This is a genomic window from Streptomyces sp. NPDC015131 (assembly GCF_043079975.1).
GTDB lineage: Bacteria > Actinomycetota > Actinomycetes > Streptomycetales > Streptomycetaceae > Streptomyces.
On the sequence record NZ_JBIBVB010000001.1, the window covers coordinates 488,337 to 543,851 of the forward strand.

Annotated in this window: 53 protein-coding genes and 1 pseudogene (2 of these 54 running past the window's edge); 22 read left to right on the plus strand and 32 right to left on the minus strand. The window is 73.7% G+C overall.

From position 1 onward, the window contains the following. A protein-coding gene (hemE, locus tag ACF08D_RS01805) for a uroporphyrinogen decarboxylase (RefSeq protein WP_392220503.1) crosses the window boundary here: on the plus strand, positions 1-965 show its 3' portion. Its footprint begins 100 nt before the window's first position; only the last 965 of its 1,065 coding nucleotides appear in the window; its start codon lies beyond the left edge, outside the window; it ends in the stop codon at positions 963-965. Positions 966-969: 4 nt separating this feature from the next. On the opposite strand, the gene ACF08D_RS01810 is transcribed toward hemE, so the two are convergent. After that, complete coding sequence (locus tag ACF08D_RS01810; protein WP_392220504.1) at positions 970-1,659, minus strand: DUF6882 domain-containing protein; 690 nt, start codon at positions 1,657-1,659, stop codon at positions 970-972. Positions 1,660-1,698: 39 nt separating this feature from the next. Continuing rightward, positions 1,699-3,096, minus strand: a complete 1,398-nt coding sequence (locus ACF08D_RS01815; protein WP_392220505.1) for an FAD-dependent oxidoreductase — start codon at positions 3,094-3,096, stop codon at positions 1,699-1,701. Positions 3,097-3,167: 71 nt separating this feature from the next. Here ACF08D_RS01815 and hemG point away from each other — a divergent pair, with 71 nt between their 5' ends. Then, positions 3,168-4,619: a protoporphyrinogen oxidase gene (gene hemG, locus ACF08D_RS01820; RefSeq protein WP_392220506.1), complete on the plus strand. Its 1,452-nt coding sequence runs from the start codon at positions 3,168-3,170 to the stop codon at positions 4,617-4,619. A gap of 4 nt (positions 4,620-4,623) precedes the next feature. Continuing rightward, positions 4,624-5,337, plus strand: coding sequence for a hydrogen peroxide-dependent heme synthase (gene hemQ / locus ACF08D_RS01825; protein WP_392220507.1), 714 nt, complete (start codon positions 4,624-4,626; stop codon positions 5,335-5,337). A gap of 194 nt (positions 5,338-5,531) precedes the next feature. Here hemQ and ACF08D_RS01830 read toward each other — a convergent pair whose 3' ends face one another. From ACF08D_RS01830 to ACF08D_RS01850, 5 genes are all read right to left on the minus strand, one after another. Next, positions 5,532-6,299 (minus strand): TIGR04222 domain-containing membrane protein, encoded by a 768-nt coding sequence (locus ACF08D_RS01830; protein WP_392220509.1) that lies wholly within the window; start codon positions 6,297-6,299, stop codon positions 5,532-5,534. A gap of 112 nt (positions 6,300-6,411) precedes the next feature. Next, the gene (locus ACF08D_RS01835) at positions 6,412-7,389 is read right to left on the minus strand and encodes a TIGR04222 domain-containing membrane protein (RefSeq protein WP_392220510.1); all 978 of its coding nucleotides are present in this window, start codon (positions 7,387-7,389) and stop codon (positions 6,412-6,414) included. Beyond that, complete coding sequence (locus ACF08D_RS01840) at positions 7,386-8,744, minus strand: DUF692 domain-containing protein (protein WP_392220511.1); 1,359 nt, start codon at positions 8,742-8,744, stop codon at positions 7,386-7,388. Before ACF08D_RS01840 ends, ACF08D_RS01835 begins: the two co-directional genes overlap by 4 nt. Before the next feature lie 239 nt (positions 8,745-8,983). Further along, positions 8,984-9,748 (minus strand): DUF4142 domain-containing protein, encoded by a 765-nt coding sequence (locus ACF08D_RS01845; protein ID WP_392221181.1) that lies wholly within the window; start codon positions 9,746-9,748, stop codon positions 8,984-8,986. A gap of 65 nt (positions 9,749-9,813) precedes the next feature. Beyond that, complete coding sequence (locus ACF08D_RS01850; RefSeq protein WP_392220512.1) at positions 9,814-10,503, minus strand: peptidyl-tRNA hydrolase; 690 nt, start codon at positions 10,501-10,503, stop codon at positions 9,814-9,816. Positions 10,504-10,573: 70 nt separating this feature from the next. Between ACF08D_RS01850 and ACF08D_RS01855 the strand changes: the two genes are divergently transcribed. Genes ACF08D_RS01855 through ACF08D_RS01870 form a run of 4 tightly spaced genes read left to right on the plus strand, consistent with a single transcriptional unit; the run spans position 10,574 to position 13,087 of the window. Beyond that, positions 10,574-11,251 (plus strand): AIM24 family protein, encoded by a 678-nt coding sequence (locus tag ACF08D_RS01855; protein ID WP_392220513.1) that lies wholly within the window; start codon positions 10,574-10,576, stop codon positions 11,249-11,251. After that, a complete protein-coding gene (locus ACF08D_RS01860) occupies positions 11,248-12,204 on the plus strand; it encodes an ATP-binding cassette domain-containing protein (protein ID WP_392221182.1) in 957 nt (318 codons plus the stop codon). Before ACF08D_RS01855 ends, ACF08D_RS01860 begins: the two co-directional genes overlap by 4 nt. Beyond that, entirely contained in the window at positions 12,201-12,869 is a 669-nt protein-coding gene (locus tag ACF08D_RS01865) for an ABC transporter (RefSeq protein WP_392220514.1), read from the plus strand. The genes ACF08D_RS01860 and ACF08D_RS01865 overlap by 4 nt, the downstream gene beginning before the upstream one ends. 14 nt (positions 12,870-12,883) lie before the next feature. Then, positions 12,884-13,087: a hypothetical protein gene (locus ACF08D_RS01870; protein ID WP_392220516.1), complete on the plus strand. Its 204-nt coding sequence runs from the start codon at positions 12,884-12,886 to the stop codon at positions 13,085-13,087. Between the two features lie 74 nt (positions 13,088-13,161). On the opposite strand, the gene ACF08D_RS01875 is transcribed toward ACF08D_RS01870, so the two are convergent. Together ACF08D_RS01875 and ACF08D_RS01880 are read right to left on the minus strand one after the other, a co-directional pair. Then, positions 13,162-14,181 (minus strand): aldo/keto reductase, encoded by a 1,020-nt coding sequence (locus ACF08D_RS01875; RefSeq protein WP_392220517.1) that lies wholly within the window; start codon positions 14,179-14,181, stop codon positions 13,162-13,164. 151 nt (positions 14,182-14,332) lie between these two features. Further along, positions 14,333-15,205 carry a polysaccharide deacetylase family protein gene (locus ACF08D_RS01880; protein ID WP_392220518.1) on the minus strand — a complete coding sequence of 291 codons (873 nt, stop codon included), beginning with the start codon at positions 15,203-15,205 and terminating at the stop codon, positions 14,333-14,335. Between the two features lie 132 nt (positions 15,206-15,337). On the opposite strand from ACF08D_RS01880, the gene ACF08D_RS01885 reads away from it, so the two are divergent. Further along, positions 15,338-16,561 (plus strand): cytochrome P450, encoded by a 1,224-nt coding sequence (locus ACF08D_RS01885; protein WP_392220519.1) that lies wholly within the window; start codon positions 15,338-15,340, stop codon positions 16,559-16,561. A 138-nt stretch (positions 16,562-16,699) separates the two neighbouring features. On the opposite strand, the gene ACF08D_RS01890 is transcribed toward ACF08D_RS01885, so the two are convergent. From ACF08D_RS01890 to zapE, 3 genes are all read right to left on the minus strand, one after another. Further along, on the minus strand, positions 16,700-18,094 hold the full coding sequence (locus ACF08D_RS01890; protein WP_392221183.1) for an alkaline phosphatase PhoX: 1,395 nt from the start codon (positions 18,092-18,094) through the stop codon (positions 16,700-16,702). Between the two features lie 212 nt (positions 18,095-18,306). Further along, positions 18,307-18,732, minus strand: coding sequence for an OsmC family protein (locus tag ACF08D_RS01895; RefSeq protein WP_392220520.1), 426 nt, complete (start codon positions 18,730-18,732; stop codon positions 18,307-18,309). Between the two features lie 41 nt (positions 18,733-18,773). Beyond that, positions 18,774-19,847, minus strand: a complete 1,074-nt coding sequence (gene zapE / locus ACF08D_RS01900) for a cell division protein ZapE (RefSeq protein WP_392220521.1) — start codon at positions 19,845-19,847, stop codon at positions 18,774-18,776. A gap of 37 nt (positions 19,848-19,884) precedes the next feature. Between zapE and ACF08D_RS01905 the strand changes: the two genes are divergently transcribed. The 4 genes from ACF08D_RS01905 to msrB all read left to right on the plus strand — a co-directional run bounded on the left by ACF08D_RS01905 (position 19,885) and on the right by msrB (position 23,181). Then, the gene (locus ACF08D_RS01905) at positions 19,885-20,649 is read left to right on the plus strand and encodes a pyrimidine reductase family protein (RefSeq protein ID WP_392220522.1); all 765 of its coding nucleotides are present in this window, start codon (positions 19,885-19,887) and stop codon (positions 20,647-20,649) included. 154 nt (positions 20,650-20,803) lie between these two features. Continuing rightward, on the plus strand, positions 20,804-21,289 hold the full coding sequence (locus ACF08D_RS01910; protein ID WP_392220523.1) for an indole-3-glycerol phosphate synthase: 486 nt from the start codon (positions 20,804-20,806) through the stop codon (positions 21,287-21,289). A gap of 42 nt (positions 21,290-21,331) precedes the next feature. Then, a complete protein-coding gene (murC, locus tag ACF08D_RS01915; protein WP_392220525.1) occupies positions 21,332-22,744 on the plus strand; it encodes a UDP-N-acetylmuramate--L-alanine ligase in 1,413 nt (470 codons plus the stop codon). A gap of 29 nt (positions 22,745-22,773) precedes the next feature. Further along, positions 22,774-23,181, plus strand: coding sequence for a peptide-methionine (R)-S-oxide reductase MsrB (gene msrB, locus ACF08D_RS01920; RefSeq protein ID WP_392220527.1), 408 nt, complete (start codon positions 22,774-22,776; stop codon positions 23,179-23,181). On the opposite strand, the gene ACF08D_RS01925 is transcribed toward msrB, so the two are convergent. After that, positions 23,133-23,528 carry a hypothetical protein gene (locus tag ACF08D_RS01925; protein ID WP_392220529.1) on the minus strand — a complete coding sequence of 132 codons (396 nt, stop codon included), beginning with the start codon at positions 23,526-23,528 and terminating at the stop codon, positions 23,133-23,135. The genes msrB and ACF08D_RS01925 overlap by 49 nt on opposite strands. A 124-nt stretch (positions 23,529-23,652) precedes the next feature. Beyond that, positions 23,653-24,042 (minus strand): VOC family protein, encoded by a 390-nt coding sequence (locus tag ACF08D_RS01930; protein ID WP_392220530.1) that lies wholly within the window; start codon positions 24,040-24,042, stop codon positions 23,653-23,655. A gap of 86 nt (positions 24,043-24,128) precedes the next feature. Between ACF08D_RS01930 and ACF08D_RS01935 the strand changes: the two genes are divergently transcribed. Beyond that, positions 24,129-24,755, plus strand: a complete 627-nt coding sequence (locus ACF08D_RS01935) for a nucleoside/nucleotide kinase family protein (protein WP_392220531.1) — start codon at positions 24,129-24,131, stop codon at positions 24,753-24,755. A 40-nt stretch (positions 24,756-24,795) separates the two neighbouring features. On the opposite strand, the gene ACF08D_RS01940 is transcribed toward ACF08D_RS01935, so the two are convergent. Beyond that, positions 24,796-27,204, minus strand: coding sequence for an ATP-binding cassette domain-containing protein (locus ACF08D_RS01940; RefSeq protein ID WP_392220533.1), 2,409 nt, complete (start codon positions 27,202-27,204; stop codon positions 24,796-24,798). A gap of 263 nt (positions 27,205-27,467) precedes the next feature. Continuing rightward, a complete protein-coding gene (gene treZ, locus ACF08D_RS01945; RefSeq protein ID WP_392220534.1) occupies positions 27,468-29,213 on the minus strand; it encodes a malto-oligosyltrehalose trehalohydrolase in 1,746 nt (581 codons plus the stop codon). 208 nt (positions 29,214-29,421) lie between these two features. Between treZ and ACF08D_RS01950 the strand changes: the two genes are divergently transcribed. Beyond that, complete coding sequence (locus tag ACF08D_RS01950) at positions 29,422-29,970, plus strand: DUF1707 and FHA domain-containing protein (RefSeq protein WP_392220535.1); 549 nt, start codon at positions 29,422-29,424, stop codon at positions 29,968-29,970. Positions 29,971-30,058: 88 nt separating this feature from the next. On the opposite strand, the gene ACF08D_RS01955 is transcribed toward ACF08D_RS01950, so the two are convergent. From ACF08D_RS01955 to glgX, 3 genes are all read right to left on the minus strand, one after another. Next, the gene (locus ACF08D_RS01955; protein ID WP_392220536.1) at positions 30,059-30,415 is read right to left on the minus strand and encodes a beta/gamma crystallin domain-containing protein; all 357 of its coding nucleotides are present in this window, start codon (positions 30,413-30,415) and stop codon (positions 30,059-30,061) included. A 290-nt stretch (positions 30,416-30,705) separates the two neighbouring features. Further along, complete coding sequence (gene treY, locus ACF08D_RS01960) at positions 30,706-33,033, minus strand: malto-oligosyltrehalose synthase (RefSeq protein ID WP_392220537.1); 2,328 nt, start codon at positions 33,031-33,033, stop codon at positions 30,706-30,708. Between the two features lie 218 nt (positions 33,034-33,251). Then, complete coding sequence (gene glgX, locus ACF08D_RS01965) at positions 33,252-35,372, minus strand: glycogen debranching protein GlgX (protein WP_392220538.1); 2,121 nt, start codon at positions 35,370-35,372, stop codon at positions 33,252-33,254. A 474-nt stretch (positions 35,373-35,846) separates the two neighbouring features. Here glgX and ACF08D_RS01970 point away from each other — a divergent pair, with 474 nt between their 5' ends. Continuing rightward, positions 35,847-37,088, plus strand: coding sequence for an SAV2148 family HEPN domain-containing protein (locus tag ACF08D_RS01970; protein WP_392220540.1), 1,242 nt, complete (start codon positions 35,847-35,849; stop codon positions 37,086-37,088). A gap of 243 nt (positions 37,089-37,331) precedes the next feature. Further along, positions 37,332-38,078: an exonuclease domain-containing protein gene (locus ACF08D_RS01975; protein WP_392220541.1), complete on the plus strand. Its 747-nt coding sequence runs from the start codon at positions 37,332-37,334 to the stop codon at positions 38,076-38,078. A gap of 167 nt (positions 38,079-38,245) precedes the next feature. Here the strand turns inward: ACF08D_RS01975 and ACF08D_RS01980 are convergent, their stop codons facing one another. Both ACF08D_RS01980 and ACF08D_RS01985 read right to left on the minus strand, forming a co-directional pair. Next, a complete protein-coding gene (locus ACF08D_RS01980) occupies positions 38,246-39,082 on the minus strand; it encodes an alpha/beta fold hydrolase (RefSeq protein ID WP_392220542.1) in 837 nt (278 codons plus the stop codon). 35 nt (positions 39,083-39,117) lie between these two features. Next, on the minus strand, positions 39,118-39,993 hold the full coding sequence (locus ACF08D_RS01985) for a phosphotransferase enzyme family protein (protein ID WP_392221184.1): 876 nt from the start codon (positions 39,991-39,993) through the stop codon (positions 39,118-39,120). Between the two features lie 129 nt (positions 39,994-40,122). On the opposite strand from ACF08D_RS01985, the gene ACF08D_RS01990 reads away from it, so the two are divergent. From ACF08D_RS01990 to ACF08D_RS02000, 3 genes are read left to right on the plus strand one after another with little or no spacing between them, the layout of a single operon-like run. Further along, positions 40,123-41,067: a carbohydrate ABC transporter permease gene (locus tag ACF08D_RS01990; protein WP_392220543.1), complete on the plus strand. Its 945-nt coding sequence runs from the start codon at positions 40,123-40,125 to the stop codon at positions 41,065-41,067. Further along, entirely contained in the window at positions 41,064-41,915 is an 852-nt protein-coding gene (locus ACF08D_RS01995; RefSeq protein ID WP_392220544.1) for a carbohydrate ABC transporter permease, read from the plus strand. Before ACF08D_RS01990 ends, ACF08D_RS01995 begins: the two co-directional genes overlap by 4 nt. Beyond that, the gene (locus ACF08D_RS02000) at positions 41,915-43,249 is read left to right on the plus strand and encodes an ABC transporter substrate-binding protein (RefSeq protein WP_392220545.1); all 1,335 of its coding nucleotides are present in this window, start codon (positions 41,915-41,917) and stop codon (positions 43,247-43,249) included. Before ACF08D_RS01995 ends, ACF08D_RS02000 begins: the two co-directional genes overlap by 1 nt. Before the next feature lie 98 nt (positions 43,250-43,347). Here ACF08D_RS02000 and ACF08D_RS02005 read toward each other — a convergent pair whose 3' ends face one another. Next, positions 43,348-43,770: a hypothetical protein gene (locus ACF08D_RS02005; protein WP_392220546.1), complete on the minus strand. Its 423-nt coding sequence runs from the start codon at positions 43,768-43,770 to the stop codon at positions 43,348-43,350. On the opposite strand from ACF08D_RS02005, the pseudogene mgt reads away from it, so the two are divergent. From mgt to ACF08D_RS02020, 3 genes and pseudogenes are all read left to right on the plus strand, one after another. Then, a pseudogene (gene mgt / locus ACF08D_RS02010) lies at positions 43,760-45,080 on the plus strand (macrolide-inactivating glycosyltransferase). The gene ACF08D_RS02005 and the pseudogene mgt sit on opposite strands and share 11 nt — an antisense overlap. Positions 45,081-45,378: 298 nt before the next feature. Beyond that, positions 45,379-46,578: a S8 family peptidase gene (locus tag ACF08D_RS02015; protein WP_392220548.1), complete on the plus strand. Its 1,200-nt coding sequence runs from the start codon at positions 45,379-45,381 to the stop codon at positions 46,576-46,578. A gap of 73 nt (positions 46,579-46,651) precedes the next feature. Next, positions 46,652-47,203, plus strand: coding sequence for a DUF1697 domain-containing protein (locus tag ACF08D_RS02020; protein ID WP_392220549.1), 552 nt, complete (start codon positions 46,652-46,654; stop codon positions 47,201-47,203). Positions 47,204-47,281: 78 nt separating this feature from the next. On the opposite strand, the gene ACF08D_RS02025 is transcribed toward ACF08D_RS02020, so the two are convergent. The 10 genes from ACF08D_RS02025 to ACF08D_RS02070 all read right to left on the minus strand — a co-directional run. Further along, on the minus strand, positions 47,282-48,019 hold the full coding sequence (locus ACF08D_RS02025; RefSeq protein WP_392220551.1) for a sirohydrochlorin chelatase: 738 nt from the start codon (positions 48,017-48,019) through the stop codon (positions 47,282-47,284). 10 nt (positions 48,020-48,029) lie between these two features. After that, positions 48,030-48,938 (minus strand): ABC transporter permease, encoded by a 909-nt coding sequence (locus tag ACF08D_RS02030; RefSeq protein WP_392220553.1) that lies wholly within the window; start codon positions 48,936-48,938, stop codon positions 48,030-48,032. Continuing rightward, the gene (locus tag ACF08D_RS02035) at positions 48,925-49,713 is read right to left on the minus strand and encodes an ABC transporter ATP-binding protein (protein ID WP_392220554.1); all 789 of its coding nucleotides are present in this window, start codon (positions 49,711-49,713) and stop codon (positions 48,925-48,927) included. The genes ACF08D_RS02030 and ACF08D_RS02035 overlap by 14 nt, the downstream gene beginning before the upstream one ends. A 58-nt stretch (positions 49,714-49,771) precedes the next feature. Next, entirely contained in the window at positions 49,772-50,878 is a 1,107-nt protein-coding gene (locus ACF08D_RS02040; RefSeq protein WP_392220556.1) for an aliphatic sulfonate ABC transporter substrate-binding protein, read from the minus strand. A 200-nt stretch (positions 50,879-51,078) separates the two neighbouring features. Then, positions 51,079-52,419 (minus strand): sulfate adenylyltransferase subunit 1, encoded by a 1,341-nt coding sequence (locus ACF08D_RS02045; RefSeq protein WP_392220557.1) that lies wholly within the window; start codon positions 52,417-52,419, stop codon positions 51,079-51,081. A 2-nt stretch (positions 52,420-52,421) separates the two neighbouring features. Continuing rightward, positions 52,422-53,357, minus strand: coding sequence for a sulfate adenylyltransferase subunit CysD (gene cysD, locus ACF08D_RS02050; protein WP_392220558.1), 936 nt, complete (start codon positions 53,355-53,357; stop codon positions 52,422-52,424). After that, a complete protein-coding gene (gene cysC / locus ACF08D_RS02055) occupies positions 53,354-53,923 on the minus strand; it encodes an adenylyl-sulfate kinase (protein ID WP_392220559.1) in 570 nt (189 codons plus the stop codon). Before cysC ends, cysD begins: the two co-directional genes overlap by 4 nt. Further along, positions 53,923-54,624: a phosphoadenylyl-sulfate reductase gene (locus tag ACF08D_RS02060; protein ID WP_392220560.1), complete on the minus strand. Its 702-nt coding sequence runs from the start codon at positions 54,622-54,624 to the stop codon at positions 53,923-53,925. Before ACF08D_RS02060 ends, cysC begins: the two co-directional genes overlap by 1 nt. Further along, a complete protein-coding gene (locus ACF08D_RS02065; protein WP_392220561.1) occupies positions 54,621-54,800 on the minus strand; it encodes a hypothetical protein in 180 nt (59 codons plus the stop codon). Before ACF08D_RS02065 ends, ACF08D_RS02060 begins: the two co-directional genes overlap by 4 nt. Next, on the minus strand, positions 54,797-55,515 hold the final stretch of the coding sequence (locus tag ACF08D_RS02070) for a nitrite/sulfite reductase (RefSeq protein ID WP_392220562.1). 979 nt of this gene lie beyond the right edge of the window; only the last 719 of its 1,698 coding nucleotides appear in the window; the start codon falls outside the window, past its right edge — the gene reads right to left on this strand; its stop codon occupies positions 54,797-54,799. The genes ACF08D_RS02065 and ACF08D_RS02070 overlap by 4 nt, the downstream gene beginning before the upstream one ends.

Genomic DNA, 55,515 nt, shown 5'->3' on the forward strand with positions numbered 1-55,515 from the left:
GGTTCATGCGGCAGGCGGGACGGTCGCTGCCGGAGTACCTGAAGGTGCGCGAGGGCATTCCGATGCTGGAGTCGTGCATGCGGCCGGAGCTGGTCACCGAGATCACGCTGCAGCCGGTGCGGCGGCACAAGGTCGACGCCGCGATCTTCTTCAGCGACATCGTGGTGCCGCTCAAGGCCATCGGGATCGACCTCGACATCAAGCCGGGCGTCGGCCCGGTCGTCGCCGAGCCGATCCGCAGCCGCGCCGACCTGGACCGGCTGCGGGCGCTCACGCCGGACGACGTCCGGTACGTCACCGAGGCGATCGGGATGCTCACCGGCGAGCTGGGGGCGACCCCGCTGATCGGCTTCGCCGGCGCGCCCTTCACCCTGGCGAGCTACCTCGTCGAGGGCGGCCCGTCCCGCAACCACGAGCAAACCAAGGCCCTGATGTACGGGGACCCCGAGCTGTGGGCGGAGCTGCTGGACCGGCTCGCCGGCATCACCGCGGCGTTCCTCCGGGTGCAGATCGAGGCGGGCGCCTCCGCGGTCCAGCTGTTCGACTCTTGGGTCGGCGCGCTCGCCCCCGCGGACTACCGCCGCTCGGTGATGCCCGCGTCGGCGAAGGTCTTCCGGGCGGTCGAGGAGTACGGCGTACCGCGCATCCACTTCGGTGTGGGCACCGGCGAGCTGCTCGGCCTGATGGGCGAGGCGGGCGCCGACGTCGTGGGCGTCGACTGGCGCGTCCCGCTGGACGAGGCGGCCCGCCGGGTCGGCCCCGGCAAGGCGCTCCAGGGCAACCTGGACCCGGCCGTGCTGTTCTCCACCCCCGAGGCGGTCAAGGCCAAGACCACCGAGGTCCTGGACGCCGCCGCGGGGCTGGAGGGCCACATCTTCAACCTGGGCCACGGCGTCCTGCCCACCACCGACCCGGACGCCCTGACCCGCCTCGTGGACGACGTCCACACCCGCACCGCCCGCTGACGGTCTAGCCCGCGGTGACGTTCACCGACGCGATGCGGCCCGCCTCGTCGAAGGTGACCGCGACCGGGGCGCCGCCCGGGAGGTCGGCGACGACGCCGGCGGGGGAGGGGCGCCGCGCGATGCCGTGGTGGGTGAAGTAGCCGTCCACCACGGCCCGGTGCGCCGCGCCCGGGACGGCGCCCGCGCCCGTGAGCAGGACGCGCGGCAGGGTGAGGGCGTCCGGGGCGGTGCGCGGCACAGCGGGGTCGTCGGGGACCAGGTACAGCCGGGTCCCGGGGGCCGCCTCCACCCCCAGGTACCCGGCCGCGCCGATCACGCCCATGGCGCCGAACGCCAGGTGCTCCACCGCCATGCGGGGGTCCGCGAAGCCGGAGAGGTCCACGCCCTCCCCGGTGAACTCCGGGACCCCGTCCCGTACTCCGCACGCCCGCACCGCCGCCGAGGCGCCCACCACCGGCGCGTCACCGAAGCCGGGGTTGGCCCAGCCCCACAGCCAGGAGCCGTCCGACTCGTCGAACGTCCCGAGTATGGAGATCCGCAGGTCGCGCCCGCCCTGCCGGTACAGGCACTCGCCGAGGTCGGCGGTCCAGGGGCCGGAGGGCAGGAAGGCGGTGAACGTCTCGAGCTGCTCCCACGCCCAGGCGGCGTGGGGTTCGGTCGCGCGGACGAAGGCGTCGCTGAAGGCAGTGATCATGACGGGCGACCCTACCCGGCGCGACCGGCGCGGCTCCCCTCACGCCCCCGCTTTCCGCACCGCCGCCACCGCCTTGCGGGCGGCCACCTGGACCGGGTCCCAGACCGGGGAGAAGGGCGGGGCGTAGCCCAGGTCGAGCGCGGTGACCTGCTCGACCGTCATCCCGGCCGTCAGGGCGACCGCCGCGATGTCCACCCGCTTCGCCGCGCCCTCGCGGCCGACGATCTGGCAGCCCAGCAGACGGCCCGTGCGGAGTTCGGCGAGCATCTTGACCGTCATCGGCGCCGCGTCCGGGTAGTAGCCGGCCCGGCTGGTCGACTCGACGGTCACCGTCACGAACCGCAGGCCCACCTCCGCCGCGTCCTTCTCGCGCAGTCCGGTGCGGGCGATCTCCAGCGAGCACACCTTGCTGACCGCCGTGCCCACCACACCGGGGAACGTGCCGTAACCGCCCGCCGCGTTGGCGCCGATGACCTGGCCGTGCTTGTTGGCGTGCGTACCCAGCGGGATGTGCCGCTCCCGGCCCGAGACCAGGTCCAGCACCTCCACGCAGTCACCGCCCGCCCAGATGTTCTCCCGGCCCCGCACCCGCATCGACAGGTCCGTCAGCAGCCCCCCGTACGCGCCGAGCGGCAGCCCCGCGTCCCGCGCCAGGGAGGTCTCCGGCTCCACGCCCATGCCCAGCACGACGACGTCCGCCGGGTACTCCTCGCCGGCGGTGGCCACCGCCCGTACCCGGCCGTCGTCGCCCGTGCGGATCCCCGTCACGTCCGCGCCGCCCACCGTGGTGATGCCGAGCCCGGTCATCGCCTCGTGCACCAGCCGCCCCATGTCGGGGTCCAGCGTCGACATCGGCTGCTCGCCCCGGTTGAGGACCGTCACCTCATAGCCCCGGTTCAGCAGCGCCTCGGCCATCTCCACGCCGATGTACCCGGCGCCCACGACCACCGCGCGCCGCCCCCGCTCGCCGTTCAGCGCGGTCAGCGTGTCCAGCAGGGCCCGCCCGTCGTCCAGCGTCTGCACCCCGTGCACGCCCTCGGCGTCGATGCCCGGCAGCGGCGGGCGCACCGGGCGGGCGCCGGTCGCCACGACCAGCTTGTCGTAGCCCTCCCACGACTCGCCGCCCGACTCCACGTCCCGCACCCGCACCCGGCCCCGGTCCGCGTCGAGTTCGGTCACCTCGGTGCGCAGCCGCAGATCGATGCCGCGCTCCCGGTGCTCCTCCGGCGTCCGCGCCACGAGCCGGTCCGGCCCCTCGACGTCGCCCCCCACCCAGTACGGGATGCCGCACGCCGAGTACGAGGTGAAGTGCCCCCGCTCGAAGGCGACGATCTCCAGCTCGTCCGGGCCCCGCAGCCGGCGCGCCTGCGACGCGGCGGACATCCCCGCCGCGTCCCCGCCGATGATCACCAGTCTCTCTCGTCCCTGCTGTCCCATGGGGGACACGCTACGTCCCGGCCGGACCGGCCACGCGCGGGGCGGGCGGCGGCGTTTGAGAGAGTGGAGCCATGAACGCGGACACCCGGGACACCCCCAGCAGCGGCCAGGTCGTCGTCATCGGCGGCGGCATCGCGGGACTCGCCGCCGCACACCGGCTGGCCTCCGCCGGGCGGCGGGTCACCGTCCTGGAGGCCACCACCACCCTCGGCGGCAAGCTCAGGGCCGGCCGGATCGAGGGCGTCCCCATCGACCTCGGCGCCGAGTCGATGCTCGCCCGCCGCCCCGAGGCCGTCGACCTCGCCCGGGCCGTCGGCCTCGGCGACCGCCTCCAGCCGCCCGCCACCACCACCGCCGCCGTGTGGACCCGGGACGCGCTGCGGCCCATGCCCAAGGGCCACGTCATGGGCGTCCCCGGCGACGCCGCCGCCCTGTCCGGGCTGCTCTCCGCCGAGGGACTCGCCCGCATCGCCCGCGAACGGGACCTCCCGCCCGTCGGGCCCGGAGACCTCGGGGACGACGTCGCCGTCGGCCGGTTCGTCGCCGACCGCCTCGGCCACGAAGTCGTCGACCGGCTCGTCGAACCGCTCCTCGGAGGCGTCTACGCGGGCGACGCCTACGCCCTGTCGATGCGCGCCGCCGTACCCAAGCTGTTCGACGCCGCCCGCACCCACGGCACCCTCACCGACGCCGTCCGGGCCCTCCAGGGCGCCGCCGGGGCGCAGCCGGGACCCGCCTTCATGGGCATCGAGGGCGGCATCGGCACCCTGCCGGGCGCCGTCGCCGACGCCGTCACCGCCCTCGGCGGCGAGATCCTCACCGACACGCCCGTCCACGCCCTGGCCCCCTCCGCGCGCGGTGGCTGGGACATCCGCACCGGCGACCTCGTCCGCCACGCCGACGCCGTCATTCTCGCCACCCCCGCCTGGGCCGCCTCCCCGCTGCTCGCCGCCGCCTGCCCGGCCGCCGCCACCGAACTGGCCGCCGTGGAGTACGCGTCGATGGCCCTGGTCACCCTCGCCTTCCGGCGCGCCGACGCGGAAGCGGCGCTGCCCGCGGGCTCCGGCTTCCTCGTCCCGCCCGTCGACGGCCGCACCATCAAGGCGTCCACCTTCTCCACCCGCAAGTGGAAGTGGACCGACGAGGGCGCCGGCGACCTGCTCGTCCTGCGCACCTCGGTCGGCCGGTACGGCGAGGAGGACCACCTGCACCGCGAGGACGCCGACCTCGTCGCCGTGTCCCTCAAGGACCTCGCCGAGGCCACCGGCCTGGCCGCCCGGCCCGTCGCCACCGAGGTCACCCGCTGGATCGGCGGCCTGCCGCAGTACCCGGTCGGCCACCTCGCCCGGGTCGCCCGGATCCGTGAGGCCGTCGCCGCGCTCCCCGCCGCCCTGCGCGTCTGCGGGGCCGTGTACGACGGCGTCGGCATCCCCGCGACGATCGCCAGCGCCCGGCGCGCGGCGGACGAGATCCTCGCCACGCCGACCCCGGCACCGGGCACCCCCGGCGACGCGCGAGAATAGCCCCATGAGTGCGCCCGAAAAGATCCCGAACGCCGGTAAGAAGGCGAAGGACCTCAACGAGGTCATCCGCTACACCCTGTGGTCCGTCTTCAAGCTGCGCGACGTCCTGCCCGAGGACCGGTCCGGCTACGCCGACGAGGTCCAGGAGCTGTTCGACCAGCTCGCCGCCAAGGACGTCACCGTCCGCGGCACGTACGACGTGTCCGGCCTGCGGGCCGACGCCGACCTGATGATCTGGTGGCACGCCGAGACCTCGGACGCGCTCCAGGAGGCGTACAACCTCTTCCGCCGCACCCGCCTCGGCCGCGCGCTGGAGCCGGTGTGGTCGAACATGGCGCTGCACCGCCCCGCCGAGTTCAACCGCTCGCACATCCCGGCGTTCCTCGCCGACGAGACGCCGCGCGACTACATCTCGGTGTACCCCTTCGTGCGCTCCTACGACTGGTACCTGCTGCCCGACGAGGACCGGCGCCGGATGCTCGCCGACCACGGCAAGATGGCCCGCGGCTACCCTGATGTGCGGGCCAACACGGTCGCCTCGTTCTCGCTGGGCGACTACGAGTGGATCCTCGCCTTCGAGGCGGACGAGCTGTACCGCATCGTGGACCTGATGCGCCACCTGCGCGCCTCCGAGGCCCGGATGCACGTCCGCGAAGAGGTGCCCTTCTACACCGGCCGGCGCAAGCCGGTCGCGGATCTGGTCGCGGGTCTCGCCTGACGGCCCCGGTCCGGACCACCCCGGTGACGGGTGGGTGAGGCGGCCATCCAGGCCGTACCACCCGCGTCACCCCACCCGACCCGGAAGATCAGACGGCGGGCCTCCGCGCCCGCCGCTCCAGCGACACCGGGTCCGGCTCCGGGTGCGGCGCGCCACCGGCGCGCCGCACCGGCGTCCTCCCCCGCCCCTTCCGCTCAGAGGCGCGGGGCCCGGCGGGGCGCCGGAGCCAGGGCCGCCCGCAGCGCCGGGTCGTCCAGGGCGCGCACCCCGCCGATGGCGACGGCCGTGAGCGGATCGCCCCCGCCCACCCGCCGCAGCAGGCTCTGCCCGGCCGGGGAGGCCCACCGCGTGTACGGGTGCACCTCCACCCGCGCGATCACCAGGCACCCGAGGGTGAGGACCAGCGGGAGCGCGAACCAGGCCATGTTCCGGGCGTCCGGCGCGTGCCCGGCCGGGAGCAGCAGCGCCGCGCCCGCCGCGAGCACGACCGTCAGCAGCGTGGCCCGGCGGACTCCGCGCACCGCGCCGGCCACGGCCGTCCTGGCGGCGTCGGGCACCGCGAGCCCGGAGGCGACCAGCCGGTCGGCGAGCGCCCGTACCGCCTCGGCGGCCGAGGCCGCGGCGCGTACCGCCGCCGTACGCGACTGCCCCTCCGGCCCTATCGCGCCGATCACCGACCGCTCCAGGTCGTCCGCGCCCGCCGGGTCGGGGTCCACGACCGTCGTCCAGCCGGTGTGCGCCAGCCACACGCGCCGCCGGCGGTGCATCGACAGGAGCGCAAGATCGGTGACCCGCTGGGGCCCGCCGGCCAGGAACGCGGCCTCGTACAGGCTCAGTTCACGCTCCCGGTCCACCGCGCCGGGCGGCGCCGGCCGCGCGGCCTCCACGGCGGCCAGGCACAACCGCGCGCAGCTCACGGCCGCGGCGACCCATGTCACCAGTAGCAGAGGCACCCAGAACATGCCGGAGTTGTACGGCACACGGTGACCGGGGCGCCACAGGGTTTTCACGATGTGGACGCGGTGTGAGCCCGGCCGGGGCGGCGCCCGGACGGGCCGTACGGGCCGCACGCGCTCAGTCCCCGCCGCCCCCGCCACCGCCACCGCAGCTGGAACTGCCGCCTCCGCCGCAGCCGGAACCGCCGCCCCCGCTGCTGCCGCAGCTCGAACCGCCGCTGCACGCCGCACCGTTCCCGCCGCCGCCCCCGCACCCGGCACCGCAGCCCGAACCGCCCGGATCGGTGCTCGCACACCACACGACCACCGTCACGGCGACGTCCGACCCTCCGCCGTCGCGCCCACCGCGGGCGCCGGGCATCCGCGCCGCCGCGACGAGCTGCTCCCGGAAGACCGGGTCCGGCACGGCGCGCAGGCCGTCCCGGGCGACCAGGTCCCCCGCCCCGGCCGGGAAGCTGGTCGCCCTGCGGTACACCGCGAGGGCCCGGCGGCCGGCCCGGGTGATCCGGCGGCCCGCGACCGCCCCGCAGATCATCGCGATCAACGCGCCGGCGAACAGGGCCGGCACCACCGCGAAGATGTACGGGAACGGCGTCTCGTCCGGCTCGGCGCCGGCGAACGTGACGATCGTGATCGCGATGAAGCCCAGCAGCAGCGCGAAGCACCCGAGCACCTGGAACAGGCTCCAGCGGCGCCAGACGCGGCCCGCGGCGCGCGGCACGACCAGCCCGCGCGCGGCGAGCCCGTCGCCGATCTCCTGGACCGCCGGGTGGCGCATGGCGGCGAGCCGTACGGTGTGCAGCGCGCCGCTGGGGGCGGCGGCCAGCTCGTGCAGCACGGCGCTCTCGACCGGGTCGTTCGCCAGGGGGCGCACCACCCGGACGATGCCCGGCCCGCCGACGGTGACCCGGCCGTCGCTCTGGAGCTGGGCGAGCGCGCTGTCGACGACCCGGGCGGGCCCGCCCGCCAGGAACGCGGCCTCCACCCGGTGGTGGACCGAGCCGCGCGGGCCGCGCCGGGACGCCACGACGCCCCGGACGAGCAGCACCGACGAGACGGCGACGGCCAGGTACACGAGCAGGACGAGGGTGCTCACGCCGCCCACCTCCCCGCGAACGCCGCGCGGGCGGCACGCGCCAGCCGGGTGGCCCGGCCGGGCGGCCTCGCCCCCGCGCGCTCCCGCCACCAGGAGGTGAGCGCCGCCCGGGCGGCCGGGTCCTCGGGCCGCCCGGCGATCAGCAGGTGCTCGGCGAAGTCGAGCGCGTCGCGCCGGTGTCCGCCGCGCATCGGGTGGGAGGCGGCGTACGCGAGGTACGCGGCGCGGTACCCGGCGCCGAGGATCGTCGGCAGCTCGGGCGCCACCCGGGCGACCACCCCGGCCCGCTTGGCGGCCAGCGCCCGGCTCTGCACGCGCAGCCGCGCGCGGTCGAACCCCTCGGGCGCGGGCGTCCCCGCCACCAGCGACGACAGCAGCGCGGCCTGGGCGATGCCCACCCGCTCCCGCACCCCGGGCGCCGGTTCACCCGATGACGGCGGTGTGCTCCCCGGTGCCGGTGCCGGTGCCGGTGTCCGTGCCGGGGGCGCGACGGCCCGGGGCGGTGCCGTGGCCGGCGTACGCGCGGGTCCGGACGCCTTGCGCACGGTGTCCCGTACGGCGGCCAGCTCGGCGGCAAGCTCCCCGGCGGGCGGGAAGTCGTCGTCCCGCTCCAGCAGGACGCCCGGCGGGACGGCCCGCGCGGCGAGGTCCGCGAGGATGCCCAGGACCGCGGGCGGCACCGGGTGCGCGTGCGAGTCGTGCCAGACGCCGTCCCGTTCCACACCGCCCGCCACATGGACGTACGCGATGGCCTCGACGGGCAGTTCGGCCAGCGCCCGCGCGGGGTCCTCGCCCCGGTTGACGTGGTTGGTGTGCAGGTTCGCCACGTCGATCAGGAGCCGGACGCCGGTCCGCTCCACCAGCTCGGCGAGGAACTGCCCCTCCGTCAGCTCCTCGCCGGGCCAGGAGAACAGCGCGGCTATGTTCTCCAGCGCCAGCGGGACCGGGAGCGCGTCCTGCGCGGCGCGGACGTTGGCGCACAGCACGTCCAGCGCGTCCCGGGTGCGGGGGACCGGCAGCAGGTGGCCGGCCTCCAGGGCGGGCGACGCGGTGAGCGGCCCGCCGGCCCGGACGAACGCGATGTGCTCCGTGACGAGCGGCGCGCCCAGGGCCGTGGCGGTCTCCGCCAGCTTCGCGAGCCGTGCCTCGTCCGGACGGTCCGCGCCGCCCAGGCCCAGCGATACCCCGTGCGGGACGACGGTGACGCCCCGTTCGCGCAGGCGCGTCAGGGAGTCGGGGAGGTGGCCGGCGCAGACGTTCTCCGCGACCACCTCCACCCAGTCCAGCCCGGGCAGTGCCTCCACCGCGTCCGCGATCTCCGGGCGCCAGCCGATCCCGGTTCCCAGCTCCCTCATGTCCCCCTCCTTCGGTCGGTCGGAGGGGTGATGGCCCCGCGCCCACCGCGGTGAAACGGAAGGAAGCGCAGTTCAGAGCTACATTTGAGGTTCCGGCCCCGCCGTACCCGGCGTACCCGGGCATACTCGGCCCATCCGGCCGTACGGGGTGGGTCCGGGTGTGCGCGGTGGGCCGGGCCGTGCGCGGTGGGTCCGCCCGTGTGCGGTGGGTTCGGCCGTGCGCGGTGTGGTCCGGCGGGTTACGGGCGGGTCGTGTTGATGGCGGTCGGCGGGCCGGGCTGGGTCGACGGCCGCGAGGTGAACCGCTGGTCCGACCCGGACGGCGCGGCCGGCGACGGCGCCGGGGGCAGGTTGCCGTTGGGCGCGGGCGGACCGGACGGGCTCGCGGTCGCGTTCCCCGCCGCCTCGTTGGCGATCGCGTCGAAGTCGACCTTGCCGGTCGCCTCCAGCATGGTGATGTGGTCCAGCACCGTCTGGTTGGTGTCGCTCGCGAGCTGGCGTATCAGCGTGTTGCGGGTGGTGTGCCGGACCTGGGCGACGAGCGCGAAGACCTTGCCGTGCGCGTTGCGCAGCAGGTTGGCGAACTTCCGCTCGTACTCCTCGCCGCTGGCCGCCGACATCTCCCGCAGCCAGCCCTGCTGCTGCTCGGTCGGCTGGTTCGGCAGCTCCACGCCCAGCTTCGCCGCCACGTCCCGGGCCCGCTGGTCGAGGTCGGTGTGGCCGACGACGAGGTGGTCGCCGGCGTCCCTGATCGCCTGGCTCGGCGCGCGCTCGATGGCCTGCTGGCCGGCCGGCAGCTCCCACAGGCCCGCCAGCCGGACCTTCACCAGGAAGTCGCGGTCCGTCGCCGACAAGGGCCCCCACTGGGTGGACACGGTCGACGCGTTGAGGTTGGCCTGGCCGGTGCCGGAGCGGTCGGCGTACGACCAGACCGGGAACGCCAGCGCGCCGACCGTGACGACGAGGGCCGTGATGATGAGTGCCGAGCCGTTGATCCGTCGCAACAACAAGGTGGTGCCTCCCGAGCTGATGGCAGTACTGGGAGGTACGTATACAGGGACGCGATCGTTCAGTCGCCCCGGACCGGGAACTCGGAGACCACCGTGCAGGAGCCGGGGGCGATCTCCGTGAAGCCCGCGTCACGGACCAACGGCAGCCCGCTCGTGGTCAGTTGGCCCCACCGGTCGGGGTGCGCGGTGCGTACCGCGAGCGGGAATCCGGCCTTGTGCCAGGCGGTGCGGTCGTCCTCGGTCATCGCCCACCAGAGCAGTTGGGCGCCGTGCCCGACCTGCGCCATCTCCTTGCCGGTGGACATGCGCAGCTCCGGGTTGAGCCACAGCACCGCGCCCCGGTGCTCCGCGGCCTCGTGGGACGGGGCGGGGCCGGGGCCGGGGTCGGGGTCGTCCAGCTCCGTGCCCGACACCTGGAGCTTGGCCAGCTCCTTGGGCCAGCCGTCCAGTGGGACGGGCGGGAAGACGCGGACCTGCGCCGCCTCCCCGGTGACCGTGATCCCCGGCAGTTGCGACGCCCTGCGCCACTCCGCCCCGCGCGCCCGGCGGACCACCTTGCGGATGCGGGCGTCCTGCCAGTCGCGCATCGCCCCGGCCCACTCCCCGTCGCCGAGCGACCGCTCGTCCGACAGCATCGCCAGCACCGCCCGGGCGGCGGTCTCCAGCGCGTCGGTACGGGCCGGGGGTTCGGCCTTCTCGATCCGTACGACGAGGGGAAGGACGAACTGGGGGGCGTCATCGCTGCTCACCGGGCCAGTGTGCCAGGCGCCACGCACGGCGATGTTGTCGGAATGGACGGTTCCGGGACACGATGCCCGTATGAAGAGCGATCTTTTCGCGTCCGAGAACATGGCGCAGCAGGCGACCGTACCCGGCATGACCCTCCAGAACGCGAAGTCGGTCAAATACGCCGTCAACGGCGAGATGCACGCCCGGCAGGGCTCGATGATCGCCTACCGCGGCAACCTCCAGTTCGAGCGCAAGGGCCAGGGCCTGGGCGGCATGCTCAAGCGCGCCGTCACCGGTGAGGGGCTCCCGCTGATGGCGGTCCGCGGCCAGGGCGAGGCGTGGTTCGCGCACGAGGCCCAGAACTGCTTCATCGTCGACGTGGAGCAGGGCGACGCGCTCACCGTCAACGGCCGCAACGTGCTGTGCTTCGACGCCACCCTGTCCTACGAGATCAAGACCGTGAAGGGCGCCGGGATGACCGGCGGCGGACTGTTCAACAGTGTCTTCACCGGCCACGGCAAGCTGGCCGTGGTCTGCGACGGCAACCCGGTCGTCATCCCCGTCACCACCAACCAGCCGGTGTACGTGGACACCGACGCCGTGGTCGGCTGGAGCGCCCACCTCGACACCTCACTCAGCCGCTCCCAGTCGCTCGGCTCGATGATCCGGGGCGGTTCCGGCGAGGCGGTGCAACTGATGCTCAAGGGCGAGGGCTTCGTGATCGTCCGCCCCAGCGAGCTCACCCCCGAGAAGGCGAAGCAGAGCTGAACCTGCAAGGTGTGGGCCGCCGTTACGGCCTGACCGGCCCGTGGGTGCTGCGCGGCGTCCACCTGCACCTCGCGCCCGGCACGCTGGTGCGGATCGAGGGCACCAACGGCGGCGGCAAGTCCACGCTGCTGCGGCTGGCCGCCGGGATCGACGCCCCCACCGAGGGCGTCGTCACCGGCCGCCCGGCGCGCACCGCCTACGTGCCCGAACGGTTCCCCGCCGCGCTGCCGTTCACCGCCGCCGGCTATCTGGTCCACCTCGGGCGGATCCACGGCCTGCGGCGCGCCGAGGCGGCGGCCCGGGCGGACCGGTGGCTGGAGCGGTTCGGGGCCGGGGCGCACGCCCGTACCCCGCTGGCCGAACTCTCCAAGGGCACCAGCCAGAAGGTCGCCGTGGCCCAGGCGCTGCTCGCCGAGCCCGACCTGCTGGTCCTGGACGAGGCGTGGACCGGCCTCGACACGGCCGCCCGCGCGGAGCTGGACCTCGCGGTGGGCGAGCGGGTCGCGGCGGGCGGCACGGTGCTGTTCGTGGACCACGACCCCCGGCGGCTCGCGGGCCGCGCCGACGCGGTGTACGCCATGGAGGGCGGCCGGCCCGTCCCGCGCCCCGCGCCCCGGGCGGACGCCGGTGTCGTGGTCGTGGCGTCCGGGGCGGACGCCGGCGTCGTGGTTGTGGCGTCCGGGGCAGGCGAGGCGCCTGGGGCGGACGCCGGCGTTGTGGTCGTGGCGTCCGGCGGGCGGCTCACCGGCAGCCGGCCGCTGCCCGGAGCGCCCGGGCACCGCACCGCGCCCGACGGCACCGTGACGTTCACCGTGGCCGCCGCGCACTCGGACGCCCTCCTGCGCGAGCTGCTCACCTCCCGCCCCGCCTGGCACATCCACCGCGTGAGCCCCGCCGGCAGCACCGCCGAGGCCGCTCCCGTACCGCGAACCACCCGGAGCCCCCACGCATGACCGCGCTCGTCCGGTACCAGGCCGCGCTGCTGCTGCGGTCCCAGCGCTGGCTGCCCCCGATCCTGCTGTACGCCGCGTTCCTCGCGGTCGGCATCCGCTCCGGCGAGCCCGTCCTCGGCGCCCTGGGCTACACGGTGGCCCCGCTGCTGCCGGTCACCGCCTGGCTCGTCCGCACCTGCCTGAACCAGGAGCCGCCGGCCGTGCGGCACGTCGCCGTGGCGGCGGCGGGCCGCACCCGGGTGCACCTCGCGGCCGTGCTCGCGGGCACCCTGGCCGCCGCCGCCCCCGGGGGCGGCGCGCTGCTGGTGGTCGTCGCGGCGAGCCGGGCCGTGGGCGCCGACGGGCGGACCGGGGTGCCCCTCGGGTCCGCCGCCCTCGCCGGGCTGCTCGCCGCGCTGGTCTGCCTGCTGCTGGGCGCGGCGCTCGGCACGCTGCTGACCCGCCCGCTGCTGCCCGCCCCCGGCTGGTCCACCGCCGCGATCACGGGCGCCGCCCTGCTCGCCCTGGTGCTCCCCGGCTCGCCCGCCAACACGGCCCTCACCGCCCTGGTCACCGGCGACCGCACCGCCACGGTCACCCTGCCGGTGCTCGCGGCGGCCACCGCGGCGGTGCTCGCGGCGGCGGCGGTCGCCCTCGCGTGCCGGCTCACCGCCACGCGCGAGTGAGTACCCTCGTACACATGGACGACAAGGACGACGCGTACTGCGGGACGGGCGCCCCGGCCGGGGCGGATGCCCCTTCCGCCGCGTCGCAGGACGGGCCGCCGTACGCCGCGTGCGTGCTGTGCCAGGAGCCGACCGAGTACCCGGAGTCGGCCAAGGGGATCACGCTCTGCCCGGTCTGCGAGTGGCGCGAGGCGGAGCGCACCGCCTGCTCCGGCTGAGTTCCAGAGCCCGGGCCGAGCGCTGCTTTCGGCCGACGGCGGCCCGGCGCCCGTCGCGGAGGCCGGCGCCCGGGTCAGTGGGCCGCGCGCCAGGTGCGCCGCACGTCGATGTCCGCGCCCCGGTCGCCGTGGATGTTGCGCACGATGCCCGGCTCGGCCAGGAAGTCGTGCGGGAAGCCCAGCGGCACGGCGCTCACCCGGTCGAGCCGCTCGACGGCGTCGGCGTCCAGCTCCACCCCGAGGCACCCGAGGTTGTCGGCGAGCTGGTCCGGCCGGGAGGCGCCGAGGATCGGGACGACGGCACCGGGCCGGGTGCGCAGCCAGGCCAGGGCCACCTGGGCGGGGGTCCAGCCGCCCTGCTCGGCGACCTCCTGCACCGCGCTGATGACCGCGCTCTCCCGCCCGTCCTCCGCCGCCCCGTCCGCCAGCCGCCCGGTGGCGCCGCGGCGGTACTTGCCGGTGAGCTTCCCCGCCGCGAGCGGGGCCCAGGCGAACACCGTCTGGTCGAAGGCGCGGGCCTGCGGCAGCAGTTCCCGCTCGGGCGTCCGCTCCAGCAGGTTGTAGCGCAGCTGGGAGCCGGCGAAGGACGTCCAGCCGCGCAGCTCGGCGAGGGTGCTCGCCCGGGCGATCTCCCAGGCGGCCCAGTCGGACACCCCCAGGTAGAGCACCTTTCCGGCGCGTACGAGGTCGTCCAGGGCGCGCATGACCTCCTCGACCGGGGTGAAGGCGTCCCGCGCGTGGACCCAGAGCACGTCGAGCCGGTCGGTGCGCAGCCGGTCCAGGCTGGCCTCGACGGACCGCACCAGGTTCTTGCGGTGGTTGCCGCCGGCGTTCGGGTCGGCCGGGTCGGTCGAGCAGGTGTACTTGGACGCCAGCACGAACCGGTCCCGGCGCCCGGCCAGCAGCCGGCCCACGACCGTCTCGGAGGCGCCGCCCCCGTACACGTCCGCCGTGTCGACGACGTTGCCGCCCGCCTCCGCGTACGCGTCGAGGATGCGGCCGCTCGCCCCGTCGTCGTCGTGCTCCATGGTCATGGTGCCCAGGGCCAGTTCGCTGACGCGCAGGCCGGTGCGGCCGAAGAGTGTGTAGCGCACGGTGTGTCCTCGGTCCCCTCGTCGGTTCCGTTGTCCTTGTCCGTATGTCCGTGTCCGCGGGACGTTACGTCCTGGAGCGCGCTCCAGGGCAAGGGGCCGGACCGTGCGCCGTCATGTACTCACGTGCTCATGCGCTCACGTGCTTATGCGCTCACGTGCGGCGGGCGGACGCCATCAGCTCGGAGACCTTGACGAAGCGGTAGCCCCGGGCGCGGAGTTCGGGGACGATGCGGCGGATCGCCCGCTCGGTGACGGGCGCGGCGCTGCGGGTGCAGTGCAGCACCACCACGGAGCCCGGCCGCACCCCGTCGAGGACTTGTTCGGCGACCGCGTCGGCGTCGGTGGCGAAGGCGTCCCCGCTGACCACGTCCCACTGGACGGCCGTCACCCCGGCGGGGGCCAGCGCGCGCAGGGCGCCGTCGTCGTAGCAGCCGCCGGGGAAGCGGAAGTAGGGCACGACGTTGCGCGCCCCCGCCGCGCGGAAGGCGTCGAAGGCCCGGCGCACGTCGGCCGCCATGTCCTGCTCGCCGAGCGCGGGGAGGCCGTAGCAGGGGGCCTTGAAGGCGTGATGGCTGTAGGAGTGGTTGGCGATCTCGAAGCGCGGGTCGTTCCCGATGGCCCGGGCCTGGTCGGGGTACTCCTCCGCCCAGCGCCCGGTCATGAAGACGGTCGCGTCGACCCCGAGGCGGCGGAGCGTGGCGATCAGCCCGGGGTTGTCGAAGCGTTCGCCGCCCGCCGCCCGGGGGCCCTGGTCGGCGGTCATGTCGGCGTCGAAGGTGAGCGCCACGACCCGCCCTGCCGGGGCGCCGCCGCGCTCGAAGACGGGCGTGAGACCGCCGGGCCTGGGCGCCATGGTCGGCGGGGCGGCCGCGGGCGGGGGCGCGGTGGCGGTCCCGGAGACGGGGGCGGCGGGGGAGGCGGGGGCCTTGCGGGGGGTGCCGGGCCCGCCGCAGCCGGCGAGGGCGGCGCCCAGGAGGGTGCACAGGAGGGCCGCGAGTGAGGCATTCCGTACAGAAGTGATCACATGCGGAAAATATATGATCATCAGAGGGGGGAGGGGTTCGTCCGCTTCCGTCCGGAGTAGTCCAGCGCGATGTCCCGCCCCGACCGGGTGATCGTGAGGAGGAACCCAGTCACCGGAAGGACGGACGGACGCATGACCGAGGACACCGCGACACGCCCCCTCCTGGGTCCGCCGCCGGTGCGGCACTGGCCCGCGCTCGACATCACCGGCACCGAGTTCGACCCGGTGCTCGCCGAGCTGATGCGCGAGGGACCGATCACCCGCATCCAGCTCCCGCACGGCGAGGGCTGGGCCTGGCTCGTGACCCGCTACGAGGACGTCCGGACGGTCACGAACGACCCGCGCTTCACCCGCGCGCCCGTCGTCGACGCCAATGTGACCCGGCTGGCCCCCCACTTCAAGCCCAAGAAGGGCTCACTGGCCTTCGCCGACCAGCCCGAGCACAACCGCCTGCGGGCCGCGGTGGCGCCCGCCTTCACCCTGCGCGGGGTCGAAGGGCTGCGCCCGCGCGCCCAGGAGACGCTGGACGCCCTGGTGGACGGCCTGCTCGCCGCCGGGCCGCCCGCCGACCTGGTCGAGCGCGTCCTCGAACCCTTCCCCATCGCGGTGGTCTGCGACGTCATGGGCGTCCCCGTCGCCGACCGCGAGCGGATGAGCGCCTGGACACGCCAGATCGTCTCTTCCTCGGGCGGCGCCGAGGCCAGCGCACGGGCCAAGGACGGCATGTACGGCTGGTTCACCGAGGCCGTCCGGTCGCGGTACGGCAGCACGGACGAGGACGTGATCTCCCTGCTGGGCGCGGCCGTGGGCCGGGGCGACATCACCGAGGAGGAGGCCATCGGGCTCGTCGGCCCGCTCCAGATCGGCGGCGAGGCCGTCACCGCCAACACCGGCCAGATGCTGTTCCTGCTGCTGACCCGCCCTGCCCTGCTGGAACGCTTCCGCACCGACCCGGCCGCCCGGCCGCGCGCCATCGACGAGCTGCTGCGCTACATCCCGCACCGCAGCTCCGTGGGGCTGGCCCGGATCGCCCAGGAGGACGTCGAGATCCACGGCGTACGGATCAGCGCGGGCGAGGCGGTCTACGTCTCGTACCTCTCCGCCAACCGCGACCCCGGCGTCTTCCCCGACCCGGAGCGGATCGACCTCGACCGGGCCCCCAACCCGCACCTCGCCTTCGGGCACGGCCCGCACTACTGCATGGGGGCCATGCTGGCGCGGATGCAGACCGAGCTGCTGATCGACACCCTGCTCGACCGCCTGCCCGGGCTGAGCCTCGCGGTCCCGGCCGCCGAGGTCACCTGGCGGCGCAGCACCCTGATCCGCGGACCGGAGACGCTGCCGGTCGCCTGGTGACCGGAACCGGAACCCCGCACCGGAACCCGGGAGCGGAACCCGGAACCGGAACCGGAACCCGGCACCGGAGCCCGGGAGCGGAACCGGCCCCTCGCACGTCGTCCGTGCGGGGGGCCGGCCGGCTCACCGGGGACCGGCTCAGTGCCAGGGGCCGGTGACCGCGAACGTCGTCCCGGGCGTGTACGAGTTGACGTACATCGTCCCGCCGTCGGGGGAGAAGGTGACCCCCGCGAACTCGCTCCACTCCGGCTTCTCCGGCGTACCGATGTTCCGCGCGGCGCGCGCCACCGGGTACACCTCGCCGCGCCGGGTCAGCCCGAACACGTGCTGGGCGCCGTTGCCGTCCTCGCAGACCATCAGCGAGCCGCCGGGCGCGAGGCAGATGTTGTCGGGGGACTCGCCCGGCATCCGCACGTCGCTGTCCGGCCCGAAGACGACCACCAGCGTGAGCCTGCGCCGGTGCGGCTCGTACTTCCAGACCTGGCCGTAGTGGTCGGCGGCCGAGCCCTCGGCGGCACGGGCGAAGCTGGACACGAAGAAGACCGAACGCCCGCTCCAGTAGCAGCCCTCCAGCTTCTGCGCGTGGGTGATCCCCTTCCGCCCGAAGTCCTGGAGACGGATGGGCGTCTCGCGCGCCTGGCTGTCCGGTACGGGCACCCACTCGATGCCCTCGAACACGGCGCCGGTCTCCCGCACCGCCGACAGGTCCGGTACGCCGGGGACGCGCATCGCCTCCAGGTCGCCGCCCGCGCGCAGCGAACCGGTGCCGCCGAGCGGCCGGTTCGGCAGGAAGCGGTAGAAGAGGCCGAAGGGCTTCTGGAAGGCGTCCTCCGTCTCGTACACGATCCCGCTGTGCGGGTCGACGGCGACGGCCTCGTGCTGGAAGCGGCCCATCGCGGTCAGCGGGACCGCCCCGGTGCGCAGTGGGTCGGCCGGGTGGACCTCGAAGACGAAGCCGTGGTCCTTGGTGTAGCCCTTGGTGCCGGCCCTGTCCTCGGTCTCCTCGCAGGTGAGCCAGGTGCCCCAGGGGGTGACGCCGCCCGCGCAGTTGACGGCGGTGCCGGCGATGCCGACGCGCTCGCCGAGGACGTGGTCGCGGCCGTCCAGCTCCAGCAGCGTGCAGCCGCCCTTGGCCGCCGGGTCGTAGGTCAGGCCCCGGGCGGTGGGGACGCCGAGTGCGGCGGTGGCGTTGTTCTCGTGGTTGCGGACGAGGTGGACGCGCCCGCGGCGGCCGGCGAAGGCGCCCATGCCGTCGTGGTTGCCGGGCACCGCGCCCTCGCCGGAGCGGAGCGGGTCGCCCGCACGGGAGAGGACCTTGTAGCGGAAGCCCCGGGGGAGGTCCAGCAGCCCGGCCGGGTCGGGGACGAGGCGGCCGTACCCGGCGTGGCCGCGGGCGGCTGCGGTGCCGGTGAACAGCTCGGAGAACGCGCCGGTGAAGGCGATCCCGGCGACCGACGCCCCGGTGCCCACCAGAACCTGACGCCGCGTCGCGGACGGCGCGTGCGGCCCGGAAGGATTGGACGGATCGGACATGGGCGGGGGCGGGAACGACTGGGGCGGCTGTTCGGACGGCCTGGACGGCTCGGACAGCTCGGGCACGAGGCAACAACTCCCTGCTGACGGTCCCCCGGAGGCGTGGGGACCGCGGGGGAGGGAGGACAGGAGTGACGTGACCCGCACGTGTGTATCACGTGCCGTGGTGACACGTGAACCGTGCGGGCCGCGTCGCTCCGGCGTTCCTCGGGTCAGACGAGCTTCGCGGTGAGCGTGATCGTCGTCCCGGCCAGCGCCTGGCTCACCGGGCAGTTCTTCTTGGCGTCCTCGGCGGCGGCGGCGAAGCTCTCGGCGTCCATGCCCGGGACCTCGCCCTCCACCGTGAGGTGGATGCCGGTGATGCCGGTGCCCGGCTGGAACGTCACCTCGGCCTTGGTGTTCAGCCGGGTGGGCGGGGTGCCCGCCTTGCCGAGGCCCGCCGAGAAGGCCATGTTGAAGCAGCTGGAGTGCGCCGCCGCGATCAGCTCCTCGGGGCTCGTCTTCCCGTTCGGCTCCTCGGCGCGCGCCGGCCAGGACACCGGGTACTCGCCGATGCCGGAGGAGTCGAAGGTCACGACGCCCTTGCCCTGGAGGAGGTCGCCCTCCCAGACGGTGTGTGCCTGACGCGTGGTGGCCATGGTGGTTCCCTTCGTACGGTCTGAACCCGACTGGCCCAAACCTACTGCGCCACCAGCCCCTTCGCGTCCCGCGCCAGCGCGGTGAGCCGCGAGATCGCCCGGAAGTACTTCTTGCGGTACCCGCCGTTCAGCATCTCGTCGCTGAACAGCCGGTCGAAGGGCAGCCCGGAGGCGAGGACGGGTATCTCGCGGTCGTACAGCCGGTCCGCCAGCACCACCAGGCGCAGCGCGGTCGACTGGTCGGGTACGGGCGTGACGCCGGTGAGGCAGACCGCCCGGACGTCGTCGGTGAGCGCGCCGTACCGGCTGGGGTGGACCCGGGCCAGGTGCTCCAGCAGGGCCGGGAAGCCGTCGAGGGACGCGCCGGGCGTGGCGTGGGCCGCGGCGGTCACCTGCTCGTCCGCGTACGGCGCCGGCGCCTCGGGCAGGCCCCGGTGCCGGTAGTCCTCCCCGTCGATGCGCAGCGGCCGGAAGTGGGCCGACAGGCCCTGGATCTCGCGCAGGAAGTCGGCGGCGGCGAACCGGCCCTCGCCGAGCTTGCCGGGCAGGGTGTTGGAGGTGGCGGCGAGGGCCACGCCCGCGTCGACCAGCTTGCCCAGCAGGGTGGACACCAGGACGGTGTCGCCCGGGTCGTCCAGCTCGAACTCGTCGATGCACAGCAGCCGGTGCCCGCTGAGAGTGGCGACCGTCTGCTGGAAGCCCAGCGCGCCGACCAGGTTGGTGAGCTCCACGAACGTCCCGAACGCCTTCAGGGACGGCTCCGCCGGGGTGGCGTGCCACAGCGAGGCGAGCAGGTGCGTCTTGCCGACGCCGTACCCGCCGTCCAGGTACACCCCGCGCGGCCCGGCCGGCGCGGCCGGCTTGCGCTGGAACCAGCGCCGCCGCCCCGCCCCGGTGGCGTGGGCGCCGCCCAGCCCGGCGGCGAAGGAGCTGAGCACCTCCACGGCCTGGGCCTGGCTCGGCTGGTTCGGGTCCGGGATGTACGTGTCGAAGCGCACCGCGTCGAAGCGCGGCGGCGGCACCATCTCGGCGACCAGACGGTCGGCCGGGACGTGCGGCTCGCGGGCGCACAGGGACAGCGGGGCCGCTTCGGTCTTGGCACTGGTCGACGACACAAACACTCACTCTAATCGCCGTGCCAGACTGCACCGCATGCGACGTCTGTTCCCTGTGACCGACCGGACCCCCACCGCCACGGAGAGCGAGTGGTCCCTCGACCGGCTGGCCGACGCCTACGCCTACCCGGCGGACGGCGGGCCGTGGCTGCGGGCCAACATGGTGTCGTCCCTGGACGGGGCGGCCCAGCACGACGGGCGCTCCCAGCCCATCTCGTCCGCCACCGACATGCGGATCTTCGGCACCCTGCGGGGCCTGGCCGACGTGGTGATCGTCGGTGCTGAAACGGTACGGCTGGAGGGGTACCGCCCGGCTCGCGCGCGGGACGCCTTCGCCGCGCGGCGGGCGGCGGCCGGGCAGGGCCCCGCGCCCGCGATCGCGGTCGTCAGCGCCTCGCTGAACCTCGACTTCTCCGCACCCCTGTTCACCGGGCCGCTCGTGCCGACCCTGCTGCTCACCGGGTCGGCGGCCCCGCCGGACCGGGTCCGGGAGGCGGAGGCGGCCGGCGCGGAGGTGATCGTCGCGGGGGAGGGGCCGGGCGTCGAGCCGGAGCGGGCGCTCGCCGCGCTGGCCGGGCGCGGGCTGACGCGCCAGCTCACCGAGGGCGGGCCCCGGCTGCTGGGGCAGCTGGTGGAGGCGCGGGTGCTGGACGAGCTGTGCCTGACGGTGTCGCCCACGCTGACCGCCGGGGACGCCCAGCGGATCACGGGCGGCCCGGCGCTGGCGGTCCCGGACCGCTTCGCGCTGGCCTCCCTGCTGGAGGAGGACGGCTTCCTCTTCGGCCGCTGGACCCGGGCCTGACCCACCCGGCCCGCCTCCGGCGCCGGCTCCCGGCCGGGCGCAGGTGCCGGGCAATCAGCGGAATATTCCGTTCCGGATAGGTCCGGCTGGGCAGACTACTGTCGCAACCCCGTGCGGACACGGGGAAGGATGGTTTCCGCAGAAGGGCTCCCAAGTGTTCACAAGCGTTCTGATGATCGAGAAGCCACTGTCGTCCGTGGACGTGGAGTTCGTCACCACTCTCCACGCGGGCGAGGCGATGTCCTTCATCGTGCTGATGCAGCCGCGCGGTGACCAGGCCGTCGTACTCCTGCGAGCCATCGACGACGTCGCCATCGGCGAGCTGAGAGAGGCCGTCAAGGAAGGCGAGGAACCGGAGGGCAGGGCGGCCATGCTCCCCGCCCAGCAGGGGCTGGAGCACTCCCTGCTCGCCCTGCGGGAGGCCGGCTGCGAGGCCGTCGGCCAGGTCGTCGAGGACCACCCCCTGGACAAGCTCAAGGCCGTCGTCGAGGAGTCCGGCGCGGACGAGGTGATCGTGCTGACCAAGCCCCACTACGTCGAGGAGTTCTTCCACCGGGACTGGGCCTCCCGCGCCCGCCACAAGGTGGGCGTGCCGGTGCTCAAGCTCTTCGCGCACAACGACGAGCCCGGCACCGCATAGGCTGGGGCCCTCAGACACGTCGCACACCCGGGAGACACACGCATGGCCCCCGCCCTTCCTGCCGCCATGATTCCTGCCGCCATGGAGCGGCCGCACTTCATCGGCATCGGCGGCGCCGGGATGTCGGGCATCGCCAGGATCCTCGCCCAGCGCGGGGCCGAGGTCGCCGGCAGTGACGCGCGCGAGTCCGAGACCGCCGCGTCCCTGCGGGCCCTCGGCGTGACCGTCCACATCGGCCACGCCGCCGCCAACCTCGCCGAGGACACCACCAGCGTCGTCGTCTCCAGCGCCATCCGCGCGGACAACCCCGAGCTGGCCCGCGCCACCGAGCTGGGCATCCCGGTCGTGCACCGCTCCGACGCGCTCGCCGCCCTGATGACCGGCCTGCGCGCGATCGCCGTGGCCGGCACCCACGGCAAAACCACCACCACCTCCATGCTCGCCGTCGCCCTCACCGAGCTGGGCCTCTCCCCGTCGTACGCCATCGGCGGCGACCTCGCCGGCCCCGGCACCAACGCCCTCCACGGCGAGGGCCCGGTCTTCGTCGCCGAGGCCGACGAGAGCGACCGCAGCTTCCAGAAGTACGACCCCGAGGTCGCCATCGTCCTCAACGTCGAACTGGACCATCACGCCAACTACGCCTCCATGGACGAGATCTACGAGTCCTTCGAGGCGTTCGTCGCCAAGATCCGCCCCGGTGGCACCCTGGTCGTCGGCGAGCACTCCGGCGCCCGCGAACTGGCCCGCCGCGTCGCCGGCCGCGAGGACCTGACGATCATCCGCGTCGGCGAGTCCGACGACTCCGACGCCCGGATCCTCGCCATCACCCCCCAGGGCATGACCAGCGAGGTGACGGTCGCCCTCGACGGCACCGAGCACACCTTCACCGTCTCCGTGCCCGGCCGCCACTACGCCCACAACGCCGCCGCCGCCCTCGCCGCCGGCGCCCGCGCGGGCATCGACCCGGCCGGCCTGGCCCGCGCCCTGACCGCCTACACCGGTGTCGGCCGCCGCCTCCAGCTCAAGGGCGAGGCCGCGGGCGTCCAGGTCATCGACTCGTACGCGCACCACCCCACCGAGATGACCGCCGACCTTGAGGCCATGCGCGGCGCCGCCGGCGACTCCCGCCTCCTCGTGGTCTTCCAGCCGCACCTGTTCTCCCGCACCCAGGAACTGGGCAAGGAGATGGGCCAGGCCCTCGCGCTCGCCGACGCCTCCGCCGTCCTCGACATCTACCCGGCCCGCGAGGACCCGATCCCGGGCGTCACCAGCGCCCTGATCATCGACGCCGCCCGCGCGGCCGGCGCCGACGTCACCGCCGTCCCCGACAAGGACACCGTGCCGGACGTCGTCGCGGGAATGGCCAAGCCCGGTGATCTCGTTCTCACCATGGGCGCCGGGGACGTCACCGACCTCGGCCCCAGGATCCTGGCCCGCCTGGCGGACCGCGACTGAGCGCGAGCCGCGCGACTGAGGGAGAGCACATGGCGTACGACGTCGACAAGCCGGACGAGCAGTGGCGCGCGGAGCTGTCCCCCGAGGAGTACCACGTGCTGCGGGAGGCGGGCACGGAGCGCGCCTTCACCGGTGAGTACACCGACACCAAGACCACGGGCGTCTACTCCTGCCGGGCGTGCGGCGCCGAGCTGTTCACCTCCACCACCAAGTTCGAGTCCCACTGCGGCTGGCCGTCCTTCTACGACCCCAAGGACTCCGACGCGGTCGAGCTGATCGAGGACCGCTCCTTCGGCATGGTCCGCGTCGAGGTCCGGTGCGCCCGGTGCGGGTCGCACCTGGGCCACGTCTTCGAGGGCGAGGGCTACCCGACCCCGACGGACCAGCGCTACTGCATCAACTCGATCTCGCTGCGGCTGACGCCCGACGAGGACTGACCGGGCCGCCCGGCCCCGGGTATGCCTCCGCCCGTGGCCGCCACCGCGGCCCGGGGTATGACCCCGCCCGGGGCCGCCACCGCGGCCCCGGTCCCGGGTCCGGTGCGGGCCCTCCGGCCCACGCGCGTCCGCCAGGCCGCCGAGGCCCAGACCAGCCCGGTCAGCTGGAGCAGGCCGCCGGTGAGCATGACCACCAGGTAGTGCCCGCCGTCAAAGCCGTGGGACAGCACGGACATCAGGACGACCCCGGCCAGGACGAGGCGCACCGGGGCGCTCCACCAGGCACGGCCCGTCCACAGAGCCGACAACGGCGATCTCGCCGCGCGGCTGTTCTCGGCTGCGTTCATGCCCCCAGTTCACCGCGCCGGACCGGTCCGCGTCACTGGTGCTCCCTCCCGCTTCGGGGCGGGGGCTGCCCCCACCCCCCCACCGGGGGCCGGGCCCCGGGAGCCGCCGGCGCGCGGCGGGCCGTCACGCCGGCTGGAGCAGGTCCCAGCGGTTGCCGTACAGGTCCTCGAAGACCGCCACCGAACCGTACGGCTCATGGCGCGGCTCCTCCAGGAACCGCACCCCGGCCGCCAGCATCCGCGCCCGGTCGCCCTCGAAGTCCTCGGTGTGCAGGAAGAACCCCACCCGACCGCCGGTCTGCGCCCCCACGCTCGCCTCCTGCGCCGCGCCCGAAGCGCGCGCCAGCAGCAGCGCGGAGCCGGTGCCCGCGCCCCGGGGACGGACCACCACCCACCGCGACCCGTTCCCGCGATCGGTGTCCTCGACCAGCTCGAAACCGAGGGCGCCGGTGTAGAAGGCGATGGCCTCGTCGTAGTCACGGACGACGAGGGTGACCAGGGCGATGTGCGACATGGACCAGACGTTATACGTATGACACGCGAACTGGCCAGCGACGCCGCGCGCTACGCCCGCACGGGGGCGGCTGCCACACTGCCCGCATGGACCCGCAGCAGCTCGCCCGGCTCACCGCACGCGCCCGGAGCCTCGCCGTCCCCGGCACCCGGCGGATCCTCGGCCTGGCCGGAGCGCCCGGCTCGGGGAAGTCGACCCTGGCGGCCGAGCTGGCCGACCGCCTCGGCGCCCTCGCCGCGCTCGTCCCCATGGACGGCTTCCACCTCGCCCAGGCCGAACTGCGCCGGCTGGGCCGCGCGGAGCGCAAGGGCGCGCCCGACACCTTCGACGCCGCCGGCTACGCCGCCCTCCTCGCCCGGCTGCGGCACCCCGCACCGGACACCGTGGTGTACGCCCCGGCCTTCGACCGGAGCCTGGAGGAGCCGGTCGCCGGCAGCGTCCCCGTCGCCCCGGACGTACCGCTGGTGATCACCGAGGGGAACTACCTGCTGCACGGCGACGGGCCCTGGGCGGCGGTGCGCCCCCTGCTGGACGAGGTCTGGTTCCTCGACCTGGACGACCGGAGCCGTGTGCGACGGCTCGTCGACCGGCACGTCCGGTTCGGCAGGGAACGCCCGGAGGCCGAGCGCTGGGTGGCCCGGTCCGACGAGGCCAACGCCCGGCTCGTCGCCGCCGGGCGCGGCCTCGCCGACCTCGTCGTACCGATGGACTGACCAGGCCCGGGGCCCGGCCGGACAGCCCCCAGGGCAGCCCTCACGCCCCGATGTACTGCGCGAGGTGCTCGCCGGTGAGGGTGGAGCGGGCCGCGACCAGGTCGGCCGGCGTCCCCTCGAAGACCACCTCGCCGCCGTCGTGACCGGCGCCCGGACCGAGGTCGATGATCCAGTCGGCGTGCGCCATGACGGCCTGGTGGTGCTCGATCACGATGACCGACTTCCCGGCGTCCACCAGCCGGTCGAGCAGGCCGAGCAGCTGCTCCACATCGGCGAGGTGCAGACCGGTCGTCGGCTCGTCCAGGACGTACACCCCGCCCTTCTCGCCCATGTGCGTGGCCAGCTTCAGGCGCTGCCGCTCGCCGCCCGACAGCGTCGTCAGCGGCTGCCCGAGGGTGAGGTAGCCGAGGCCGACATCGGCGAGCCGCTCCAGGATCTTGTGGGCGGCCGGGGTGCGGGCCTCGCCCTCCCCGAAGAACTCCGCCGCCTCCGCCACCGACATCCCCAGCACCTCGCTGATGTCCCGGCCGCCGAGGTGGTGGTCGAGGACCGACGCCTGGAACCGCTTGCCGCCGCAGTCCTCACAGGTGGTGGCGACCCCGGCCATCATCGCCAGGTCGGTGTAGAGCACCCCGGCACCGTTGCAGGTCGGGCAGGCGCCCTCGGAGTTGGCGCTGAACAGCGCCGGCTTGACCCCGTTGGCCTTGGCGAACGCCTTGCGGATCGGGTCGAGCAGCCCGGTGTACGTGGCCGGGTTGCTCCGCCGCGAGCCGCGGATCGGGCTCTGGTCGACCGAGACCACGCCCTCGCCCGCCGCTCCGGAACGCGCCACCATCGAGCCGTGGATCAGCGAGCTCTTGCCGGAGCCCGCCACACCGGTGACCACACAGAGCACACCCAGGGGGACGTCCACGTCGACGTCCCGCAGGTTGTTGGCGCTCGCGCCCCTGATCTCCAGCGCCCCGCTGGGCTCGCGCACCGTCTCCTTGAGCGACGCGCGGTCGTCCAGGTGGCGGCCGGTGACCGAGTCGCCCGCGCGCAGCCCCTCGACGGTCCCCTCGTAGCAGACGGTGCCGCCCGCCGTACCGGCGCCCGGGCCGAGGTCGACGATGTGGTCGGCGATCGCGATCGTCTCGGGCTTGTGCTCCACGACGAGCACCGTGTTGCCCTTGTCGCGCAGCCGCAGCAGCAGGCTGTTCATCCGCTCGATGTCGTGCGGATGGAGGCCCACGGTCGGCTCGTCGAAGACATAGGTGACGTCCGTCAGCGCCGAGCCCAGGTGGCGGATCATCTTGACCCGCTGGGCCTCGCCGCCCGAGAGGGAGCCGGAGGCCCGGTCCAGCGCCAGGTAGCCGAGGCCGATCTCCACGAACGAGTCCAGGGTGTGCTGGAGCTTTCCGAGCAGCGGCGCGACCGACGGCTCGTTCAGCTTGCGGACCCAGTCGGCCAGGTCGCGGATCTCCATGGCGCAGGCGTCGGCGATGGAGATGCCGGCGACCTTCGACGCGCGGGCGCCCTCGCTCAGCCGGGAGCCGTCGCACTCGGGGCAGGTGGCGAAGGTGACGGCCCGCTCCACGAACGCCCGGATGTGCGGCTGCATCGCCTCCTTGTCCTTGGACAGGAAGGACTTCTGGATCTTCGGGATCAGCCCCTCGTAGGTGAGGTTGACGCCGTTGACCTTGACCTTGGTCGGCTCCCGGTAGAGGAAGTCGTGCATCTCCTTCTTGGTGAACCGGCGGATCGGCTTGTGCGGGTCGAGGAAGCCCGACTCGGCGTAGATCCCGACCGTCCACACGTTGTCCGACTTCCAGCCGGGGATGGTGAACGCGCCCTCCGCGATCGACTTGGAGTCGTCGTAGAGCTGGGTGAGGTCGATGTCGGAGACCTTGCCCCGGCCCTCGCAGCGGACGCACATGCCGCCGACGCGCTCGAAGGTGGCCTTCTCGGCCTTGGTCTTCTCACCGCGCTGGACGGTGATCGCGCCGCTCGCCCGGACCGAGGCGGTGTTGAAGGAGTACGCGCTGGGCGGGCCGATGTTCGGCTTGCCGAGCCGGCTGAACAGGATCCGCAGCATCGCGTTGGCGTCGGTGGCCGTGCCGACGGTGGAGCGGGGGTCGGCGCCCATCCGCTGCTGGTCGACGGTGATTGCGGTGGTCAGGCCGTCGAGGACGTCGACGTCGGGCCGGTCGAGCGTGGGCATGAAGCCCTGGACGAAGGCGCTGTACGTCTCGTTGATCAACCGCTGCGACTCGGCGGCGATCGTGTCGAACACCAGCGAGCTCTTGCCCGAGCCGGAGACACCGGTGAACACCGTCAGCCGGCGCTTCGGGATCTCGATGCTGACGTCCTTGAGATTGTTCTCCCGCGCCCCGTGCACCCGGATCAGGTCGTGGCTGTCGGCGGCGTGCGACGCGGACGCCCGGGTGTCTGTTCTCCTGGCCCTGCTCATCGTGTCTCCATCCGTTGGGCGGGACCGCCCGCGCGGTCCTCATGGACGTCCCCCGCTCGAACCGACGAGCATGAGAGTACGTGTGGTGCTGCTGGGGCGAAACCGCCCCAGTTTCCTTTTTGTCCCGGTCCCGGGTCTCCTGCTCGTCGCCCCGGGTCCAGGCGCCCCCGAGCGCCGCGGGCCGTGTCCCGCCGTGCCCCTCGCACGCTACGGGTGCGGCGCCCCCGCGCGCTTCTTCGATCCTGACGGACCGCCCCGGACCCTCAGTCGTCCGCCAGCAGGACGCACGACTCCGGCGGCAGGGTCATCACCCCGTCGCCGTTCGGCATCTCCACCGGCTCCCAGGCCGCCAGGACCCGCCCCCGGGTGCCGAGCGGGATCCTGGCCGGCTCCTTCCCCACGTTGACCGCCAGCCGCAGGTCACCGCGCCGGTACGCCAGCCAGCGGCCCTCCTCGTCGAACGCCACCCGCACCGCCGCCAGGTCCGGGTCGGTCAGGTCCGGCTGGGCGGCCCGCAGCGCGATCAGCCGCCGGTACCAGTCGAGCAGCCGGGCGTGCGGCTCCCGGTCCCGCTCCGCCCAGTCCAGGCACGAGCGGTCCCGCGTGGCCGGGTCCTGCGGGTCCGGCACGTCCTCCTCCGCCCAGCCGTGCTCGGCGAACTCCCGGCGCCGGCCGTTGCGGACCGCCTCCGCCAGCTCCGGGTCCGTGTGGTCGGTGAAGAACTGCCACGGCGTGCCCGCGCCCCACTCCTCGCCCATGAAGAGCATCGGGGTGAACGGCCCGGTCAGCACCAGCGCCGCCGCGCACGCCAGCAGCCCCGGGGAGCAGGACGCCGACAGCCGGTCGCCGGTCGCCCGGTTGCCCACCTGGTCGTGGGTCTGGGTGTACGCCAGGAAGCGGTGCGCCGGGGTCCTGGACCGGTCCACGGGCCGGCCGTGGACGCGGCCCCGGAAGGTGGAGTACGTGCCGTCGTGGAAGAAGACGTGCCCCAGGGTCTTGGCGAGCGCGGTCAGCGGCGCCCGGGCGAAGTCCGCGTAGTAGCCCTGCGCCTCGCCGGTCAGCGCCGTGTGCAGGGCGTGGTGGAAGTCGTCGTTCCACTGGGCGTGCAGCCCCAGGCCGCCCTCCGCGCGCGGGGTGGTGGTGCGCGGGTCGGCCAGGTCGGACTCGGCGATCAGGAACAGCTCGCGGCCCTGCTCGGCGCCCAGCCCGTCCACGGCGGCGGACAGCTCCTCCAGGAAGGTCAGCGCCCGGGTGTCGGCCAGCGCGTGCACCGCGTCCAGCCGCAGCCCGTCGATCCGGTAGTCGCGCAGCCAGGCCAGGGCGCTGCCCAGCAGGAAGGCCCGCACCTCGTCCGAACCGGGCGCGTCCAGATTCACCGCCGCGCCCCACGGCGTGTGGTGGGTGTCGGTGAAGTACGGACCGAAGGACGGGAGGTAGTTGCCGGAGGGGCCCAGGTGGTTGTGGACCACGTCCAGCACCACGCCCAGGCCCAGTCCGTGCGCGGTGTCGACGAAGCGCTTCAGCGCCTCCGGCCCGCCGTACGGCTCGTGGACCGCCCAGAGCGACACCCCTTCGTACCCCCACCCGTGCCGGCCGGGGAAGGGGCACAGCGGCATCAGCTCCACATGTGTGATGCCCAGGTCCACCAGGTGGTCCAGCCGCGCCGCGGCGGCGTCCAGGGTGCCCTCCGGGGTGTACGTGCCGATGTGCAGCTCGTACAGCACGGCACCCCTCAGCCCGCGCGCCGGGGCCTCGTGCCGCCAGGTGAACGCGGCGTGGTCCACCACCGCGCTCGGCCCGTCGGGCCCGTCCGGCTGGCGCCTCGACCGGGGGTCGGGCAGCACGGGGCCGCCGTCCAGCACATAGCCGTACCGGTCGCCGGCGGCGGCCTCCACCTCGGCCGTCCACCAGCCGTCCCGCTCGGGGTCGCGCGCCAAGGGGTGCCCCACCCCCCGGAGTTGGAGCTCGGCCCGGTCCTGCGCCTGCGGTGCCCACACCTCGAACAGCACTGGTGATCCCCTCGTCGTCGTCGCGCCCAATCCTGGCAATTCCGGGAACGGGAAGCACGACACTCGGCCGAACGAACCGCGTGCGTCACACCATCCACGTCACGCCGTGCGCAGCCCCCCGCTGATCACGTACCAAGACCGTACCAACGGGGTCCGACAACGGGGCCCGTCTGGACACTCCGGGCCGCCCCGGCCGACAATCCCGTCTGTGACGTCCGCTTTCGATCCCCACGCGCTCCCCGCCCGGCTGTCCGACGCCGAACGGGACCGCGCGCTGGGCCTGCTGAGAGAAGGCGCCGCACAGGGCAAGCTGTCGCACGACACGTTCCTGCGGCGCATGGAGCTGGCCCTCGCCGCCCGCCGCCCCGACGAGCTGGCGGTGCTCACCGCCGACCTGCGCCCGGAGGGCCGCTGGTCGCAGCGGGTGTTCGGCACGGTCGAACGGATGTCGGCCTTCACCGTACGGCTGCGCCGGGCGTGGCAGGCGGAGAAGCTGCCCAAGCTGCTGCTCCCCGAACCGGGACCGCACCCCCTGCGGATAGGCAGGGACCCGGTCAACGGGCTGCGGCTCAGCCATGAGACGGTCTCGCGCCGGCACGCCGAGCTGAGCCTCCAGAACGGTGCGTGGGTGCTGCGCGACCTCGGCTCCACCAATGGCACCACCGTCAACGGCCGGCGGGTGACCGGCACGGTGGTCGTCGAGGCCGGCGACATGGTGGCTTTCGGGGACATGACCTTCCGCCTCGCCGGCCGCTGAAAGCCCCGCGCGAAACCCTGGCGGCCGGACCCGTGACATTGACGCGCCGGCCACGCCCCGAAAAGGGCGTGGCCGGCGTTCTGCCGCTCTAGAGAATTTCGATGGAATTCACCTTCGGGGGCCGGTTCGGGAAGGTGATGTCGGTCCAGCGGTTGATCCTCACCGAATCGCCGTTGGCGTCGTAGTAGATGAGGTCGTTGTTCCCCGTCGAGATCCTGTCGACCCACCACCCGCCGAAGTCCATACGGCCGCGGTTCGCGTAGCAGTCCACGCTGTGGCGCCCGCCGCCGCTGTGCGACCAGATCTTCAGGAAGTTCTCACCCCCACGGCATTCGACCTCGTTGATGGCGTAGGCGTTCCCGGCCGGCAGCATCACCGTGAACGCCGCGGCCGCGGAAACCGCCACGACCGCCGAGCGCACGGCCTTCTTCGTCTTCGCGAGCACGCATTCTCCCCTGGTTCGCTTGTCGTCTGCGCACAGCACTCATACGCACGCCGCTCATACGCACGGCATTGATGCGCATAGCGCTTGTGCGCACAGTACTTTTGCGCACGGCGCTTATGCGCACAGCGGTCATGAGCACCCACGTGGTGTGGACCACCCGTATGCGCACTACGACGATCCAGGGAAACCGCTGTACATGGCAATCTGTTGCCGGATTCCCGGCCGGAATGGCCCCTCTAATGTCCAGATAGATGTTCCGGCGGGAAAAATGCCGGTCACCCGGCGTTTTATCAATTCTCCGGTACGGGACGGCGGCTGAGCAGCGCCACCGGCCGGTCCGCGAACAGCTCCGCCAGCGGCAGCGGGGCGCCGCCACCGGCGAACTCCCGGCCCGGCTCCAGGACGTCGTACCACCGGCCCTCCGGCAGCGGCAGGACGGTGCCGCCCCAGCCGCCGCCCTCGGTGAGCCGCAGCGACAGCCGGGTCACCGCCGTGATCGCCTCGCCCGACCGGCAGAACGCCACACAGTGCCCGGCCGCCGGGCCGCTCGCCGCCAGTGGTGCGTACGTCCCCGCCGGGCCGAACACCTCGGGGTGGTCGCGCCGGAGCCGCAGCGCCGCGCGCGTGAGGGCGGTTTTCTCGTCCGGCGGGCCCTGCCGGAACGGCCGCCGATTGTCCGGGTCGACCAGGGCCAGGTACACCCGTTCGGTCTCCTGGTACAGGTCCGGCACGCCCGGCATGGTGAGGTGCAGCAGCGCGGCGCCCAGCGTGTTCGCCCGTACGTACGCCTCCAGTTCGCGCGCCAGGTCGGAGACGGCCGGGAAGCCCGGACCGGCCGGGCCCTCCTCCACGAAGTCCAGCACCGCCTGCTCGTACGCCGGGTCCTGCTCCGTCCAGCTGGTGTGCAGCCCCGCCTCCCGCACCGCCTTCAGGACGGCGGGCGCCAGCCGGTCCCCGGCCGGGCCGCCCAGGCCCAGCGCCGTCTGCCACGCCACCCACGCCGTCTGGCCGTCCGGGGCGGGCGTCCGGGCCACGTCGTCCAGCAGCTTGGCCCACCGCTGCGGGCACTCCGAGAGGACCGCGATCCGCGCCCGTACGTCCCCGCTCCGCTTGGTGTCGTGCGTGGACAGCACCGTGCCGGTGGCCGGCCAGTCCCGGGCCAGCCGCGCGCAGTACGCGTGGAACGCCTCCGGGGTCACCGCCGGCTCGCCCGGCTCCCCGCCCACCTCGTTCGCCGACACCAGCGGGGTGTACCGGTAGAAGGCCAGGTCCTCGACCGACTTGGCGCGCAGCGCGGACGACGTCTGGGCGAACCGGGTCATGAACGCCCGGTGCCCCGGCCCGTCACCCAGCCGGCCCAGCGCCAGGTCCCGTACCACGTCCACGGCCGCGGCCTCCTCGGGGACGGTGAACGACTCCCGGGCCTCCCGCGCGGCCTCCTCCGTCAGCACGTCCTCGGCGCCGGGCCCGTACGGGCGGTAGACCGGCACCCGGATCAGCAGCTCCCGGACGGCGGCGCGCAGCGCCCACGGCGCGTGGTCCCGCAGAGCCGGATCCGCCTCGCACACGGTGGCGGCCGTCCGGGTCAGGTACGCCACCTCGGAGGCCAGCGCGTGCGTGACCACCTTGTACGCGGCCCGGCGGGCGGTCGCCTCCCAGTGGCCGCCCCGGTCCCCGGCGGGCCGGGCGAACCGCCGGTAGTGCTCCGCCAGTTCCGCCGCCCCGTCCGGGTCCACGAACAGCCCGTCGATCCGCCGCAGCGCGTCATAGCCGGTGGTGCCGGCGACCGGCCACCGCCCGGGCAGCCGCTCCTCGCCGGTGAGGATCTTCTCGACGACGATCCAGCAGCCGCCGCCGGTCGCCCGGTCCAGCTCCCTCAGGTACGCCTTGGGGTCGGCGAGCCCGTCCGGGTGGTCGATCCGCAGGCCGTCGATCACCCCGTCGCGCACCAGCTCCACGATCTTGGCGTGGGTCGCCCGGAAGACCTCCGGGTCCTCGACCCGTACGCCGATCAGGTCCGAGATGGTGAAGAACCGCCGGTAGTTCAGCTCCGTACGGGCCAGCCGCCACCAGGCGAGCCGGTACCACTGGGCGTCCAGCACCTCGGGCAGCGCCATGTGCTCCGTACCCGGTCGCAGCGGGAACTCCTGCTCGCCGTACCGCAGCGTCCCGCCCTCGACCCGCATCCCCTCCAGCTCGTCCCCGAGGCGCCCGCCCAGCACCGGCAGCAGCACCTTGCCGCCGCCCGCGGCCCAGTCGATGTCGAACCAGCGCGCGTACGGGGACGAGGGGCCCTCGCGCAGCACCTCCCACAGCGCCCGGTTGTGGCGCGGCGACGCGGCCATGTGGTTGGGCACCAGGTCCACCACCAGGCCCAGTCCGTGCGCGCGGGCGGTGCGGGCGAGGGCCCGCAGCCCCTCCTCGCCGCCCAGTTCCCCGCGCACGCGCGCGTGGTCGGTGACGTCGTAGCCGTGGCCGGAGCCGGGCACCGCCTCCAGGACCGGGGACAGGTGCAGGTGCGAGATCCCGAGCGAGGCGAGGTGGGGGACCGCCTCGGCGGCGGCGGCGAAGGGGAAGTCGGGCTGGATCTGGAGCCGGTAGGTCGAGTTCGGCGTCATGCGGACGTAGGTACCCGCTCGGACGGCCGATGTGTCATCGGGTGATGCGATTTACGCCCCACGCCACGCCGCGCCCACCGGCGCGGAGGAACGGCCGGCCCGGGCCGCGCGCCGCACAGCCCGCGCCCCGCCCCGTCGCCGGGGCCGGTCCGCGGCCCGCCCCGCCCGGGCGGGCCGCACAGCTCCCACCGGGCGGAGCCCCGGCCGGACGGAGCCGGTCAGGCGGGGCGGCGGAGCACCGTCAGGCTGCGGCCGACCAGGGTGAGCCGGTCCCCGGCGGCGACCTTGGCGCCCTGGCCCGGCTGGAGGCCCTCGGGGACGGCGGTGTCCACCACCACCTGCCACTGGCGCCCGTGGTTGACCGGGACGACGAAGTCCAGGTCCTCCGCGCTGGCGTTGAACATCAGCAGGAACGAGTCGTCCGTGATCCGTTCCGCGCGCGGCCCCGGCTCCGAGATCGCGCTGCCGTTGAGGAACACCGACAGGGCCTTGGCGTGCGCCACCTGCCAGTCCTGGGCGGTCATCTCCTCACCCTCGGGGGTGAACCAGTTGATGTCCGACAGCTCGTCGTGCGTGCCCTCGACCGGCCGGCCGTGGAAGAAGCGGCGGCGCCGGAAGACGGGGTGGTCCCGCCGCAGCCACACCATCGAACGGGTGAACTCCAGCAGCGAGCGGGCCGCCTCGGAGTCGTCGTCCGGCCAGCGCACCCAGGCGACCTCGTTGTCCTGGCAGTACGCGTTGTTGTTGCCGCCCTGCGTCCGCCCGAACTCGTCGCCGTGGCTCAGCATCGGCACGCCCTGCGACAGCATCAGGGTGGCGATGAAGTTGCGCATCTGGCGCATGCGCAGCTCGAGGATCCGCTCGTCGTCCGTCTCGCCCTCGGCGCCGCAGTTCCAGGACCGGTTGTGGCTCTCGCCGTCCCGGTTGCCCTCGCCGTTGGCCTCGTTGTGCTTCTCGTTGTAGGAGACCAGGTCGTGCATCGTGAAGCCGTCGTGGCAGGTCACGAAGTTGACGGAGGCGATCGGGCGCCTGCCGTCGTCCTGGTAGAGGTCGGACGAGCCGGTCAGCCGTGACGCGAACTCGGCGAGCGTACGCGGTTCGCCGCGCCACAGGTCCCGCACCGTGTCGCGGTACTTGCCGTTCCACTCGGTCCACAGCGGCGGGAAGTTGCCCACCTGGTAGCCGCCCTCGCCGACGTCCCAGGGCTCGGCGATCAGCTTGACCTGGCTGACCACCGGGTCCTGCTGGACCAGGTCGAAGAACGACGACAGCCGGTCCACCTCGTGGAACTGGCGGGCGAGGGTCGCCGCCAGGTCGAAGCGGAAGCCGTCGACGTGCATCTCCGTCACCCAGTACCGCAGTGAGTCCATGATCAGCTGGAGCACGTGCGGCGACCGCATCAGCAGCGAGTTCCCGGTACCGGTGGTGTCCATGTAGTACCGGGGGTCGTCGGTGAGACGGTAGTACGAACTGTTGTCCAGGCCCCGGAAGGACAGGGTGGGGCCCAGGTGGTTGCCCTCGGCGGTGTGGTTGTAGACCACGTCCAGGATGACCTCGATGCCCGCCTGGTGCAGGGCGCGCACCGCCGACTTGAACTCCAGGACCTGCTGGCCGCGGTCGCCCCAGGAGGCGTACGCGTTGTGGGGGGCGAAGAAGCCGATGGTGTTGTAGCCCCAGTAGTTGGCCATCCCGGAGTCGACCAGGCGGTGGTCGTTGACGAACTGGTGCACCGGCATCAGCTCCAGCGCCGTGACGCCCAGCTCGGTCAGGTGCTCGATCACGGCGGGGTGGGCGAGCCCGGCGTAGGTGCCGCGCAGCTCCTCCGGCAGCGCCGGGTGGAGCATCGTCAGGCCCTTCACATGCGCTTCATAGATCACCGTCCGGTGGTAGTCGGTACGCGGCGGCCGGTCGTCGCCCCAGTCGAAGTACGGGTTGACGACCACGGACGTCATCGTGTGGGGCGCCGAGTCGAGGTCGTTGCGGGAGTCCGGCCTGCCGAAGTGGTAGCCGTACACCGCCTCGCCCCAGTCGATGGCGCCGGCCACCGCCCGCGCGTACGGATCGAGGAGGAGTTTCGCGGAGTTGCAGCGCTGCCCGTTCTCCGGCGCGTACGGTCCGTGGGCCCGGAACCCGTACCGCTGCCCCGGCATCACGCCGGGCAGGTACGCGTGCCGTACGAACGCGTCGGTCTCGCGCAGCTCCACCGCGGTCTCGGAGCCGTCGTCGTGGAGCAGACACAGCTCGATTCGGTCGGCGGCCTCCGAGAAGACCGCGAAGTTGGTTCCGGCGCCGTCGTAGGTGGCACCGAGGGGATACGCCTGTCCCGGCCAGACCTGCATAGATAAGACTCTTCCACTTCTGATCCGGCTGATGGGTGTCACTTGAGCCAGAATCCTCCCCGAAAGTGGTGCCCACTCCTAGGACTTCGACCGGTCCTACCGGGTGACCACGGGGTACGCGGTACCACATGGCCGGAAACCGACGCCCGCGGCGTATTCGTCGTATCAGCGCACATGGCCCGTCCGGGTGGCCGGACGGGCACCGGGGTCAACGCGGCGTTCCCCGTGTCGCCCGTGCCGGGGACCGGAGAGCGGCGCGATCCACCGCCTCTCCGGGGGTGGGCGTCCGGCCGGATCCGGCGGGCCGACCACTATGAATCCGCTCACTCGGTCGCGCCCGGATGTCCGGAACGGGCGGGCGAATCAGGGAGGTTGGGAAAGCAGCCCGCGCATCGGGCTGCACCGCCTCCCGCTCGCGGAGTACCCTTCCTTGATCGTTGGAGACGGGGTCCAGGAGCAGAAGGCGGTGCGCGGGTGAGCTCGGGAGGTCTGGAGCTGCCCCCAGGTGACTCAGGTCATGAGGGGGGCTCCACTGACCCCGCTGATGTCCCGCCCGGCGCGGTCTCCCTCGCCCGGCCGATGGAGATCGGTGCGGAACTGGACTGGGGCGCGGAGGCGTGGAGCGAGGTGCGCACCCGCGCGCAGCGGGCCGGGCGCGCCTACATCTGGCTGAATCTGGTCGAGCAGCGGCTGCGCGCGGTGGTCGCCGCCGTGCTGAGGCCGGTGTACGAGCCGGTCCACGGCGACGACTGGGTGGTGGCCGCCGCCGGGCCGGCCGGCCAGGAGTGGGTGCAGCGGGCCGTGGCGGTCCGGGAGGTCTCCCGCCGCAAGGGCTACCTCCTCGACCCGGCCGACGACAATGTGCTCAGCTTCCTCACGCTGCCCCAGCTCCGGGAGCTGATGGTGCAGCACTGGCCGTGCTTCGAGCCGTACTTCGACGACCGGCGCGAGGTCGAGCTGGCCCTGGACGAGCTGGAGGTCACCCGGAACGTGGTTTCCCGAAACCGGGCGCTCTCCCGCACCGTGCTCGACCAGTCCGAGCGGGCCTCGGCCCGGCTGCTGGAGATCCTGGGCGGCGCCGCCGGGGTGCCCTCCGCGCACCGGCTGCCCGTCGACGCGGTGGAGGACCTGGTCGGCGACCGGTACGCGGACGTCGTCTCCGTCCACCCCGACCGGGTCCGGCTCCAGCGGCAGCTGCCCGCCGAGGACCTCTTCGGCGGGGCGCGGCGGCTGGACGCCATCGGGATAGGCCTCAACCTCCTGGTGCAGAACTTCTCCGGGCGGCGGCTGGTGCGGCTCGCCGAGACCGGCTGCCGGATACGCCTGCTCTTCCTGAACCCCGCCAGCAGCGCGGTCAAACGGCGCGAGCGGGAGCTGGCGCTCAGGAAGGGGGAGTTGAGCCGGTCGGTGGAGATGAACATCCTCCACATGCGGCGCGTCCGCTCCCGGCTGAGGGACCCGGGGGCCTTCCAGATCCAGGTCTTCGACGAGACGCCGCGCTTCACCGCGTACCTCGTCGACGGGGACGGCCCGGACGGGGTCGGGGTGGTGCAGTCCTATCTGCGCCGGGCCCGTGGCATGGAGTCGCCGGTCCTGGTGCTGCGCGGCGGCCGGCGACCGGTCGTCACCTCCGGGGCTGGGACCGACCACGGCCTGTTCGAGACCTACCGCGAGGAGTTCGAGTCGGCCTGGGCGGACTCCCGGCCCGTCTCGTAACGGACCGCGCGGGGTCCGCCGGGTCCGCCGGTCCGTCGCCGGGGCTGCCGGTCCGTCCGGGTCCGCCGGGTCCGCCGCCGGGTCTGCCGGTCCGTCGCCGGGTCTGCCTGGTCCGGGTTCGGCGGGTGCGTGCGGTGCAGCCGTCTCCGAGCGGCGTTGTCAGTGGTGCGTGCGAGGGTGAGAAACCAGCAGGGGGAGTGCACCGCACGGGGGGCGCGCCACAGCATCGTGAGGAGGATCAGCATGGGCTGGCACGGGGAGACGCTCGTCGGCTTCGATCTGGAGACGACCGGGACGGAGCCGCTCGAAGCGCGCATCGTGACGGCGGCGGTCGTGGAGGTGCGGGGCGGGCGGGTGGTGGCGCGCCGCGACTGGCTGGCCGATCCCGGCATCCGGATCCCCGCCCAGGCCACCGCCATTCACGGGATCAGCAGTGAACGGGCGGCCACGGAGGGGCGCCCGGTCCGCGAGGTGGCCGACGAGGTCGCCGGTGTCCTGGCCGGCCACTGGGCGCGGGGGGTCCCGGTGGTGGCGTACAACGCGGCCTTCGACCTGACGCTGCTCACCGCCGAGTTGCGGCGGCACGGGCTGCCGGACCTGGGGGAGCGGCTCGGCGGGGCGCCGGTCGGGCCGGTGGTCGACCCCTACACCATCGACCGTGCCGTCGACCGGTACCGCCGGGGCAAGCGGAACCTGGAGGCGGTCTGCGCCGAGTACGGTGTGCGGCTCGACGGCGCCCACCGGGCGGACGCCGACGCGCTTGCCGCCGTGCTGGTGGCCTGCGCGATAGCCGAGCGGCACACCTCGGTCGCGGCGCTGTCCCCGGTGGAGCTGCACCGCCGCCAGGTGGTCTGGTACGCGGACTGGGCGGCCGACTTCCAGAGCTTCCTGCGCCGCAAGGGCACGCCCGACGCGGTGATAGACCCCGCCTGGCCGCTCCGTCCCACCGCCCCGGAGCCGGACCGGACACCGGCGCCCGCGGCGGGCTGACGGACCGGCACCGGGTTCCGGCGGTCGGGCCGGTACGTGACTCGGGACTCGGGCGGCAGGGCCGGTACCTGACTCGGGCGGCCGGGTCGGCCGGGTGCCACGGGGCGCTGGGGCGGGGGCGGGACGTAGCGGCAGGGGCGGGACGCTCAGCGGCGCGGGCGGACCGTTCAGCGGCGCGGGCGGCCGTGCTCGGCGAAGAAGTCCAGCAGCAGGGCGCTGACCCGGTCGGCGGCCTCCAGCGGGAGCCAGTGGCCGGCGCCGTCCACCCGCTCGTAGCGCCAGGGGCCGTCCACGTACTTCTCGGTGCCCGTCATCGACCGCTCGGTGAGGAAGCGGTCGCCCGCGCTCCACACCCCCAGCACCGGACCCCGCAGCACCGGCGCGGGCTGCGCCGGGCCGAACAGCACTTCGGACGGGAGGCCCGCCCGGTACACGGCCAGCGCGGCGGTGAGCGCACCCGGCTCACGCAGCCGCTCCACCGTCTCGTCCCGGTCCGGGTGCCCGGCGAGCATCTCGCGGAGGTTCGCGAAGTCGTCCCGGGACAGCCAGTCCTCGGCGAGCCCGTCGAGCTGGAACAGCTGCATGTACCAGGACGCCTGGCGCTGCTCCCAGCCCGCCGACAGCAGCGAGCCGATGTGGCCCACCGACAGCAGCGACAGGGTCGCCACCCGGGCCGGGGCGGCGAGGGCCAGGCCCTGGGCGATGCCCGACCCCCAGTCGTGGCCGACCAGGTGGACGCAGCCGATGTCCAGCCGGTCCAGCAGCTCCAGCAGGTCGGCCACCGAGCGGGCGGGGGCGTAGGCCGCGGTGTCCTCCGGCCGGCCGGAGGCGCCGAAGCCCCGCAGGGTGGGCGCGATGGTGCGGTGGCCCGCGTCGTTCAGCGCCCGCACCTGGTGGCGCCAGAGCCGGTGGGTGTCCGGGAAGCCGTGCACCAGCAGGACAGGGTCCCGTCCGGTCTCGCTGTCCTGGACGTCGAGGGTCACCTCGCCGAGTTCCATCCGCATGTCAATCCTCCCGTCGGGGAACGGAGTTCATGATGTCAGAAGGGGTACCAGCGGACCTCCGGGTCACCGTCCCGCAGCGATGCCACCCGCCGGCGGAACTCGGCGAGGGCCTTGGGGTTCGACGGCGCGTGCTGGGCCACCCAGGCGCAGCTCGCGGCCTCCCGGGCGCCGCGCAGCACCGCGCAGCCGTCCCAGTCGCGCACGTCCCAGCCGTACGCCTCGGTGAAGGCGTCGTGGGCCGCCGGGTCGAGGCCGTAGCGGTCCCGGGAGAGCGCGAGGACCACCAGGTCGTGCTCGCGCAGGTCGGAGGAGAAGGTCTCCAGGTCGACCAGCACCGGGCCGTCCGGGCCGATGTGCACATTGCGCGGCAGGGCGTCGCCGTGGATGGGGCCGCGCGACAGGTGGGGGGTGAGCGCCGCCGCCGCCTCGGCGAACCCGTCGCGGCGCGCCCTCAGGTAGGCGGCGTCGGCCGGGTCGATGGTGTCGCCCGCGAGCCGGAGCCAGCGCTCCACGCCGCCCAGCAGGTCGCGGGGCGGCAGAGGGAAGGGCGGCGCGGGGAGCGCATGGACCCGGAGCAGCAGCGGTGCGAGGTCCCGGGGCTCCGGCGGCCGCACCGCCCCGGGCAGCCGGTGCCACACCGTCACCGGGTGGCCGTCCACCAGGCGGGCGTCCGGCCGCGCGGCCCGGACGGCGGGGACACCGGCGTCCTCCAGCCAGGAGGCCACGGCGACCTCCCGCGCGGCCCGCTCCAGCAGCTCCGCGTCCCGCCCCACCTTGACCACCAGGTCACCGACGGCGAACACGGCGTTCTCGCCCAGGGCCAGGAGCGCCGCGCCGCCGTGGCCCTCACTGCCCTTGCCGCCCTCCAGCCCGGCGGCGGCCAGCACCCGCCGCGCCCGCACCTCGTCCATCGCGTCCGTACCTCCCAGTGGCATGCCGATCCGGCAAAGTCTCGCATCCGCGCAGGCCACCTTGACGAAGCGACCGCCCGTCAGGACGATGACGCCAGGCCGGCCCGACTTCACAAAAGGGGACTGTCCGTGACATTGGTGACAGCGCCGAAGCGGCCGGACGAGGCGGCCGGACGGCAGGCCGGAAAGCCGGGCGGCCGGGGCCGGCCACCGGACCACGGGGCCTGGTTCCTCGTCCTCCCCGCCCTGATCCCCATCCTCCTGCTCAGCGCCGGCCCCCTGCTGTACGGCATCGCCCTGGCCTTCACCGACGCCCAGTCCGGGCGCACCCGGTCCACCCAGTGGATCGGCACCCTCAACTTCCAGGACCTGCTGCACGACACCCTGTTCTGGGAGTCCTTCCGCATCGGCCTGCTGTGGGCGGTCGGGGTGACCGTCCCGCAGTTCGTCCTCGCCCTCGGGCTGGCCCTGCTGCTCAACCAGAACCTCCGCTTCCGCTGGGCGGCGCGGGCCCTGGCGATCGTCCCCTGGGCGATGCCGGAGGTGGTCGTCGGCATCATGTGGCGGCTCGTCTACCACGCGGACGCCGGCATCCTCAACGAGACGCTGCGCGACCTGGGCCTGGGCGACGGGCGCGACTGGCTGTCCGGCCTGGCCACCGCGCTGCCCGCCGTCGTCCTCGTCGGCATCTGGGCCGGGATGCCCCAGACCACCGTCACCCTCCTCGCCGGACTCCAGCACGTCCCCCGGGAGCTGCACGAGGCCGCCGCCCTCGACGGGGCCGGCGCCTGGCGCCGCTTCCGCACCGTCACCTGGCCCGCCCTCCGGCCGGTCGCCGCCGCCATCACGGCCCTCAACCTGATCTGGAACCTCAACGCCTTCGCCCTGGTGTACGTGCTCACCGCGGGCGGGCCCGGCGGCCGGACTCGCCTGCCGATGCTCTTCGCCTACGAGGAGGCGTTCCGGTACGGCCAGTTCGGCTACGCGGCGGCCATGGGCTGCGTCCTGGTCGCCGTCGTCTCCGTGCTCCTCGCCGTCCACCTCGTCCACCGGCTGAAGGGAGACCCGCGATGACGGCGACCGGCGGCCCGCGCTCCCGGCGCGTCACCAGGGCCGGCCAGTACCTGGCGCTCCTGGCCTACCTCGCCTTCCTCGGCCTGCCCTTCCTCTGGCTGGTCTCCACCGCCTTCAAACCGGCCCGCGAGCTGGGCTCCCTGCACCCGACCTGGCTGCCGGAGGACCCCACCCTCGCCAACTTTCGCCAGGCGTTCGCCGAGCAGCCGCTGCTCCAGGCCGCCGGGAACAGCCTGCTCGCCGCCTTCGCGGCGGCGCTCACCGCCGTGGCCGTCGCCACCCCGATGGCCTATGTGATGGCCCGCCGGCGCGGACGGCTCACGGCCGCCGCGACCGGCTGGGTGGTGGTCAGCCAGGCGTTCCCGTTCGTGCTGGTGATCATCCCGCTGTTCCTGGTCCTGAAGAACCTGCACCTGGTCAACACCCTCACCGGGCTGGTCCTGGTGTACGTCACCTGGTCGCTGCCGTTCGCGCTGTGGATGCTCACCGGGTACGTCCGGGCGGTGCCGGCCGAGCTGGAGGAGGCCGCCGCCGTCGACGGGGCGGGCCGGCTGCGCACCCTGGTGTCGGTCACCGCGCCGCTGCTCGCCCCCGGCATCGTCGCCACCGCGCTCTTCGCCTTCGTCACCGCGTGGAACGAGTTCTTCTTCGCGCTCGTCCTGCTCAAGACCCCGGAGAAGCAGACCTTGCCCGTCGTCCTCACCCACTTCCTCGGCGCGGAGGGGGTGGCGGACCTCGGCCCGCTCGCCGCCGCCGCGTTCCTCGCCACCCTCCCCTCGCTCGTGGTCTTCGCCGTCATCCAGAAGCGGATCACCGGCGGCACCCTGGCCGGGGCGGTGAAGTCCTGATGCGCCGCCCCGCGCGCCCGCCGCGCCGCGCCACCCGGGCCGCGCGGCTCGCCACCGTCCTGACCGCCGCCCTCGCCCTGCTGCTCGCGGGCTGCTCACCGGGCGGCGGAGGGGGCCGCGACGACGGGCGGACCGTGCTGCGCTTCCTCTCCCTGGCCTGGCAGAAGGAGTCGGTCGACGCCAACCGGGAGCTGGTCGCCGAGTGGAACGCGGCGCACCCCGATGTCCAGGTCGCCCTCGAACAGGGCAGCTGGGACAGCGTGCACGACCATCTCCTCACCTCCTTCGAGGGCGGCGAGGCGCCCGACGTCATCCATGACGCCTCCGACGACCTGGCCGACTTCGCCCACGGCGGCCACCTCGCCGACCTCCGCCCGCTGCTGTCCCCGCGCCTCAGGGCGGACATCCCCCCGGCCGCCTGGGCGGCCACCACCTTCGGGGAGGGGGTGTACGGGGTGCCCTTCCTCCAGGAGCCGCGCGTCCTGATCGCCAACAGGAAGATCCTGGAGGCGTCCGGGGTCCGCATGCCCACGCCCGAACGGCCCTGGACCTGGCCGGAGTTCCGGCGGATCGCGCGGGACGTCACGGCCACGATGGGCGAGGGGCGGTACGCCGTCGCCTGGCCGCTGAAGGAGCCCGTCTCGGTCTCCCTGAACCTGGGCCTGTCCGCCGGCGGCCGGCTGTTCCACCGGGACGGCGACGGGAGGGCCGCCGTCCGGTTCACCGAGGCGGACGCCGTGATGCCCGGCACGGTCCGCGCCCAGGTGGTCGACGACCGCACCGCGCCGCGCAGCACGCTCGGCATGGGCGGCTCGGACACGCTCCCCGGCTTCTTCGGCGGCCGGTACGCCATGGTCCCGCTCGGGTTCTCGTACCGTCAGCAGATCGCGCAGCAGGCGCCGGAGGGGTTCGCGTGGACGGTGCTGCCCGCCCCCGCCGGCAGCGGCGGGCTCGCGCAGGGGGTGAGCCCGCAGACGCTCTCGATCGCCGAGGACAGCGAGCACAAGGAGGAGGCCGCCCGGTTCATCGACTTCCTCCTCCGGCCCGCCAACATGGTCCGCCTGGCCCACGGCGACTGGATGCTGCCGACCGGCACGGCGGCGCTCCGGGCGCCCTCCCTGCGTACGCCGAAGGACGGCTGGGCGACCGGCAGCGCCCTGGCGGCCCATCTCCGGCCCGCGCCCGCGCAGTCGGTGCGGGGCTACCCCGAGTGGAAGGACAAGGTCGCCACGCCCGCCTACCAGGAGTACTACAGCGGAGCCATCGACGCCGCCGAGCTGGAGGCCCGCCTGGTCGGCGACGGCAACCGGGTACTGGCGCGCTACCAGCGCTGAACCGGAGGGACCGGCTCCAGTACGTCACGGCGTGGCAGTGGCCGGGCGCGCCGTCCCGGACCGCCCGGCCGCCGCGGAGCCGCCGCCGGGCGGCCGGTTCACCGCGCGGGGCTCCGGCGTTCCCTCCGGCGGAGGTACCAGTTCCCCACCGGTGCGGTCGCGGCCATGACGAAGAGGATCACCGCGACGACCAGGTGCGGCAGTGTGCGGCCCTGCGCGAGGGTGTACAGCCCGCAGACCGTGCCACCGAGGGCGACACCGAGAGCGGGCGGCAGACGGACGGAGCACAGGCCGGTGACCACCACGAGCAGCGTGGGAATCGCGGCGAGGAAGAGCGTCCACGAGCGCAACTCGTAGCCCTCGGCGGCCACGCAGCCGCCCCGTGGTCCGCGCACGCAGCCGCCCTCCACGAGTCCCAGGATGCCCCAGGTCGCGGCGGCCATGACCGCGGGGCTCAGGAGGACCCACCACCAGCTCTTCTCGTCCAGCGACCACTTGCCCGATGTCTGTATGCCGCTCATCACCCCGCCTCTCGCTGTGTGGGGCCACCGTGCCACACGCCCAGAGCCACAGGAAAACAGGTTGCACGAGACGTCTCGTCTCGTCTACGGTGTGGCACATGACCTCAGCCGATCGTGCCCACATCGCCATGTTCTCCATCGCCGCCCACGGGCACGTCAATCCGAGCCTGGAAGTGATCCGGGAGCTCGTCGCCCGTGGCCACCGCGTCAGTTACGCCATCCCCGCGTCCTTCGCGGAGAAGGTCGCCGAGACCGGCGCCGAGCCGGTGATCTACACCTCCACGCTGCCGACCGACGACGACCCCGACGCCTGGGGGACCGAACTCATCGACAACATCGAGCCGTTCCTCGCCGACGCCGTGCAGGCCCTGCCCCAGCTCGCCGACGCCTTCGCCGGTGACGAGCCGGACCTCGTCCTCCACGACATCACCTCCTACCCCGCACCCGTCCTCGCCCACCGCTGGGGCGTCCCGGCCGTCGCGCTCTGGCCCAACCTCGTGCCCTGGGAGGGGTACGAGGAGGAGATCGCCGAGCCGATGTACGCCGACCTCAAGGAGTCGGAGCGCGGCAAGGCGTACTACGCCCGCTTCGAGGCGTGGCTGGCGGACAATGGCGTCGGCATCCACCCCGACCGGCTGATCGCCGCACCCCGCAAGGCGGTCGTCCTGATCCCCAAGGCGCTCCAGCCGAACGCCGACCGGGTCGACGAGACCGTCTTCCACTTCGTCGGTGCCTGCCAGGGCGACCGCGCCGGACAGGGGGAGTGGCGGCGGCCGGCCGGGGCCGGGAAGGTGCTGCTGGTCTCCCTCGGCTCGTCGTTCACCAAGCAGCCGGACTTCTACCGCGCCTGCGCCGAGGCGTTCGGCGGCCTGGACGACTGGCATGTCGTCCTCCAGATCGGCAAGCACGTCGACCCCGCCGAACTCGGCGAGCTGCCCGCCAACATCGAGGTGCACTCCTGGGTGCCGCAGCTCTCCGTCCTGCGCCAGGCGGACGCCTTCATCACGCACGCCGGCGCCGGCGGCAGCCAGGAGGGGCTCGCCACCGGCACCCCGATGGTGGCCGTGCCGCAGGCGGTCGACCAGTTCGGCAACGCCGACATGCTGGCCTCACTCGGGGTGGCCCGCCACCTCCCGATGGAGGAGGCCACCGCCGAGACCCTGCGGGCCGCCGTCCTGGAGCTGGTGGGCGACCCCGAAGTGGCCCGCAGGGCGGCGGAGATCCAGCGGGGGATGGCCGCCGAGGGCGGCACCCGGCGGGCCGCCGACCTCATCGAGGCGGACCTCCCGGGGGCCGCCGGCGCCCGGTAGCCCCGGCCCGGCCCCCGCCCCCGCCCCTGGACCTCCCGTCCGGGGGGCGGCCCCCGCGAGGCGGCGGTCCATCCGCACCGCGCCGTGGCACGGCCCTCCGGGTCGCGCCGCCGCGCGGTGCCGTAAAGCTTCCGCCGTGGGCGATTTGTTATTAAGGAAGTTTGTTGAGTAAGTCATAGCTGTGTGAAGAGCTTGATCTGCGCTCGTCAATCGACCAGGGTTTCGAACCAGGCCGCGGAAATCTTTTCGTCCACGGCCGAACCCCCCACACAATTTGATGACGAGGAGACCCCTCTTCATGGCAAACACCAAGCGCGCACGTGGAGTTCGGCTCGCAGCAGCCACCGCCGTCGTCGCCGGCCTCACCGCCTTCGGCACGGCCCACGCAGGTGCCGCCCCCACCCCCACGCCGACCGAGGGAACGGTCTACGGACTCGGAGCCGAAGGCGCCGTCTCCGGAAGCTACATCGTCCTGCTGGACGAGAAGGCGGACAAGGCGAAGCTCGCCAAGGAGTACGGCGGCACGCTGAAGCGCAACTACACCTCGGCCGTCAACGGCTTCTCCGCCAGCGGCCTGTCGGAGACCGAGGCCAAGCGCCTCGCCGCCGACCCGTCGGTCGCCAAGGTCGTGCAGAACAAGAAGTTCAGCATCAGCGCCACCCAGGACAACCCGCCGTCCTGGGGCCTGGACCGGGTCGACCAGGCCGACACGGCCGGCGACAGCAAGTACACCTACCCCGACAACGCGGGTGAGGGCGTGACCGCGTACGTCATCGACACCGGCGTACGCGTCGGGCACAAGGACTTCGAGGGCCGCGCGGTCTCCGGCTTCGACGCCATCGACAACGACAACGACGCCAGTGACGGCAACGGCCACGGCACCCATGTCGCCGGCATCATCGCCGGTGCCGCGCACGGTGTGGCCAAGAAGGCGAAGATCGTCGCCGTCCGGGTGCTCGACGACAACGGCTCCGGCACCACCGAGCAGGTCGTCGCCGGCATCGACTGGGTCACCAAGAACCACCAGGGCCCCTCCGTCGCCAACATGAGCCTGGGCGGCGGCGCCGACCCGGCCCTCGACGAGGCGGTCAAGAAGGCCATCGCCGCCGGGGTCACCTTCGGTGTCGCGGCCGGCAACGAGTCCGCCGACGCCGGCCAGGGTTCGCCGTCCCGCGTCCCCGAGGCCATCACCGTGGCCTCCTCCACCAAGGACGACCAGCAGTCCGACTTCTCCAACTACGGCTCGGTCGTGGACATCTACGCCCCCGGCTCGGACATCACCTCGGCGTGGAACGACAGCGACGAGGGCACCAAGACCATATCCGGCACCTCCATGGCGACGCCCCACGTCGTCGGCGCCGCGGCGGTCTACCTGGCGGGCCACCAGGACGCCACCCCGGAGCAGGTCGCCAAGGCCCTCACCGACGGCGCCACGGCCGACAAGATCTCCAACCCCTCCCAGGGCACGCCGAACAAGCTCCTGAAGATCGTGGAGTAGCCCGTACGGGACCCTGAACGGCGGCCGCCGTGCCCTCCCCCACGGGGCACGGCGGCCGCTCTATGGTGTGACCATGACGACGAGGTACGCCGCCCTGCTGCGCGGGATCAACCTGGGCGGCCACAAGAAGGTCGCGATGGCCCAGCTCCGCACCCTGCTCACCGAGCTGGGGCACGGCGACGTCACCACGTACCTCCAGAGCGGCAACGCGGTCTTCACCGACACCTCCGGCGCCGACGAGGACACGCTGGCGGCCGGTATCGAGGCCGCCGTCGAGAAGCACTTCGGCTTCAGCGCCGGCTGCCTGGTCCGCGGCGGCCCGTATCTCCGCGCCGTCGCCGACGACTGCCCCTTCCCGGCGGCCGGCCTGGAGGGCAGGCAGCTGCACGTCACCTATCTCTCGGCCCCCGCGGACCCGGGCCGGTTCGCCGGCCTCGACCAGGAAGCCTTCCTCCCCGAGGAGTTCCGGCTCGGCGACCGCGCCGTCTACCTCTACACCCCCGAGGGGCTCGGCCGCTCCAAGCTGGCCGAGGCGCTCGCCCGCCCCGCGCTCACCAAGGGCATCACGGCCACCACGCGCAACTGGAACACCGTCGTCAAGCTGGTGGAACTCACCCAGGAGTAGCGCGAAGCGACGGCGGCCCCTTGAGCGGTGGCCCCCCGAGCGGCGGCCCATCCCCGCGCAGCCCGCCCTCGTACGGCCTTACGCGGCGGCCCGCCCCCTCGCCTCGGCGCGCGCCTCCTCGTAGCGCGCCAGCAGCAGCCGGGCCAGCTCGGGCGACGGGCCCAGCACGTCCGCCAGGACGTCCGCGCCCGCCGCGCCCTCGGCGATCCGGTCCGGCAGGCGGCCGGGCGCGATGACATAGGGGGCGACCGCCACCCGGCGCGCCCCCTCCTCGCGCAGGGCCCGCACCGCGTCCTCGGTGCGGGGAAGAGATGCGGAGGCGAACGCAGGCCGCACGGCGCACCAACCGGTGTGCCGCAGCTCCCGCGCCATTTCAGCGATCACTGCGATCGCCTCCGGGTCGGAGGAGCCCGCCGAGGCCAGGACGACCCCGGTCGAGCGCTTGTCGGCGGGCGTGAGGCCCGCCTCGTACAGCCGCCGCTCCAGCGCCGCGATCAGCAGCGGCGACGGCCCCAGCACCGGCGCCTGCCGCATGCGCAGGGACGGCGGTGCCTCGCGGAGCACCGCGGGGATGTCGGCCTTGGCGTGGAAGGCGCGCGTGAGCAGCAGCGGCAGGGCCACCACGTCGCGTACGCCCTCGGACGCCAGCCGCTCCAGCACGGCACCCACCGACGGCACGTTGAAGTCCAGGAACGCCGTCTCCACCCGTACGCCGGGGCGGAGGGACGCGGCGCGGCGGACCAGGGCGTGCACGGTGGCGGCGTGCCGCGGGTCGCGGCTGCCGTGGGCGATGACGAGAAGGACCGGACGGTTCATGACGGGACGCTCAGCTCTGGACGAGGAGCCCGCGGCGGCGCAGCACCGCCCGCTCCAGGGGGCTGAAGATCAGCAGGTCGATGGCGATGCCGACGCTCAGGATGAGCAGGATCGCCAGGAAGATGCCGGGCATGTCGATGTTGTTGCGGCCGTTCTCCAGCAACTGGCCGAGGCCGAGGCCCAGTTCCGGCGAGGAGGCGATGATCTCCGCGGCCATCAGCGACCGCCACGAGAACGCCCAGCCCTGCTTCAGGCCCGCCAGGTAGCCGGGCAGCGCGGCCGGCATCACGATGTGCCGGGCACCCCGCAGCCCGGTCGCGCCGAGCGTCCGCCCGGCCCGCAGGAACAGCGGCGGCACCTGGTCCACGCCCGCCACCAGGCCGTTGGCGATCGACGGCACGGCGCCCAGCAGGATCACTGCGAACATCATCGAGTCGTTGAGGCCCAGCCACAGCACCGCCGGTGCCACCCACGCCACCGACGGCAGCGACTGGAGGCCCGAGAGGATCGGCCCGATCGCGGCGCGCACGAACCGCACCCGCGCCACCAGCAGGCCCAGCGGGGTACCGATCGCCAGCGCCATCAGGAAGCCGAGCAGCGCCCGCGACACACTGGTCCACAGCACTCCGAAGAGCGTGCCCTCCAGCCACATCGCGGACAGGCTGTCCCACACGGCGGACGGCGGCGGGAGCTTGTACGCGTCGGTGACCTCGGCCCACACCAGCAGCTGCCAGACCACCAGCACCAGCGCCACGGCCACCAGCGGCGGCAGGACCTTCCTCACCAGGACCTCGCGCAGCGGGGTGCGGCGCACCTGCACCGCGTCCAGCGCGTCCAGGCCCGCCTCCAGGCCGGCCAGGTCGTCCGCCTTGCCGTCCGTTGTCCCGGCGGACCGGGTCGTCGTCTCAGTGCTGGCCATGACGGCGGATCTCCCCACGCAGTTCTTCGGTGATCTCGACGGACAGCTCCGCCACCGCGGCGTCCTCGATACGGCGCGGCTGAGGGATGTCGATGCGCCACTCGCGGGCGATCCGCCCCGGCCGGGACGACAGCAGCACCACGCGCTCGGCCAGCCGCACGGCCTCGCGCACGTTGTGCGTGACGAACAGCACCGACAGCCGGGTGTCGCGCCAGATGCGCGTCAGCTCGTCGTGCAGCACGTCCCGGGTGATCGCGTCCAGCGCGGCGAACGGCTCGTCCATCAGCAGCAGGTCGCTGTCCTGCGCCAGCGCCCGGGCCAGGGCCACCCGCTGGCGCATGCCGCCGGACAGTTCGTGCACCCGCTTGCCGTACGAACCGCCGAGCCGTACCAGCTCCAGCAGCCGCTCCGCCTCGCCCCGCCGCTCGCCCTTGGGCACCCCGCGCAGCCGCAGCGCCAGCTCGATGTTCTTCCCGGCCGTCAGCCAGGGGAACAGGGCGTGCTCCTGGAACATCAGGGCCGGCCGGCCGCCGGGCGTGGCGATGGACCCCGCCGTCGGCCGGTCGAGCCCCGCGACCAGGTTGAGGAGCGTGGACTTGCCGCACCCCGAGGCTCCCAGGAGGGTGACGAACTCGCCCGGGGCGACGTCGAGCGAGATGTCGTCGAGCACGAGCTGCTGTCCGGACGGTCCGGCGAAGGACTTGGAGACGTGCTCGAGACGGGCCGCGTGGGTCACCGCGACACGGTCCTCGGCCTTGGCGAACGTCGTGGCCATGGTCGTCACCTCCTGGGAAACGGGTGGGGGAGTACGGGAACGGGGCTGCCGTGCGCGGTTACTCGGAGCCGAGCCCGGCGTCGGCGACCGCCGGCCCGCCCTCGGCCTTCAGGACCTTGTTGAGCGGCCGGAGGTCGTAGATGCCCTTGAGGTCCGGCTTCTCCAGCAGCCCGGCGGCCACCGCGTGGTCGGCCTGCGCCTGGAGCGTCGCGGCCAGCGGGTCGTCGAGGAACCGGATCGACGACCACGCCGGGTCGAGGACCTTGTCACCCAGCGGCTTGCCGGTGAGCTGCTCCAGCTTCGCGTTGGCCGACGCCTTGGCCTTCTCCGGGTTGGCGTTGATCCACTTGTTGGTCTTCACCGACCCGCGCAGCACCGCCTCCACCACGTCGGGGTGCTCCTTGAGGAACTTCTGCGACACGATGATGTTGGTGATCACGAACTTGCGGTCCGGCCAGAGCGACGACTCGTCCAGCAGCACTTTGGCGCCCTCGCTGACCAGCTTGGACGCGGTCGGCTCCGGCACCCAGGCGCCGTCGATCGAACCGGAGGTGTAGGCGTTGGGGGCGACCTTGTTCTCGGTGCGGACCACGGACACGTCGCCCTTGCCGCTCTGGGCGTCGACCTTCCAGCCCCGCTCCCTGATCCAGTTCAGGAACGCCACGTCCTGCGTGTTGCCGAGCTGAGGGGTGGCGATCCGCTTGCCCTTGAGGTCGTCCAGGGTCTTGATCTTGTCCGGGTTCACCACCAGCTTCACGCCACCGGACGCGGAGCCGCCGATGATCCGCAGGTTCTCGCCGCGGGACTTGACGTAGCCGTTGATCGCGGGGGAGGGGCCGATGAAGCCGATGTCGATCGAGTCGGCGTTGAGCGCCTCGATCTCGGAGGGGCCGGCGTTGAAGGTCGACACCGCCAGCTCGGTGCCGCCCAGCTCCTTCTGGATGATGCCTTCCTGGTCGCCCACCAGGGCGGTGGCGTGGGTCAGGTTCGGGAAGTACCCGACCCTCACCCGGTCGGCGGAGAGCTTCTCGCCCTCGGCCGCCACCTTCTTCTCGTCGCCGGTCGCCTTGGAGCCGTAGCCGCAGGCGGCCAGCGTGCCGATCAGCAGCGGCAGGGCCGCCGCGGCGGCGAGAGAGCGGCGCAGGGTGGTACGGGAGGCAGGCACGGAGGTGTATCCCCTCGGTTCAGGGTCTTCGGAATCGTCTTCGGTGGTGCGCGGAGCGCGGGTACGGCAGGCGGAGTGCGCACCTCGGGTGCGCGGTCCTCACCCCGCACATCGCGCCACTCCACCGGTCCCCGCGCCGAGGGCGCCGCTGCCGACCCGGCCGCCCTCCTTCGCGAACGTCGCGTACACATCGGCCATCGTCAGAAGTCCCAGCCCTCGTCGTCCTGTTCGGCGGGGAGCGCCTTCGCCGAGGCGAACGACTCGCCCGCCATGCCGGCCGCGAGCGTGGTGCCGTCGGACGGGTCGATCAGCAGGAACGAGCCGGTGCGCCGGGAGTCGGCGTAGCTGTCGAGCGCCAGCGGCTCGGCGGTGCGCACCACGACCCGGCCGATGTCGTTGGCCACCAGCCGGCCCGGCGCCGGGTGCTGGGACAGGTCGTCCAGCGTCAGCCGGGACGGTATGTCCTTGACGATCGCCTTGACCGTACGGGTGGTGTGCTTGAGCAGCACCCGCTGCCCGACGCTCAGCGGCTGGTCCGCCACATGGCACACCGTCGCCACGACGTCCTGCGTGGTCGCCGGGGCGTCGGCGGCCGGGGCGATGAGGTCGCCGCGCGAGATGTCGATGTCGTCGGTCAGCCGGACGGTCACCGACTGGGGCGCCCAGGCGATGTCGACGCTCTCCCCGAGGGCGTCGATCGCCGCGATGGTGCTCGTCCGCCCGGACGGCAGCACGGTGACCCGCTCGCCGACCCGGAAGGCGCCGGCCGCGATCTGGCCCGCGTAGCCCCGGTAGTCGGGGTGCTCGGCGGTCTGCGGCCGGATCACGTACTGCACCGGGAAGCGGGCGTGGCAGGCCGTCAGGTCGTGGCTGACCGGCACGGTCTCCAGGTGCTCCAGCACGGTCGGGCCGCCGTACCAGTCCATGTTCGCCGACGGCTCCACCACGTTGTCGCCGGCCAGCGCCGAGATGGGGATGGCGGTGATCTCCGGGACGCCCAGCTCCGAGGCGTACGTCGTGAACTCCTCGGCGATCGCCGCGAACACCGGCTCCGCGTAGTCGACCAGGTCCATCTTGTTCACGGCCAGCACCACGTGCGGGACCCGCAGCAGCGCGGCGACCGCCGCGTGCCGGCGGGTCTGCTCCACCACGCCGTTGCGCGCGTCGACCAGCACCACGGCCAGCTCGGCGGTCGAGGCGCCGGTCACCATGTTGCGGGTGTACTGCACATGGCCCGGGGTGTCGGCCAGGATGAACCGGCGCCGGGGCGTGGCGAAGTAGCGGTACGCCACGTCGATGGTGATGCCCTGCTCCCGCTCGGCCCGCAGGCCGTCCGTCAGCAGCGCCAGGTCGGGGGCGTCCTGGCCGCGGCTCAGCGACGCGGCCTCGACGGCCTCCAGCTGGTCGGCCAGGACCGACTTGGAGTCGTGCAGCAGCCGGCCCACCAGGGTGGACTTGCCGTCGTCGACGGAGCCGGCGGTCGCGAAACGCAGCAGGGTGGTGGCCGACAGGTCGGCGAGCTGCTCGCTCGTGGTGCTCATCTCTAGAAGTACCCTTCGCGCTTGCGGTCTTCCATCGCGGCCTCGGACAGCTTGTCGTCGGCGCGGGTGGCGCCCCGCTCGGTGAGCCGGGACGCGGCGATCTCGGCGATGACGGCGTCCAGCGTGGTGGCGTCGGATTCGACGGCGCCGGTGCAGGACATGTCGCCGACCGTGCGGTAGCGGATCAGCCGCTTCTCCACCGGCTCGGTGTCCTTCGGGCCGCCCCACTCGCCGGCGGTCAGCCACATGCCGTTGCGGGAGAAGACCTCCCGCTCGTGCGCGAAGTAGATCTGCGGCAGCTCGATGCCCTCGCGCTCGATGTACTGCCACACGTCCAGCTCGGTCCAGTTGGACAGCGGGAAGACCCGCACGTGCTCACCGGGGGCGTGCCGCCCGTTGTAGAGCTGCCACAGCTCCGGGCGCTGGCGGCGCGGGTCCCACTGGGAGAACTCGTCCCGCAGGCTGAACACCCGCTCCTTGGCCCGCGCCTTCTCCTCGTCGCGCCGCCCGCCGCCGAACACGGCGTCGAAGCGGTGCTGCTGGATGGCCTCGGTCAGCGGGACCGTCTGCAGCGGGTTGCGGGTGCCGTCCGGGCGCTCCTTGAGCACCCCGCGGTCGATGTAGTCCTGCACGGAGGCGACGTGCAGCCGCAGCCCGTGCTTCTCCACCGTCCGGTCGCGGTACTCGATGACCTCGGGGAAGTTGTGCCCGGTGTCCACGTGCAGCAGAGAGAAGGGGACCGCCGCGGGGGCGAACGCCTTCAGCGCCAGGTGCAGCATGACGATCGAGTCCTTGCCGCCGGAGAACAGGATCACCGGCCGCTCGAACTCCCCCGCCACCTCGCGGAAGATGTGCACCGCCTCGGACTCCAGCGAGTCCAGGTGCGACAGGGCGAACGGGCTGTCGGTGTCCTGGACGTCGGTGACCGTGGTCGTCATGCCAGTCCCCTCTCGGTCAGCAGCGTGTGGACCGCCGCGGCGGACTCCTGGACGGTCTGGTTCTGGGACTCGATCCGCAGGTCCGGCGCCTCCGGCTCCTCGTACGGGTCGTCCACCCCGGTCAGGCCGCTGATCTCGCCCGCGGCCTGCCGCGCGTACAGCCCCTTCACGTCCCGCTCGGAGCACACCTCCACCGGGGTGGCGACGTGCACCTCGACGTACGGGGTGCCCTCCCGCTGGTGGCGCTTGCGGACGGACTCCCGGCTGTCCGCGTACGGGGCGATCACGGGCACCAGCACGTGCACGCCGTTGGACGCCAGCAGTTCGGCGACGAAGCCGATCCGCTGCACATTGGTGTGCCGGTCCTCGCGGCTGAACCCGAGGCCCGCCGAGAGGAACTCGCGGATCTCGTCGCCGTCGAGCACCTCGACCCGCCGGCCCTCGCCGCGCAGCCGGTCCGCCAGCGCGTACGCGATCGTCGTCTTGCCGGCGCTCGGCAGCCCGGTGAGCCAGATGGTGGCCCCGGGGGTGGCCCCAGTCACGTTTCCTTCTCCCACAGTCGTCATCAGCCGTGCAGCCCGCACTCGGTCTTCGTCCGGCCCGCCCAGCGGCCCGCCCGCGCGTCCTCGCCCTCCGCCACGCGGCGGGTGCAGGGCGCGCAGCCGACGGAGGCGTACCCGTCCATCAGCAGCGGGTTGGTCAGCACCCCGTGCTCGGCCACGTACGCGTCCACGTCGTCCTGCGTCCAGCGGGCGATGGGCGAGACCTTCACCTTCCGCCGCTTCTCGTCCCAGCCGACGACCGGGGTGTTCGCCCGGGTCGGGGACTCGTCGCGGCGCAGGCCGGTCGCCCACGCGTCGTACGCGGTCAGCCCGTCCTCCAGCGGCTTGACCTTGCGCAGCGCGCAGCACAGGTCGGGGTCGCGGTCGTGCAGCGCCGGGCCGTGCTCGGCGTCCTGCTCGGCCACCGTCCGCAGCGGGGTCAGGGTGATGACGTTGACGTCCATCACCGCGTCCACCGCGTCCCGGGTCCCGATGGTCTCGGGGAAGTGGTAGCCGGTGTCGAGGAACACCACGTCCACGCCCGGCATCGCCCGGGAGGCCAGGTGGGCGACGACCGCGTCCTCCATGGAGGAGGTGACGCAGAACCGGGGGCCGAAGGTCTCGGCCGCCCACGCCAGGATCTCCAGGGCGGACGCCTCCTCCAGGTCCCGCCCCGCCTTCTCCGCCAGCTCCCTGAGCGACTGCTCGCTCCGAGTGACCGTCATGCCGTGTCCCCTCCACCGTCGTCGCGCCGCAGCCCCCGGCTCAGCAGTCCGAGGAACTTCAGCCGGAAGGCCCGATTGCAGGCCGCGCACTCCCAGGCGCCGTGCCCCTCCTCACTGGGGCGCAAGTCCTCGTCCCCGCAGTACGGGCAGTGGAACGGCGCCGCCCGCTCGCTCACGACAGGGCCTCCTCGCTGGCGCGCGCCGCCCAGGTGGCGAAGCGCTCGCCGGACTCGCGCTCCGCCTGGAAGCGCGTGAGGACCCGCTCGACGTAGTCGGGCAGTTCGGCGGCGGTGACCTTCAGACCGCGCACCTTGCGGCCGAAGCCGGCCTCCAGGCCGAGGGCGCCGCCCAGGTGCACCTGGTAGCCCTCCACCTGGTTGCCCTCGTCGTCCAGCACGAGCTGGCCCTTGAGACCGATGTCCGCCACCTGGATGCGGGCGCAGGCGTTGGGGCAGCCGTTGATGTTGATGGTGATCGGTTCGTCGAAGTCCGGGATACGGCGCTCCAGCTCGTCGATCAGCGACGCGCCGCGCGCCTTGGTCTCCACGATGGCGAGCTTGCAGAACTCGATGCCGGTGCAGGCCATGGTGCCGCGCCGGAACGGCGACGGCTTCACCTGGAGGTCCAGCGCCTCCAGCCCCTCCACCAGCGAGGCGACCTGCGCCTCTTCGACGTCGAGGACCAGCATCTTCTGCTCGGCGGTGGTCCGCAGCCGGCCGGAGCCGTGCGCCTGCGCCACCTCGGCGATCTTGGTGAGGGTGGCGCCGTCGACGCGGCCGACGCGCGGGGCGAAGCCGACGTAGAACCGGCCGTCCTTCTGCCGGTGCACCCCGACGTGGTCGCGCCACTGCTGGACGGGCTGCTCGGGCGCCGGGCCGTCGGTCAGCGGGC

Excerpts from the sequence above, each read along its gene's own strand:
- ACF08D_RS01975 (WP_392220541.1), top strand. The coding sequence starts at position 37,332 with ATGGGCTGGCACGGGGAGACGCTCGTCGGCTTCGATCTGGAGACGACC.
- ACF08D_RS01890 (WP_392221183.1), bottom strand. The coding sequence starts at position 18,094 with ATGTCCGATCCGTCCAATCCTTCCGGGCCGCACGCGCCGTCCGCGACG.
- ACF08D_RS02005 (WP_392220546.1), bottom strand. The coding sequence starts at position 43,770 with ATGAGCGGCATACAGACATCGGGCAAGTGGTCGCTGGACGAGAAGAGC.
- ACF08D_RS01980 (WP_392220542.1), bottom strand. The coding sequence starts at position 39,082 with ATGCGGATGGAACTCGGCGAGGTGACCCTCGACGTCCAGGACAGCGAG.
- hemQ (WP_392220507.1), top strand. The coding sequence starts at position 4,624 with ATGAGTGCGCCCGAAAAGATCCCGAACGCCGGTAAGAAGGCGAAGGAC.
- cysC (WP_392220559.1), bottom strand. The coding sequence starts at position 53,923 with ATGACGACTGTGGGAGAAGGAAACGTGACTGGGGCCACCCCCGGGGCC.
- ACF08D_RS01925 (WP_392220529.1), bottom strand. The coding sequence starts at position 23,528 with ATGAACGCAGCCGAGAACAGCCGCGCGGCGAGATCGCCGTTGTCGGCT.
- ACF08D_RS01930 (WP_392220530.1), bottom strand. The coding sequence starts at position 24,042 with ATGTCGCACATCGCCCTGGTCACCCTCGTCGTCCGTGACTACGACGAG.
- ACF08D_RS01895 (WP_392220520.1), bottom strand. The coding sequence starts at position 18,732 with ATGGCCACCACGCGTCAGGCACACACCGTCTGGGAGGGCGACCTCCTC.
- ACF08D_RS01935 (WP_392220531.1), top strand. The coding sequence starts at position 24,129 with ATGGACCCGCAGCAGCTCGCCCGGCTCACCGCACGCGCCCGGAGCCTC.
- ACF08D_RS01905 (WP_392220522.1), top strand. The coding sequence starts at position 19,885 with ATGCGACGTCTGTTCCCTGTGACCGACCGGACCCCCACCGCCACGGAG.
- ACF08D_RS02030 (WP_392220553.1), bottom strand. The coding sequence starts at position 48,938 with ATGGCCAGCACTGAGACGACGACCCGGTCCGCCGGGACAACGGACGGC.
- ACF08D_RS02035 (WP_392220554.1), bottom strand. The coding sequence starts at position 49,713 with ATGGCCACGACGTTCGCCAAGGCCGAGGACCGTGTCGCGGTGACCCAC.
- ACF08D_RS01985 (WP_392221184.1), bottom strand. The coding sequence starts at position 39,993 with ATGGACGAGGTGCGGGCGCGGCGGGTGCTGGCCGCCGCCGGGCTGGAG.
- ACF08D_RS01870 (WP_392220516.1), top strand. The coding sequence starts at position 12,884 with ATGGACGACAAGGACGACGCGTACTGCGGGACGGGCGCCCCGGCCGGG.
- ACF08D_RS01830 (WP_392220509.1), bottom strand. The coding sequence starts at position 6,299 with ATGTTCTGGGTGCCTCTGCTACTGGTGACATGGGTCGCCGCGGCCGTG.
- ACF08D_RS02025 (WP_392220551.1), bottom strand. The coding sequence starts at position 48,019 with ATGAACCGTCCGGTCCTTCTCGTCATCGCCCACGGCAGCCGCGACCCG.
- treY (WP_392220537.1), bottom strand. The coding sequence starts at position 33,033 with ATGACGCCGAACTCGACCTACCGGCTCCAGATCCAGCCCGACTTCCCC.
- ACF08D_RS01940 (WP_392220533.1), bottom strand. The coding sequence starts at position 27,204 with ATGAGCAGGGCCAGGAGAACAGACACCCGGGCGTCCGCGTCGCACGCC.
- ACF08D_RS01865 (WP_392220514.1), top strand. The coding sequence starts at position 12,201 with ATGACCGCGCTCGTCCGGTACCAGGCCGCGCTGCTGCTGCGGTCCCAG.
- ACF08D_RS02015 (WP_392220548.1), top strand. The coding sequence starts at position 45,379 with ATGGCAAACACCAAGCGCGCACGTGGAGTTCGGCTCGCAGCAGCCACC.
- cysD (WP_392220558.1), bottom strand. The coding sequence starts at position 53,357 with ATGACGACCACGGTCACCGACGTCCAGGACACCGACAGCCCGTTCGCC.
- ACF08D_RS02060 (WP_392220560.1), bottom strand. The coding sequence starts at position 54,624 with ATGACGGTCACTCGGAGCGAGCAGTCGCTCAGGGAGCTGGCGGAGAAG.
- ACF08D_RS01810 (WP_392220504.1), bottom strand. The coding sequence starts at position 1,659 with ATGATCACTGCCTTCAGCGACGCCTTCGTCCGCGCGACCGAACCCCAC.
- murC (WP_392220525.1), top strand. The coding sequence starts at position 21,332 with ATGGCCCCCGCCCTTCCTGCCGCCATGATTCCTGCCGCCATGGAGCGG.
- ACF08D_RS01885 (WP_392220519.1), top strand. The coding sequence starts at position 15,338 with ATGACCGAGGACACCGCGACACGCCCCCTCCTGGGTCCGCCGCCGGTG.
- ACF08D_RS02020 (WP_392220549.1), top strand. The coding sequence starts at position 46,652 with ATGACGACGAGGTACGCCGCCCTGCTGCGCGGGATCAACCTGGGCGGC.
- ACF08D_RS01840 (WP_392220511.1), bottom strand. The coding sequence starts at position 8,744 with ATGAGGGAGCTGGGAACCGGGATCGGCTGGCGCCCGGAGATCGCGGAC.
- ACF08D_RS01995 (WP_392220544.1), top strand. The coding sequence starts at position 41,064 with ATGACGGCGACCGGCGGCCCGCGCTCCCGGCGCGTCACCAGGGCCGGC.
- ACF08D_RS02045 (WP_392220557.1), bottom strand. The coding sequence starts at position 52,419 with ATGAGCACCACGAGCGAGCAGCTCGCCGACCTGTCGGCCACCACCCTG.
- glgX (WP_392220538.1), bottom strand. The coding sequence starts at position 35,372 with ATGCAGGTCTGGCCGGGACAGGCGTATCCCCTCGGTGCCACCTACGAC.
- msrB (WP_392220527.1), top strand. The coding sequence starts at position 22,774 with ATGGCGTACGACGTCGACAAGCCGGACGAGCAGTGGCGCGCGGAGCTG.
- hemG (WP_392220506.1), top strand. The coding sequence starts at position 3,168 with ATGAACGCGGACACCCGGGACACCCCCAGCAGCGGCCAGGTCGTCGTC.
- ACF08D_RS02000 (WP_392220545.1), top strand. The coding sequence starts at position 41,915 with ATGCGCCGCCCCGCGCGCCCGCCGCGCCGCGCCACCCGGGCCGCGCGG.
- ACF08D_RS01855 (WP_392220513.1), top strand. The coding sequence starts at position 10,574 with ATGAAGAGCGATCTTTTCGCGTCCGAGAACATGGCGCAGCAGGCGACC.
- ACF08D_RS01815 (WP_392220505.1), bottom strand. The coding sequence starts at position 3,096 with ATGGGACAGCAGGGACGAGAGAGACTGGTGATCATCGGCGGGGACGCG.